Below are 56540 nucleotides of genomic sequence, written 5' to 3' on the forward strand. Positions count from 1 at the left end.
GCCCGCTCCAGACCGCCACACCGAGACTCCCCCCCACCCCGCCTGCCCCCCCAACCAAATACACCTCATAAACAAAATTCGTGGGGCGGCCCTAATAAAACCCCCGCCCCCCCTTCTTCATGTCTTGCGCGCGCGGAGCCTCAACTCAGCGGCAGGCGCGGGAACTTGCGTTCCTTCGCGGCGGCCGCCTGCTCCGCCTTGGCGACGGCCGCGTACTGGTCGACGTACTCCTGCTCGGAGAGCATCAGGATCGCGTACATGATCTCGTCGGTGATGGCGCGCAGGATGGCCTTCTCGTTCTCCATACCTGCGTAGCGGGAGAAGTCGAGGGGCTTGCCGAAGCGGATGGTCACCGGGTGGATGTTCGGGATGACCTTGCCGGGCGGCTGGGCCTCGAAGGTGCCGATCATCGCGCAGGGGATGACGGGGACCTGGGCCTTCAGGGCCATGACCGCGACGCCGACCTTGCCCTTGTAGAGGCGGCCGTCGTGCGAGCGGGTGCCCTCGGGGTAGATGCCGAGCAGCTCGCCCTTGCTCAGGACGCCGAGGCCCTCGCGGATGGCGGCCTGGCCCGCCTCCTTGCCGGAGCGGTCGACCGGGATCTGGCCCGCGCTGCGGAAGAAGGTCGCGGTGAGACGGCCCCTGATGCCGGGGCCGGTGAAGTACTCGGCCTTGGCGAGGAACGTGATCCGGCGCTTGAGGACCGCGGGCATCAGGAAGTGGTCCGAGAACGAGAGATGGTTGCCCGCGACGATCGCCGGACCCGACTCCGGTATGTGGTCGAGACCCTCGATGCGGGGCCTGAAGACCAGTCTGAGCAAGGGACCCAGAATCACGTATTTCAGGACGTAGTAGAACAAGGGGGGTCGCTCCTCACTCCGGCGGGTCGGCTCGACCGATCTGTTCTCGCAGGTCACCCGGTCTCTCGTGGGCTGCCAGTGTAGGGGCAGGCGGCGCAGTGTGGAACCGGTGGAGATCAGCCTGCCGTCGACACGGCCGAGGGCGGCGAGAAGGAACTCTCGCCGCCCTCGGGACGCAACTGCCGCCGGTCCGGCGGGACTTACACGGACGCGGTGCGCGCCCTGCGGCGGTACAGCGCGAACGCGGTGGTCGCGCCCGCGGCGGTGACCAGACCCGCGCCGATCGCGATCGCCGGCGTGTTGGAGGCGGTGCCGCCGGCGGCGACGTTCTGCGCCTTCAGGTCCTGGACGTACGCCGGGTACGGGGCCGTGGTGGCCGTCGACGACGTCTGGGAGTAGTGCGGGATCCGCTTGACCGACCGCACGGAGCCGTTCGTGTTCAGCAGCACCTGCTTGTCGTTCGGGTGCTTGAAGTCGAACATCCCGGCGAGGCTGCCGGCCCGCCGGTCGAAGGACGAGTCACCGATCCGGCCGGTGTGCCAGTTGTCCTCGATGAACTGGGTGATCGACGCCTGCTCGGTCGGCGTGTGGTCGATCTTGTTGACCTTGCTGTAAGGCGAGACGACCAGCAGCGGCTGCCGGGTGCCGGGGCCGCAGCGGTCCGCGTAGCCGCCCTTGGCCGCCGGACCGGACTGGCAGGCCGGGCTGTCGACGGCCTTGCCGTTCGAGCCGACCGTCGAGTCCGTGGAGCCGTTGAGCACCTTGGAGGTCACGTGGTCGTACCAGCCGTCGGAGTCGTCGTAGGCGATGACGACCGCCGTCGACTTCCACTCCGGCGACTTCTGGATCGCGTTGATCTCCTTGATCAGGAAGTTCTGCTCGTCGGCCGGGTCCGAGTAGCCGGCGTGCCCGTCCTGGTACTCGGCCGCCTTCAGGAAGCTCACCGCGGGAAGGTTGTCGGCCTTCAGCGCCGCGTCGAAGTCCGTCAGGTCGTAGTTGTGGTTCGCCCGCCCGTTGTGGCCGATCTCGGCGACCGACTTCGGCGCCAGGTGGTGCGGGTTCGACGTCGACTTGTAGTACTCGAACGGCGAGTGGTGCGGGCTGTAGTCCTCGGAGGCCGCGCCGCCCACGTTGGTGTGCGTGGTGCCCCCGCACTTGGCGTAGTCGCCGCTCTTGCCGTCCCACGCGGTGCTCGGCCGGAAGCCGCCCTGGAACCAGCCCCAGGTCACACCCTTGTTGTTGAGCAGGTCACCGATGTTCTTGCCCTGCATCACCGCGAGCGCGCTGGTCGAGGTGTGGTCCTTGTCCGAGCAGTCGTCGAAGGCCGGGTCGGGGTCGTTGATGACCGTGCCGACACCCTTGGCGTTCGGGGAGACCACGGCGTACGAGTCCGGGGTCGTCGTCTGCTTCGGGTTCTCGGTGCCGGAGGCCGGGTCGACCGAGATCACACCGTGCGTCTGACCCGATATCAGGTTCAGCGCGCCGGGCGTCGAGGGTCCGAAGACCGAGCTGAAGGAGTGGTCGTTCAGCGCGAACTGCTGGGCGTAGTTCCACATGCCCGTGACGGTGTTGCCGTCGTAGTAGTCCATCACCAGACCGGGTTCACCGAACAGGCCGGTGCACTTGTTGACCTCGGTGTTCTCGACGTACTTGTCGGCCTTGGCGCCGTCGGCCGCGTACTGCTCGGGGCCGTAGGAGTGGTTCTGGTCGCAGGTCATCACCTGCGAACTGCTCAGCCGGGTCGGCGTGTAGAGGTTCGGGTTCGTCTTCAGCAGCCCGGCGTTGAGGAGGTTGTCGGCCTTCGGCGTGTGGGCCGCGGCCTTGAACTTCGTGCCGTCCGTGTTGGCGGCCTTCGGGTAGGTGGCGAAGTAGTGGTCGAACGAGATGTTCTCGTCGTAGAGCACCACCACGTGCTTGATCGGGGTGGCCGTGCGGTTGCTGCCGGAGTGCTGGTGGCCGCCGGAGTTCGCCACCGCGGGGACGACCCCGCCCGCCGTGGCCAGCGCCGCCGCGCCGAGCAGGGCGCCCACGCGGGTCAGGCCCCGCCGCGCGCCTGGAGTTCTTCCTGTGCCGATCATGCTGTCTCGCCTTTCGGGAGCCACTGTTCTCGCTGCCACGCCACCCATGGCCGTGACGCCTACGGCCGTAGCCTGGGCAATCGTGACGGCGGGGCGGGGGAGCGGCAATGACGCGAGAGCGAACGCCCGGTCAGGAATTTCTCATGGTCTGTTGGCCTCTTCTTGACCCCGCTCTCAGGTCAGCAGGGTCCGGCCCAGCCAGTCGGCGGAGTCACGAACCCCGGGCAGCGCGAAGAAGTAGCCCCCGCCGTACGGCGAGACGTAGTCGACCAGCGGTTCACCGGCCAGCCGCTTCTGCACGGTCTCGAACTGCCGGGCCAAGTCCTGCTGATAGCAGCAGAACAGCAGCCCCATGTCGAGGTTGCCGTTGCTGTCCATGCCCCGGTCGTAGTTGTAGCCCCGGCGCAGGATGCGCTGGTCCGCGCTCTGCGTGGTGCGCGGGTTGGCGAGCCGGATGTGGCTGTCGAGCGGGATCACATCGCCCTGCGGGTCCTGCGCGAAGTTCGGGATGTCCTTCTCGTGTCGGCCGTCCAGCGGGGCGCCGGTGTCCCGGGCGCGGCCGAACATCCGCTCCTGCTCGGTGATGGAGACCCGGTCCCAGAACTCCACCAACATCCTTATCAGGCGTACGACTTGATAGCTGCCGCCGGTCGTCCACGCCGGCTCGCCGCTGCCGGACCCCACCCACACGAGGTCGTTCATCGCGCGGGCGTCGGTCACCTCCGGGTTGGCGATGCCGTCCTTGAAGCCCAGGTGGTTGCGCGGGGTGCCCGAAGGGCGCGGCGGGCTGATGAACCCGTCCGTCCGCCACCGCACCTGCATGCCCCCACGCGTGTGCCGGGTGACATCGCGCAGGGCGTGCAGCACGGTGTCGGAGGTGTCCGCGCAGAACTGCACGCTCAGATCACCGTGACACCAGGCGGAGTCGAGGTCGTCATCGGGGAAGGCGGGCATCGCGGTCAGCCGGCTGGGCACGCGCTTCGCGAGCCCGTAGCGGTCGTCGAAGAGCGAGGCGCCGACGCCGACCGTGACGCTCAGCCGGTCGGCCGGGAGGTCCGGGCCCAGCGTGCCGGAGTCGGCGGGCGGCGCGGTGATGCCCAGGTCCTCCGGGCTGCCGCCGGAGGTCAGGAAACGCGCCCGGTCGGTCAACGTCCGCAGCAGATCGGTGAGTTCGGCCCGGTTCTCGGCGGTCGTGTCGAAGGAGACGAACGCGGTGGCCCGCTGCGCGGGGGTGATGATCCCGGCCTGGTGGAGCCCGTGGAAGGGCACGCGCGCACTGGTCTCCGTCGTCGCGGCCGACGCCGTACCCCGGTCGGCGGCCACCAGACCGGCACCGGCCACGGCCGCCGCGCTCGCCAGGAACCCCCGGCGGCCCACTTCGTTCGCGCGCTTCACGCGGTCCTCCGTACGTCCGTGAGGGCGGCCACATCGGCCAGCCGCTCCACCAGTCCACCGAGGTCGGAGTCGACCTTCTCCCTTTGCGGACGGGTGAGTTGGGCCAGCGGCGTCCACTTCCCGGAGTGGTCGAAGCCGTCCAGGGTGTGCTGCGCCCGGTCCATCCAGTCGCCGAGCTCGGCGTAGCCCGCGTCCCGGGTCTTCAGCAGCGGGCCCAGATAACCGAGCAGTACGCGCGTGCCGTCGAGGTTGGCGCGGGCGGTGGCCAGATTGGTTCCGCTGCCGTAGTCGGTGCGGCCGGTCAGCTCGAACTGCAGCGTGTTCTCCAGGATTTCGTGCGCGCGCAGCCCCGTGTCGGACGGGTCCATCCGCTGGGAGGGCCAGCTGCTCTCCAACGCGTGGACGTCCTTGGCGAGTTGGTCGGCGGGACCGCGCAGCTTGCCTGCCGACTCGCCGTGCCACAGCCCGTACTCGACCCGGTGGAATCCGGTGAACCCGGCGTCGCGCACCCCGCCGTTCAGCCCGGCCGTGGTGCCGTTGATCGCCCCGTCGGAGTCGCCGAACGTGCCGTAGGCGGCGCCCATCCGCTCGTAGACGAGATGCGCGGGCAGCCACGCCCTGCGTGCCGCCGCGAGATCACCGTGATCGACGGCGGCACGCAACACGTCGGTCTTCCGGGCCAGTTCGACGGTCCGGGCCTGAATCCACTTCTGGTAGGCCAGGGTTGGCGGGATCAGCTCCTGCTGCGTGATCGGCACGGCGGCCGGGCCGCTCTTCACCTTCGAGCCGGTGATCCGCACGGTGGGCCCGGTCACGGCGTCGGCGTCGTCGGGCAGACACTTGAAGGCGTACGAACCGTTGCCCAGGGTCACCCCGAGCGGCCGCACCGTCCCCGGCGCCAGCCCCTCGACCTCGCCGTAGACCGCGCCGGTCGTCGGATCGGTCAGATACACCTCGGCCGCAGTGCTCGACGTGTTGTGCAGCTCGAAGACCTGGTGCCCCGCCTGCGGATGCGTCCAGCCGGTCCCGCAGCCGGAGGTCGCGACCTCGACGGTGGTGTGCGGCAGCCCGTCGGCGGCGGCAGGGGCCTTCCCGCCCGAGCCGGACCCCCGGGCGGCCAGCACACCGGCCGCCACAGCCGCCACGACGACCAGGGCACCGGCCGCGAGCAGGACCGTACGGCGGCGGGCCGCGGGAACCGACGAGGGCGCCGGCGGACCGGGCTCGGTCTCGGGTTCGGCTTCGGCGCCGCGCGCGGTTCCGGGCACGCCGGGCCTCCAGGGGAGTCGTACGAAAGATGGCGGTACCAGCGATCTTATGAGCGCCCCGCGGCCCCCACCGCGCCCCTTGACCCTGTTCTGACCGGAGGGCGGGCGAGAATTCGCCCGGGGTTCACCCGGGGGTTCGCGAGCACCACGGTCCGCTGCGCGGCGCTGCACGGTGGGCTACGGCTGAGCCGCGCACGTTGACACCCGGGTGGGCCTCGGCCGCCGGGGCGGTTCGTGAGCCCCGGGTGCGGTGGGCGGCCGGCCGCGCGGACGGTTCGCGGCGAAGGCGGAGGAGAGAGCGGAGGAGGCGGAAGCGAGGGGGCGCGGCGCTCTTCCCCGCCGCGCCGCCCGCCGGGGCACCTCGCCGGGGCCATCGTTCTGATCGGGTCGGGTCCAGTCGCGCGGCGGTGTCCCGCGTCGAATCGAGGAGCGTGGCCGGCGGAGCGGTGCGGGACGCCTGGCCGGCGACAGGGGCCGACCAGGGTGGCGCGGCCGCCGCCCGGGAACAACCGGGACCCGCCCGGCGCTGCTCCTGGTACCTCGCCGGGTATTCAGAGAAGGGTCGTGGACGAGATGATTCGGTCAGGGCAGGAGCCGCTCCCGCCGTCGGGTGAAGCGCCGTTGGTGACCACCTGCGGTCGGCAGGTCGCGGTGAAGCGGCTGCTGCTGGCGCTACCGGAGCGGCCGATCACCCGGGTCACCTTGGACGTGGGTCCCGTCGTGCGGGGCGAACCCGGCCTCTGGGCCTCGCTGACGGTGGCCGAGGCCCGCGACCTGGCCCGCCGTCTCCTGGCGCAGGCCGCCCTGGCGGACGCCGGCGCTTCGGCGGAGCGGTCCGCGGCGGACAACTAGCCGATTCTGCGGGGAGTCGGGCGCGCCCATGCGATCTCGGCCGAGGCCCGTGACCTTGCCGGGCGGTCGCTCGCGCGCAGGGCCCAGGTCGACACCGTCACCCTCAGAGGCCCCCAGCGGTCGGGACCGGTGGTTGGACCGACTCCCCGCGCCGGTCCAACCACCCGTCGCCTCAAGCCCCTTGCGTCAGCACCCTCTCCAACGCGCCCACGGCGGACCGGAGTTCGTCCGCCGTGATGGTCAGCGGCGGGGCCAGCCGGATCGTGGAGCCGTGGGTGTCCTTGGCCAACACGCCCTCGCGCATGAGGCGTTCACTGATCTCGCGGCCGGTGCCGATGGCCGGGTCGACGTCGACGCCGGCCCAGAGGCCGCGTGAGCGGAAGCCGACGACGCCCTTGCCGACCAGCTCGGTCAGGCCGTCCCGCAGGACCACGCCCAACTCGGCCGCCCTGTGCTGGAATTCACCGGTCTCCAGGAGTTCGACGACCGCCGTGCCGACCGCCGCGGCGAGCGGGTTTCCGCCGAACGTCGAGCCGTGCTCGCCCGGGTGCAGCACCCCCAGTACCTCGCGCCGCGCGACCACCGCCGACACCGGCACGATCCCGCCGCCCAGCGCCTTGCCGAGCAGCAGCACGTCCGGGACGACCCCCTCGTGCTCGACGGCGAGGGTGCGGCCGGTGCGGCCGAGGCCCGACTGGATCTCGTCCGCGATGAACAAGCAGCCCTTGCGGGTGGTGAGTTCACGCACACCGGCCAGATAGCCGGCGTCCGGGATGATCACCCCGGCCTCGCCCTGGATGGGCTCGATGAGCACCGCCGCCGTCGTCTCGTCGACCGCCGCCTCCAGCGCGGCGAGGTCGTTGTACGGCACGATCCGGAAGCCCGGCGTGAAGGGACCGAAGCCCGCCCGCGCCGTCTCGTCGGTGGAGAAGCTGACGATCGTCGTCGTACGGCCGTGGAAGTTCTCCGCCGCGACGACGATGGTGGCCCGGTCGGCGGGGACGCCCTTCACGTCGTAGGCCCATTTGCGGGCCACCTTGATACCGCTCTCGACCGCCTCCGCGCCGGTGTTCATCGGCAGCACCATGTCGAGGCCGGTCAACTCCGCGAGCCGCTCGGCGAATTCGGCGAGGCGGTCGTTGTGGAAGGCGCGGGAGGTGAGCGTCAGCTGGTCGAGCTGGCGGTGGGCGGCCTCGATCAACGCGGGGTGGCGGTGGCCGAAGTTGAGGGCCGAGTAGCCCGCGAGCATGTCGAGGTAGCGGCGGCCCTCGACGTCCTCCACCCAGGTGCCCTCGGCGCGGGCGACGACCACGGGCAGCGGGTGGTAGTTGTGCGCGAGGACCGGCTCCTCGGCGCGGATGAGGTCGGCGGAGGTACGGGCACTGGCGGGTGCGGTCATGAGCGGATCTCCTGGGTGCAGCACTTGATGCCGCCGCCGGCTTTGTGGAACTCCGACAGGTCGACGGGGACGGGGAGGTAGCCGCGTTCGGCGAGGCGTGCGGCCAGCGCCTCGGCCTGGGGCGCGATGAAGACGTGCAGGCCGTCCGAGACGGAGTTGAGGCCGAACGACATCGCGTCCTCACGGGTCGCGAGCACCGCGTCCGGGAACAGCCGCGCGAGGACCTCACGGCTGCCCGGCGAGAACGCCTCCGGGTAGTAGCAGATGGTGTCCTCGTCGAGGACGAACAGCGCCGTGTCGAGGTGGTAGAAGTACGGGTCCACCAGCGTCAGGCTGATCACCGGGACGCCGAAGAACTCCTGCACCTCGCGATGGGCCTCGCGGGTCGTACGGAACCCGGTGCCGGCCAGCAGATAGCGGCCGGTCGGGATCAGGTCGCCCTCGCCCTCGCTCACCGACTCGGGGCGGTAGACGTCGTAGCCCGCCGCCTTGAACCACATGTCGTAGTGGTCGGACTCGGGGCGCCGCTCGGGCGCGTGGAAGAGGGAGCCGAAGACGCGGCCGTCGACGACGACCGCCGAGTTCGCGGCGAAGACCATGTCCGGGAGGCCGGGGGCCGGGGGCACGGTGTCGACGGTGTGGCCGTGCTCGCGGTAGGTGTCGATCAGCGTCCGCCACTGCTCCTGGGCGAGATCGACGTCGACCTGGTGGTCGGGATGCATCCAGGGGTTGATCGCGTACTGCACGGCGAAGTGTCTGGGTTCGCAGACGAGAAAGCGCCGCCGGCGCCGCACACGGGTCTCGGGCACAGAGGGGTTCCTCCGCTTCCTGTGATGTCGACTGGGGTTGACACCAAGGTAGGAAGAGACCAATACGCGCGACAAGCGATGAAGGCTGCGTGTCCGCGCAGGAATGCTGCGTCTTCGGTGGGGTCAGCGCAGGTCTGATGCGTCACCCGGGGCGGGGTGGGTGGCGCCCGCTTCCGGGCTTTCCGGGAGGAGGTGGGACAGCACCATCACGCTGATCGTCTTCCGGATGAACGGCTCCTGCCGGATGCGCTCCAGCACCTCCTCGAAGTGGTCCACATCGGTGGCCCGCACGTGCAGCAGCGCGTCCGCACCGCCGGTCACCGTCATCGCCGCGGTGATCTCGGGATGGTTGCGCACCACCTCCGCGAGCCGCCTGGGGGGCGCGGCGCCCTCGCAGTACACCTCCACGTACGCCTCCGTGCGCCACCCGAGCGCGGACGGCCGCACGGTCGCCGTGAAGCCGGTGATCACACCCGTCTCCCGCAGCCGGTCCACCCGCCGCTTCACGGCCGTCGCGGACAGCCCGATCGCCGCGCCGATCTCGGCGAAGCTGGTCCTGGCGTTCGCCATCAGCGCGTTGATGATCTTCCGGTCGAGCTCGTCGAACGGCGTGGTCCTGCTGTTCATGTCGGCACTGTATCCAGCGCCAACGTCCACGCCCGGCACATGTCCAGGCGTACGAATTCCTCCTACACTCCACCTTCATGCTGCGCGCCCTCGCCGTCGACGACGAACGCCCCTCGCTTGAGGAGCTGCTCTATCTGCTGAACGCGGATCCACGCATCGGCAGCGCGGAGGGCGCGGGCGACGCGACCGAGGCGCTGCGCCGTATCAACCGCGCCCTGGAGTCCGGCCCGGGCGGACCCGAGGCCATCGACGTCGTGTTCCTCGACATCCAGATGCCCGGCCTCGACGGACTGGACCTGGCACGGTTGTTGACGGGATTCGCGCAGCCGCCGCTCGTCGTGTTCGTCACCGCGCACGAGGACTTCGCCGTACAGGCCTTCGATCTCAAGGCAGTTGACTACGTCCTCAAGCCCGTCCGCAAAGAGCGCCTCGCGGAGGCCGTGCGACGGGCGGCCGAACTCGGCGGCGCCGCACCGCGGATACCCGTGCACGAACCCGACCCCGACCACATCGCCGTCGAACTCGGCGGTGTCACCCGCTTCGTGGCCGTCGACGACATCACCCACGTCGAGGCACAGGGCGACTACGCCCGGCTCCACACCGACCGCGGCAGCCACCTCGTCCGCATCCCGGTCTCCACCCTCGAAGACCGCTGGCGCTCGCGCGGCTTCGTCCGCATCCACCGCCGCCATCTCGTCGCCCTGCGCCACATAGGCGAACTCCGCCTGGACGCGGGCACGGTGAGCGTCCTGGTCGGCGGCGAGGAACTCCAGGTCAGCCGCCGCCACACCCGCGAACTGCGGGACCTGCTGATGCGGAGGTCCTGACGGTGCCTCAGGAACCCACGGAGCGCCGGGTCGTTGTCACAGGGCCGTCCCGCCGCACCCGCCGCGCCTCCGGCTACTCCCGCCCGCGCACCGAGATCGACGAACAGACCACCCTCGGCCACACCTACGTCCGCTCCCTCATGCGCACCCAACTCCGCGCCGCACTCACGGTGTTCGCGGTCCTCGTCCTGCTCGTCGGCCCACTGCCGCTGGTGTTCGCGGCGACCCCGGACTCCCGCCGCCTCGAATGGCTGGTCCTCGGCTTCTGCCTCTACGCCCCGCTCGTCCTCCTCGCCCTCTGGTACGTGCGCCGCGCCGAACGCAACGAACGCGACTTCGTACGCCTCGTAGAGGACCGCTGAGCCGCGTGAACTCCAGCTACGCGGTTCCGGCGGTCGCCCTCGTCGTGGTGGTGACCGTCCTCGTCGGCGCCTTCGGCCTGCGCATCTCCCGCACCACCTCCGACTTCTACGTCGCATCCCGCACCGTCGGCCCCCGCCTCAACGCGGCCGCCATCAGCGGCGAATACCTCTCCGCCGCCTCCTTCCTGGGCATCGCGGGACTGGTCCTCGTACAGGGCCCCGACATGCTGTGGTACCCGGTCGGCTACACCGCCGGATACCTGGTCCTGCTGCTCTTCGTCGCCGCCCCGCTGCGCCGCTCCGGTGCCTACACCCTCCCCGACTTCGCCGAGGCCCGGCTCGCCTCGCACGCCGTACGACGCCTCGCGGGCGCGTTCGTCGTCGGGGTCGGCTGGCTGTACCTCCTGCCCCAACTCCAGGGCGCGGGGCTGACGTTGACCGTCCTCACCGGCGCCCCCGACTTGCTCGGCGGACTGATCGTGGCGGTCGTGGTGGTCGCCACCGTCGCGGCCGGCGGCATGCGCAGCATCACCTTCGTGCAGGCCTTCCAGTACTGGCTGAAGCTCACCGCGCTGCTCGTCCCCGCCCTCTTCCTGGTCCTCGCCTGGCAGAGCGACGGAGCACCCCGGCACGCCTTCGAGGAACCGGCCGCCTTCCGCGAACAGCGCGTCGTCCGTGTCGACGACACCCTCGACCTCAAGCTCGACCACCCCCTGACCGTCACGGTGAACGGCACGGTCGACGGCCGCCGCCAACGTGCCGAGCGGCTCCAACTCCCCACCGGCACCCACCACATCGCAGCCGGCACCCGCCTCACCTTCGCCAAGGGCGCCACCGTTCCCGTCGCCGACCGCGGCACCAACGGCGGCATGTCCACCTCGCTCGCCGCGAGCCGCGAGGAACGCCCGCTGTACGCCACGTACGGCCTCATCCTCGCCACCTTCCTCGGCACCATGGGCCTGCCGCACGTCGTCGTCCGCTTCTACACCAGCCCGCACGGCGTCGCCGCCCGCCGCACCACGGTCGCCGTCCTCGGCCTCATCGGCGCCTTCTACCTCCTGCCGCCCGTCTACGGCGCGCTCGGCCGCCTCTACACCCCCGAACTCACCATCACGGGCGACGCCGACGCGGCCGTACTCCTGCTGCCCGACCGGATGATCGGCGGCGTCGGCGGGGATCTGCTCGGCGCGCTGGTCGCGGGCGGCGCCTTCGCCGCGTTCCTGTCCACGGCGTCGGGACTGACCATGGCCGTCGCGGGAGTCCTCACCCAGGACGTCCTCCCGTCGCGCGGGGTACGGCACTTCAGACTCGGCACGGTCCTCGCGATGGTCGTCCCTTTAGTGGCGAGCGTGCTGGTCGGCGGGCTGCCCGTCGCCGACGCGGTGGGCCTCGCGTTCGCCGTCTCGGCCTCCTCCTTCTGCCCGTTGCTGGTCCTCGGCATCTGGTGGACCCGGCTCACCCCGCCCGGTGCGGCGGCCGGGATGCTGGTCGGCGGCGGCTCGGCGTTCGTCGCCGTGGCCGCGACCATGGCGGGCTTCCCCGGCACCGGCTCCCTGCACGCGCTGCTCGCGTGGCCCGCGCTCTGGTCGGTACCGCTGGGCTTCCTCACGATGGTGCTGGTGTCCCTGGCCACGCCGGGCCGCGTGCCGACGGGGACTGCGGCGATCCTGGCGCGCTTCCATCTGCCGGAGGAACTGCGGGCGGAGGTGAAGGCGTGAGAGCACGTCAAGCCATGGGAGCGGGCGCATGAGCGGTTTCCTGGCCGGCCTCTGTGTCGCCGTACTCCCGCTGCTCGCCGCCGGTTTCTGGCTCGGGCGGCGCACCGCGCGCCCCGAGAGCCTCGGCGGGCTCGGCACCCCCGTCGAGCACGCCACCTTCCAGACCCTGCACACCGCCTCGCTCGCCGCACCGCCGCTGCGCGCGGGCCTCACCGAGGAGACAGCCCGCCGTTCGGCCCGCAGACTGCGCACGCTGCTGGGCACCGACGCGCTCTGTCTGACCGACCAGAAGCAGGTCCTCGCCTGGGACGGTGTCGGCGACCATCACCGGGCCGAGATCATGGAACGCCTCTCGGGCCCGCTGGAGACCGGCCGCGGAGAGGCGTTCCGGCTCAACTGCGACGCCCCGGACTGCCCGTTGCGCTGGGCGGTGGTCGCCCCGCTCACCGTCGACGACCGGGTCCACGGCGCGCTGGTCGCCTGCGCGCCCCGCGAGTCCGCCGTCCTGGTCCGGGCCGCCGGAGAGGTCGCCCGCTGGGTCTCCGTCCAACTGGAGTTGGCGGATCTGGACCAGTCCCGTACCCGGCTGATCGAGGCCGAGATCAAGGCACTTCGGGCCCAGATCTCCCCGCACTTCATCTTCAACTCGCTCGCGGTGATCGCCTCGTTCGTCCGCACCGACCCCGAGCGTGCCCGCGAACTGCTCCTCGAATTCGCCGACTTCACCCGCTACTCGTTCCGCAGGCACGGCGACTTCACCACCCTCGCCGACGAACTCCACGCCATCGACCACTACTTGGCACTCGTCAGGGCGCGCTTCGGCGAACGCCTCTCGGTCACGCTTCAGATCGCCCCCGAGGTGCTACCGGTCGCGCTCCCGTTCCTGTGCCTGCAACCGCTGGTCGAGAACGCCGTGAAGCACGGCCTCGAAGGCAAGGCCGACAAGAGCCGCATCAGCATCACCGCGCAGGACGCCGGCGCCGAGGCGCTCGTCGTCATCGAGGACGACGGCGCCGGCATGGACCCCGATCTGCTGCGCCGCATCCTCGCGGGCGAGGTCAGCCCCTCGGGCGGCATCGGCCTGTCCAACGTCGACGACCGGCTCCGCCAGGTCTACGGCGACGACTACGGCCTCGTCATCGAGACCGCCGTAGGAGCGGGCATGAAGATCACCGCCCGGCTGCCGAAGTACCAGCCGGGCGTGCACTCGGCGAGCCGCCGCAGCGAGCCGTAACGAGCCCTCAGGTGCTGCGCGTGGCCACCATCCCGAGAGTGATGAGCCCCAGCACGACCCAGCCGAACCACAGCCAGCCGTTGCTGCCGAGCGCCACCGTGTAGGCCGTCACCACCACCAGCCCGCCGACGGTGATCACCCCCATGGTCTTCGTGGAACCGGGCATCGCGACACCCTCCTCATGGTCCGTCCCCCTCCATGGTGCCTCCGTTCTGCTTCCGCACGGCGCACACGACGAAATGAGTGCCCGACTTCCACGGTCCCTGACTGGTCCAGGAGGCGGCCTGGTAGACCGACGGATCGAAGCCGTAGTCGGCCGGCGGGACGTCCCGCGCGCACGCCGCGTCCGATCGCGTACGGGCCTGGGCCAGCGTGACGTCCGCGCCCAACCGGGTGAACCCGACCACTTCCTGATCGTGCTTGCCGGCGCAGGAGACCAGGCTCGCCGCCCGGTTCGAGGGCACGTCCAGACAGTCCCGCTTCTGCATGGTCGACGTGTCCGCGAACGCCGAACCGAGGGCGCGGTGGCTGCCGAGCGGCCCGTAGACCGGCCCGTGCGCTCCCAGCACCAGACAGGCGGTGCGGTGTCCGGCCGCCTCGAAACCCGCGTTGGTCGGTACGACGGCATAGCCCCGCACGTCCGCGAGCTTCTCCCGGATCGCCTGCGTCCGCTGCGCACACCGGTCGGCGCCGACCTTCCGTGCCTCGCCTGCGGACGCGGTGAACACGAACGCCATCACCTGCCCGTCCGGCACTGTCGTCCGGCAGTCGGCGTCGACGGCGAGCCGCGGTGTCCCCCGGAACAGGTGCCCGCCCGGCCAGTCGGCGGTGACACAGTCGCCGTCCTTGAGCGGCGCGGAGAGCCCGACGGTCGTGCCGTACGGCGGGCTGTTCTTGGCCGTGCCCTTGCCGGGCGGCTGATGGGCCATCGCGTACCAGACACCGCCCAGGGCGAGAACGAGCCCGAGCAGCCCCGCCAGGACGGACTGGAGCAGTCGGGGGCGGGCCCGCCGACGCCTGCCGGGCCCTGGGACCCATCCGTACGGCGGCGAGCCCTGCGTCGGCACCGGCACCGCCACGGGCGCCGCCAGGCCCTCCCAGGGCGACTGCGACCCCAGGTCGGTCTGCGTCCGGGCGTACGCCTCCGCCTCGGCCTGCGGCGTCACGATCCGCGACAGTGCCGCCTCCGCCTCCGCCGCCGGAATCCGCCGTAGCGGATCCTTCTCCAGCATCGCGTGGAGCACCGGTGCCAGGGCGCCCGCGCGGGCCGGGGGCAGCGGGTCCTCCATGACCACGGCGGTGACCTCGGCGAGCGGTGACTCGCGGGTGAAGGGGCCGTGGCCCTCGACGGCGTGGTACAGCGTGCAGCCCAGCGAGAACAGGTCGGCGGCGGCCGTCGGCGGCCCGCCCGTGGCCCGCTCCGGCGCCAGATAGCCCGCCGTGCCGACGAGCACCGACGTCAGCGTGTACCGCGTCTCCCCGGCGTCCGGCTGCACCGAGATGCCGTAGTCGGTGAGCAGGACCCGGGCGTACGGCGAACCGGTGCGGTCCGGCGCGAGCAGGATGTTCGCCGGTTTCACGTCCCGGTGCATCACGCCCCGTTCGTGCCCGGCGGTCAGCGCGTCGAGTACGGCGAGTCCGATGCGGGCGCACTCCGCCGGGGCGAGCGGGCCGTGCCGGCCGACCAGGTCACGCAGGTCGACGGCGTCCGCCACGTACTCCATGACGATCCACGGCAGCCCGTCGTGCTCCAGCACGTCATGGACGGTCACCACGTGGGGGTGGCCGCGCAGCCCCGCCGCGTGCCGGGCCTCCGCCTGGGCGCGGGCGACCCGGGCCTCGCGCTCTGCGTCGGCGAAGGCCGGGTTGCTGAACACGATCTCCTTGAGCGCGACTTCACAGGCCAGCCGCTGATCATGTGCGAGCCACACATGTCCCATACCTCCACTGCCCAGCCGGTTCAGCAGGAGATAGCGGCCGGCGATGACCCGGCCCACGCCCGACGTGGGCGATCCCTGAGGCATCCGGTGTCCCCCTCCCGGTTCCGCGTCATGTCTCGGTCGTGGTGGGGGTGCCGGTCACGGGGTCTCTGGTGGCCGGTTCGGTGGTGACCGGCACGCTGCTCGTCACCGGGGCGCTGCTGGTGACGGGCGCGCTCGTCACGGGCGCAGCGCTGGTGGTGACCGGCGTGCTTGTCACGGGCGCACTGGACACCACCGAGGGCGAACTGGTCGTAGGAGAACTGCTCGGCGGTGAACTGCTCGACGGCGGCTCGCTCTTGGGCGAGGACGGAGGCGGCGACGAGGGCGGCGAGGCAGGCGGCGAGGAGGTCGTGGGCGGTGCTGTCGGGGACGTGGAGGGCGGTGCCGAGGATGTCGGCGGCCCCACTGTCGGTCCGGAGGTCGTCGGAGCCGGGGAAGTGGATGTCGCTCCACTCGCTCCACCACTCGTCCCGCCGGACACGGTCAGCGTCACGTACTGCCCGAACCGCAATTCGGTCCCCGCCGGCGGATCGGACGCGGTGACCCGGGCGTCGTCCGAGGGCGCCGCGCTCCCGCCGTACCCGACGGCCAGCCCACTGCTCACCAGTTGCCGCCGCGCCTCCCCGAACGTCGACCCCATGAGGTTCGGCACCGCGTGCTGCCGCCGGGTGTCGAAGGTGCTGTCGTGCCTGCCCGTCGTACCGACCGGCCGGGTGATGCCGACGTCGGGATCGCCGATGTCCACGAGGGCGAGCTGCTCCACATTCTGGGGCGCCGGACGCACGGCCACCACCGAGGACGGCTCATATCCGTGCCACTTCTTGTTGCCGTCCGCGAACTTGACGGAAATCCTGCCCGCGTCGCCCTTGAACGGACGCAGCGGATTTCCGCACGAGCACTTCGCGGCGGGTTCCCCCTGCTCGTCGACGAGAATCGCGATTCCCGCCTGGAGAAGGGAGTTGTAGGGCGTGGCCTTTCCCTTTCTGTAGTCGTGGTTCTGTACGAGAGTGTCGTGACGCAGGAGTACGGGTGTGAGGCGGTCGAGATAGCCCGGGATCTGGTCCGTGGTGATACCGAGCACGGACGACCACGCCACCGCCTTCTGGTGGTTCGCGGGATCGGTCAGGAACCTCTTGAGCTTCGCCACGTCACAGATCGTCGGCTGCCTGGTGCCCCCGTAGAGCCCGGGCGTGTCTCCCTGCTGCAAGGTGCCCCGCACCGGCAGCGAACGGACCTGGGTGTCATGCCCCAGCCCCTGTTTCTCGTCGAAGAAAGGCGCGAGCGACGGAACTCCGGCGGCGACCGCCTTTACGACGAACGTATGTGCGCCCCCGCCGCAGCCACTCACGACCAGGACGCAGACGAGCAGCACGGCGATCCTGCGGATCACCGCAATTCCGGTCCTTTGCACAACCGCGCGAAATGTCATTACCGCTCCCCCCGGTCGCGGTTCCCCCATCGCGCTTTATGCTACTGAACGAAATTTCCCGTCAGTGAGCCGCGTGCGTTCAATTGCCTCGTGTGTTCAATGAGGCCAAATAGGCGTTGTACGCCTCGAGTTCCTTGTCACCGTCGCGGTCGGCGGCCCGGTCCTGCCGCTTGGCCTGCCGCTGCTCCGAGCTGTACCACTGGAACAGCAGGGCGATCAGCACCAGCACGGACGGGATCTCGCTGAACGCCCAGGCGATACCGCCGGCCGCGTTCTGGTCGGAGAGCGCGTCGATGCCGAGCGAGGCGGGCGGGTGCTTGAACGTCTCGACCATCGGCTCCGACGCCATCATCAACGCGATGCCGAAGAACGCGTGGAACGGCATCCCGGCGAACAGCTCCAGCATCCGCATCAGATAACCGGGTCGGTTCGGCCCCGGGTCCACGCCCATGATCGGCCAGAAGAACACCAGGCCCACGGCGAGGAAGTGCACCATCATCGCGATGTGCCCGGTCTTCGAGCCCATCAGGAAGTCGAAGATCGGCGTGAAGTACAGCGCGTACAGGCTCGCGATGAACAGCGGGATCGTGAACGAGGGATGCGTGATGATCTTCATGTACCGGCTGTGCAGGAACATCAACAGCAGCTCACGCGGCCCCTTGCGGCCCCTGGCCGCCGGCGGCAGTGCCCGCAGCGCGAGCGTGACCGGGGCGCCGAGCAGCAGCAGGATCGGCGACAGCATGCTGATGATCATGTGCTGCACCATGTGCACGCTGAACATGACCATGCCGTAGTCGTTGAGCTTGGTGCACATCACCAGCCCGACGGTCAGCACACCGATGACGTACGAGATCGTCCGCCCCACGGGCCACGAGTCCCCGCGCCGCCGCAACCGCACGACCCCCCACCCGTACAGCCCCAGCCCCAGCAGGCAGGCGGTGAGGAAGAACGGGTCGGCCGACCATTCGAGTCCCCGCCCCAACGTGAACGGCGGCAGATCCATGGTCATGCCGTGCCCGCCGTGATCCATCGGACGGCTCCTGATTCGTGGGGGTTGTGCAAGTCTGTCCGCACACAGACTAGAACTGCCCCCGGTCACGATCATGACCGGGGGCAGTTTCGTTCAGGTACGAGCTACAGCACGCACTCGGCCTCTTCGTACCGATCGGCCGGAACGGTCTTCAACGTCTCGACCGCATCAGCCAGCGGCACCATCAAGATGTCGGTCCCCTGAAGCGCGGTCATCTTCCCGAACTCCCCACGGTGCGCGGCCTCCACCGCATGCCACCCGAACCGGGTCGCGAGGACACGGTCGTAGGCGGTCGGGGTACCACCTCGCTGCACATGCCCGAGGATCACTGGCCGCGCTTCCTTGCCGAGCCGTTCCTCCAGCTCGATGGAGAGCTGCCGGGCGATCCCCGCGAAGCGCTCATGGCCGTAGACGTCCTTCTTGCCCTCGTCGAACTCCATGGAGCCCGCGCGAGGCTTCGCGCCCTCCGCGGCCACCACGATCGCGAACCGCTTGCCGGCCTCGAAGCGTTCGCCGACGCGCGCGGCCAACTCCTCGATGTCGAAGGGGCGTTCAGGTACGACGATGGCGTGCGCGCCGGCCGCCATGCCGGAGTGCAGCGCGATCCAGCCGGTGTGCCGGCCCATGACCTCGACGACGAGGACGCGCTGGTGGGACTCGGCGGTGGTCTTGAGCCGGTCGAGCGCCTCGGTCGCGACACCGACGGCCGTGTCGAAGCCGAAGGTGACATCCGTTACGGCGATGTCGTTGTCGATGGTCTTGGGGACGCCGACGATCGGGAGCCCGGCGTCGTACATCAGCTTGGCGGCCTTGAGGGTGCCCTCGCCGCCTATCGGGATGATCGCGTCGAGGCCGAGCTCCTCGACATGGCCCCGGGCCCGCTCCACGCCGTCCCGCAGATGGGAGGGCTGGACCCGGGAGGAACCGAGGATGGTGCCGCCGCGAGCAAGGATGCCGCTCACCGCGTCGAGGTCGAGCTTGAGGTAGTCGCACTCCAGGAGGCCCTTCCAGCCGTCCCGGAAGCCGATGACCTCGTCGCCGTGGTCCACGACGGCGCGGTGCACGACGGACCGGATGACGGCGTTCAGGCCGGGGCAGTCGCCGCCGGACGTGAGCACACCAATGCGCATAGCCCGAAAGAACCTTCTCAACGTGGGCGGGACCGGACCACTTTGTCCGGCACGATCCCCGCCACCCTAACGGCAGGAGGGGGCGGGGTCGTAGCGTGCGTCCGCCTGCTGGACGACCCCGCTCACCTGCGCGGACGAGCCGTCAGACGGGCTGGTTGCCCGCACCCGAAGACCAGGTGTACGCGCCGCTTACGCGGGCTGCTGAGCTGCGGTGATGCGCTCGTTGCGGAGCGCCTCGTACCAGCGGTCGTCGATCGGCGGCAGCGCGTTGACGTCGAGGGCCAGCTTCAGCAGCAGGTCCGCGATCAGCGGGTTGCGGGCGAGCACGGGCCCGTGCATGTACGTGCCGAACACCGTGTCGTTGTACGCGCCCTCGGTGCCGTCGCCCGTGCCGTTGCCCTTGCCGAGCCGCACCTGCGCGAACGGGCGCGCGGAGGGGCCGAGATGGGTGACGCCCTGGTGGTTCTCGAAACCGGTCAGCGGGGGCAGGCCCAGGCGCGGGTCGATGTCGCCGAGGACGTCACCGACGCAGCGCTCGCCCTCGCCGCGCACCGACACCACGTCGAGCAGGCCGAGGCCGGGCTCGCGCTGGCCGAGGTCGTTGATGAACTCGTGGCCGAGGATCTGGTAGCCGGCGCACACCGAGAAGACGATCGCGCCGTTGCCGATCGCCCGGTGCAGCCCGCCGTCCCGGCGCAGCCGCTCGGCCGCGAGCCGCTGCGGGCGGTCCTCGCCGCCGCCGATCAGATAGATGTCGCCCGAGGTCGGGATCGGCTGGTCGCTGCGCACGTCCAGCCGGGCCACGTCGAGGCCGCGCTGCCGCGCCCGGCGTTCCACGACGAGGGCGTTGCCCTGGTCGCCGTAGGTGCTCAGCAGGTCCGGGTAGATCCACACCAGACGCAGCTGGTTGTCGCTCATGGTCAATTCGTCCTCTGAGTCTCAGTTGCCGACGCGGCGGCGCAGGTCCTGGAACGCGGTGTAGTTCGCGATGACCTCGATCCGGCCGGGCGGGGCCTGCTGCACGGCCTGGTCGAGGTTGTCGCAGACCTGGAAGTGCTGGTTGGCCACTTCCAGTCGGACCGCGAGGTCCAGCTTGCGGTCGCCGATGACGAAGATGGGGTGGCCGGTCAGTCGCGTGTAGTCGACGTCCCACAGCCACGAGGTGTCGGTGCCGTCGGCGCCGCGCGCGTTCACCGAGAGGATCACCGGGGTCGGCGGCGGATCGATCAGGCTGAACGTTTCGAGCCAGCCCGCCGGGTTCTTCGCCAGCAGCAGCCGCAGGTCGCGCTGCATGAACTGGACGACGTCATAGCGCCCCGCGACGGCCTGCACGCGGTACATGCGCTCCAGGGCGACCTGCGGGGGCACCCCGAAGACGGCGGCGACGGCGGCGGAGGACGCGGCGTTGGCCTTGTTGGCGCGCCCCGGGAGCTGGAGGTGGATCGGCCAGGCGGACCCGTGCGGATCGAGCACATGGTCCCCGGAGAGCGCCCAACTCGGCGTGGGCCGCCGGAACCCGCACTCGCCGCAGAACCAGTCGTCGCCGGGCCGCTGCATCACGCCACCGCAGGAAGGGCACGACCAGGCGTCGTCCTTCCACATCTGCCCGGCGGCGACCCAGATCACGTTGGGGGAGGAGGAGGCGGCCCACACGACCAGCGGATCGTCCGCGTTCGCGACGACGACGGCCTTCGAACCGGCAAGCCCCTCACGCCAGTTCTCCGCGAGCATGCGGGTCTCGGCCGCGCGGTCCAGCTGGTCGCGGGAGAGATTGAGCAGCGCGATGCACTTGGGGTCGGTGTCCCGGGCGACGCCGGCGAGGTACTTCTCGTCGACCTCGATGACTCCGAACTTGGCGTCGGAGCCGCCGGCCAGCGCCGAGGTGATACCGGCGGGCATGTTGGCACCGAGCGCGTTGGACACGACGGGCCCGGCGGCCCCGAGGGCCTCGGCGATCAGCCGTGTAGTGGTGGTCTTGCCGTTGGTGGCCGAGACCAGGGTCACATCCAGGCTCTGCGCGAGCCGGGCGAGGAGGTCGGGGTCGAGTTTGAGTGCCACTCGGCCGCCGATCACCGATCCGCTGCCCCGCCCCGCGGCACGCGATGCCGCCGCGACCGCCTTGCCCGCCGTCACGGCGAGCTTGGCCCGCGGCGTGAGCGGGTCCGAGTTGCCTGCCATCAGTTCTCGATCCTCCTTGCGTACGCGCCGCGCCTCTGCCTCCGGCAACGTGGTGTGGACCTCAGCCTATCGAGATCCTTATCAGTGCCCGAACCGCGGCACCGCGAACGCCTCGCGGCGGGCGTGCGCCGTAGAGAACCGTACCCTTGCGCCCATGCGATACGGCTCCATCCCGGGCGCCCACGGGCGAGTCCGTCCCCTCACCCTGCTCGGCGACCCCCTCCTGCATGCCCCGTGCGGGGAGGTCACGAACTTCGGCCCCGAACTCGCCCGCCTCGTAGAGGACTTGTTCGCGACGATGTACGCGGCCCAGGGCGTGGGCCTCGCCGCGAACCAAGTAGGCGAATCCTTGCGGGTGTTCGTCTACGACTGCCCCGACGACGAGGAGGTCCGCCACCTGGGTCATGTGGTCAACCCACGTCTCGTCGAGGCGGACGGGCTGGTGCTGCGTGGCCCTGAGGGCTGCCTCTCCCTGCCGGGCCTGGAGGCGGGGACGGAGCGCTACGACCACGCGGTGGTGGAGGGTTTCACGGTGACCGGGGAGCCGATCACCGTGGAGGGTACGGGTTGGTTCGCAAGGTGCTTGCAGCACGAGTGCGACCACCTGGAGGGGAAGGTCTACGCGGACCGCGTGACGGGCTGGCGCCACAGCCGTTTGATGCGACAAGCGGCCCGAGCTTCATGGTCGCGGCGGGCTTAGGCGTATTCAGGGGCGCGGGGAACTGCGCGACCAGCCCCCACCGGCCCGCACTTTGAATACGACCTCAGAACCCCGGCCCACCCACCTTGTCCCCGGCGGCAGCCAGTCGCCCCCACAACAGATCAGCCAAACTCCGCACCAACTCCGCCCGAGAGCAAGGCCGTTCCCCCAGCCACCAGTCCCCGGCCGCATGCATCATCCCGACAATCCCATGCCCCCACACCCGAGCCAGCTGCTGACTGTTGGGCCCGAGATCCACCCGCTCCTCGATGACCTGGGCCAACTCCTCGCCCATACGCCGAAGCAGCGGAACGGAGTGGTTCCCGGTGTCGAACCCCTGGTCCGCGGTCTGCCCGCCCTCGACGGGATGCATCAGGAACCGGTACACCTGAGGCAGCGCCTCGATCGCGGCGAGGTAGGTGTCAAGCGTGGCCTCGACCCGCTCCCGCCGCTCGGCGGGCGCGTCCAGCGCGGCCCGCAGAGAAGACAGCAGAGCGTCGGTGTGCCGCTTGGCGAGCGCCGCGTACAGTCCACCCTTGTCACCGAAGTGCCGGTACAGGATCGGCTTGGTGATGCCGGCCTCCGCGGCGATCGCGTTCATCGACGCCTGTGGGCCGTCACGCAGCACCACTCTGTCCGCGGCCTCCAACAGCTCGCGCCGTCGGCGGTCGGCGGACCGCTGTTGATCGGTCCGCTGTGTGGTGCCCATGGTCTCTCCCCACCCGTGCTGAATCGGTAACGCCTGCGCAAAGTAACACTCAACGTGCCACACACCTCGAACGGGCTGCCGAGACGTCATCGGGAGTTGACTTTTCCTACCCGTCGGTAACAGACTCTGTCGTTACCGCAAGTAACATGCTAGTGCGCCGCTGGAGGAGTCATGGCCGAGTTCACCATGGAACTCAACGACGAACAGAAGGAGGTGCGGGACTGGCTGCACGGCTTCGCCGCCGATGTCATCCGCCCCGCCGCCGCCGAATGGGACGAGCGTGAGGAGACTCCCTGGCCGGTCATCCAGGAAGCCGCGAAGGTCGGCATCTATTCCCTGGACTTCTACGCCCAGCAGTACTTCGACCCCACCGGCCTCGGCATCCCGATGGCCATGGAGGAGCTGTTCTGGGGCGACGCGGGCATAGCCCTCTCCATAGTCGGCACCGGCCTGGCAGCCGTCGGCGTCCTCGCCAACGGCACCGAGGAGCAGATCGGCACCTGGATTCCCCAGATGTACGGCGACGCCAACGACGTCAAGGTCGCCGCCTTCTGCTCCTCCGAGCCCGACGCCGGTTCCGACGTGGCCTCCATGCGCACGCGTGCCGTGTACGACGAGGCCAAGGACGAGTGGATCCTCAACGGCACCAAGACCTGGGCGACCAACGGCGGTATCGCCAACGTCCACGTCGTCGTCGCGGTCGTCGACGCGGAGCTCGGCTCCAAGGGGCACGCCTCCTTCATCGTCCCGGCCGGAACGCCGGGGCTGTCCCAGGGACAGAAGTTCAAGAAGCACGGCATCCGCGCCTCGCACACCGCCGAGGTGGTCCTGGAGAACGCGCGTGTCCCCGGTTCCTGCCTGCTCGGCGGCAAGGAGAAGCTGGACGAGCGCCTGGCCCGTGCCCGTGAGCGCGCCAAGGCCGGCGGCGAGCGGGTGAAGAACGCGGCGATGGCCACGTTCGAGGCGTCCCGCCCGGCCGTCGGTGCCATGGCTGTGGGCACGGCCCGCGCCGCCTACGAGGTCGCCCTCGACTACGCGAAGACCCGCGAGCAGTTCGGCCGCCCGATCATCGACAACCAGGGTGTCGCCTTCCAGATCGCCGACATGCGTACGTCCATCGACGCGGCCCGGCTGCTGGTGTGGCGCGCCTCCTGGATGGCGGTCAACGGCAAGCAGTTCACGGCGGCCGAGGGGTCGATGTCGAAGCTGTTCGCCAGCGAGACGGCGAAGAAGGTGACCGGGCAGGCGATCCAGATCCTCGGTGGAAACGGCTACACGCGTGAGTATCCGGTTGAGCGGATGCATCGGGATGCGGCTATCTACACGATCTTCGAGGGCACGAGCGAGATCCAGCGGCTGGTGATCGCGAGGACGCTGGCGGGAATGCCTATTCGTTGAGTCTTGGCTGCGGGGCGGTGGGGGCTGGTCGCGCAGTTCCCCGCGCCCCTTCAGGGCGCTCGTGCGTACCGGAGTTCCAATCCTCGGCCAGCAACCCGAGGATCACCTCGTCGACGAACTCGCCGTTGACCCACGCCGCGCGGCGGAGCGTGCCCTCCTGGACGAACCCGGCGCGGGAGGCCGCCCTGATCATCGCCGTGTTGTCGGCCAGGGTCTCCAGCTGGAGCCGGTGCAGGCCGCGGACCGTGAAGCCGTATGTGCACAGGACGTTCACGACGTCGACGGCGAGTCCGCGGCCACGGAAGCCCGGTCGCAGCGACATGCCGAGGTGGGCGCTTCTGTTGTGGGTGTCGATGCCCCACAGTCCTGCGGCGCCCGCCAACTCGTCGTGGTCGAGGGACACCACGGCGAAGGGGGCGGCATCGTCGTCGGGTTCGGTGGCCGCGAAGGGGGAGGTCGCGGGGTCCGGCGGGAGGGGACGCCAGGGGCGGGAGTCGGCTCTCGACCTAGTCTCCACGTCGTCGTACAACTCGGCGTGCAGGACCGGGAGGTCCGACTCGTGCCGGGCCCGGAGCCCGATCCTGTTTCCTCGCAGCATGGACTGTTCCTAGTCGACCCGCTCGGCGCCGATCAACCCGATTACGGTCCGCGCCGGAGGGTCAGCGGTGCTTGAGGGGCGTCAGCTGCTCGATGTCGTAACGCGCCCGCAGCTCCTCGATCGCCACGTGATCCGGTGGCCCACCGCTTCCGAGGATCTCCAACAGCTCCTCGAAATACCGCTCGTGGTCCGGTGGCGGAGACGCCTGGAAGAACATCTTCGCGGGCGTCTCCGTGGGGTTGGCGAACGCGTGCGGACAGCCGGGCGGTACGACGATCACCGTGCCCGGTGTCGCCCGTACCGCCCGGGTTCCCGAACTCGACTCCCAGCGCTGCCAGTTGTCCGGGGTCCGGATGCGCGGCTCGAAGGCGAGCACGTCCAGCTCGCCTTCGAGCACGTAGAACAACTCCTCGCTGCGCGTGTGCACATGGGCCCCGACGTCGAACCCCGGCGGCACCACCACCTCGAAGGTGGAGGCCGTCCGCGAGTGCGAGCCGGTCACCTTGAACGTCACGTGCTGCGCGGGTGTCTGCACGATCCGGCCGTGCCCCGGCGGCACGAGCAGCCCCTCCGTCGCCGTCATCGGCACCTCACCACGTCACGGGCAGTGCCTCGGGACCGCGGATCAACGCGCCCTTCTTGAACGGCACTTGATCGGCCGGAACCGCGAGCCGCAGCCCCGGCAACCGGTCGAGGAGCGCGTCCACCAGCAGCTCGGACTCCATGCGCGCCAGCATGTTGCCGGGACAGAAGTGCGGGCCGAAGCCGAAGGAGACGTGCGGGTTCGGGCTCCGCGAGAAGTCGATCTTCTCGGGGTCCGGGAAGACGTCCGGATCGCGGTTGGCGGCCAGGTACGACACGTACACCGGGTCGCCCGCCCGCATCCGGACCCCACGGATCTCCACGTCCTCCATGGCGATCCGGGACAGTCCTACCGCGTTGCGGTGCGGGATGTAGCGCAGCAGTTCGTCGATGGCCTGGGGCCTCAACTCGGGCTCGGCGCGCAGCCGTTCGACGAGATCGGGGCGGGTCAGCAGCAGATAGAACATCTGCCCGCTGTTGTTGGTGACCGCCTCGCCGCCGATCTGCAGCAGCACCGCGAGCCCGACCGCCTCCTCCAGGGTCATCTCCTCCCGGCCCACGGCTCCACCGAGCAGCGAGGCGACGTCCTCGCCGTCGCTGCACTCCCGCAGGCCGATGAGATCGCCGAAGTAGGCGCCCATCTCCTGCTTGGCCTGCTCGCTGACCTCGGCGCCGTGCGAGGAGGACAGGATGAGCTGGGTCCAGGTGTGCATGCCGTGCCGGTCGGCCGCCGGCACGCCCATCAGCTCGCAGATCACCGCGATCGGGAAGGGGCTCAGCACGGTCTCGGTGAGATCGGCGGGCGGTCCGTCCTGGATCAGCTCGTCGACCAACTCGTCGAGCAGCAGCCGGGACTGCTCCCGCACCCGCTCCACCCCGCGCGCCGTGAACGCCGGCGCCACCGAGCGCCGCAACCGGGTGTGGTCCGGCGGGTCCAGGAAGCCGACCGCGCCGCGGGCCGGGATGAAGTGCGGGGCGAGCCGGGTCACCGGCTGGTCCATCACCGCCTCGCGGCTGAACCTGGGGTCGTTGGTGACCATCCGCACGTCGTCGTGCCGGGTGACCAGCCACGCCCAGCCCTCGCCGTTGGGCAGTTTGATCCGGTTGACCGGACCCTCCCGCATCAGCTTGGCGAGGACTGGGTCGAAGTCCACCCCGGTCAGGTCGAGGGCCGGCCAAGGCCTGACCGGGGGCAGGGTCTCGGTGAGCGTCTCTTCAGTCATGCCGAACTCAAGCCGTCTCTCGGTTGTCGTTGTGCCAGCGGCCCAGGGCCATCTCGGCGGTGATGCCGGGTCCGAACCCGGCGAGCAGTCCGCGCGCCCGGTGTTCGGCGCCGCCCTCGTCGAAGAGCCGGCGCAGCGCGTCCAGGACGACGGCGCTGGCGATGTTGCCGTACTCGGTGAGGGTGGCCCGGCTGAACCGGAACGCGTGCGGGTCGACCTGGAGGAACTTGCTGAGGTCGTCGAGTATTCGGGGTCCGCCCGCGTGGACTATGTAGAAGTCCAGGTCGGCCGCGTCCCAGCCGTGCAGTCCCGCGAGGTCCTGGAGCGCCGGTGCGAGGGGCTCCATGGTGGCCGGCACCCGCTTGTCCAGCAGGAAGTGGAACCCGGTGGCCCGGACGTCGTACATGATCCACTCTTCGGTCTTGGGGATCAGGTACGACCCGTTGCGTTCGAGCTGGATGCCCGTGCCGCCCCGCCCGCGCACGACCGCGGCGGCGATGCCGTCGCCGAACAGCCCGTTGGAGAGCAGGGAGCCGATGCCGAGGTCGGTCGGCTGGTAGCACAGCGAGCAGAACTCGCAGGCCACGATGAGCGCGTTGGCGTCCGGGTACGCGGTGCAGAAGTCGTGCGCCCGGTTGATCGCCGCTCCGCCGGCCGCGCAGCCGAGCTGGGCGATCGGGATCTGGCGGGTGGTGGACTCGAAGGCCATCTCGTTGATCAGCCAGGCCGTGAGCGAGGGCATCATGAAGCCCGTGCACGAGACGTAGATGATCACGTCGATGTCCGTGGTGAGCAGCTCGGCCTCGTCGAGCGCCCGCTGCACGACCGCCGGGACCCGGGCCTTCGCCTCGGCCGTGTAGATCTTGTTGCGGTCCTCGAACCCCGGGTGCTTCAGGGTCTCCTCGATGGGCTGCACGATGTGCCGGGTCCGCACACCGGTGTTCTCGATCAGCCGGAGGGCCAGCGGCAGGTTGGGGTGGTCCGCGTGACGGGAGCGCGCCAGCTCCAGCGTCTCTTCCATCGTGATCACGTGCTCGGGAACCGACACCGAGGGCTTGCACAAAGTCGCCATGAACCGTCCCTGCTTTCGCCTTCCGGAAGGCCTTCGCCCGCCGGTCAGAAGGTGGTTCACCTCAGAGGGTGGTGCACCCACGATCACCCTTGAGAGCGACGATCTCTCGGTGGACTACTCCAATTCAGGGACCCTGCGTAAAGGTCGGATCAGTATCCGGACCCCGGCCACTCCGGAGGCGGCCGACTTCTTGGAGTTCCTGGCGGCGGGGGAGGCGATGGCAGGGGAGCGGCTCATCGCCTTCGCGGAGGCGTGCGGTGTGGGCGAGGCACGGCATGCGGGGCAGGCCAACGATGAACTGCGCGACAAGCCACGACGCGCCCGCACTCAGCGGACTACGACGACCCCCCGCTGCTGTGCGCGATACAAGCCACGTCGATCCGGTCAGCCAACTTCGCAAGCTCGATCGTCAGGGCAGCCACGGTGTCCTCATCAAGCCCGTCTTCCCCGGCCTCGACAAGGTGCAGCCACCGCCCGCCCACGGTGCGCAAAAGCTTGCTGACATCCGCGGCAGCCACCTGCAAGGTCCCGCGGTCGTCGACGATCAGAGGCAGAGTCACTTCGCGGTTCACACAGGGGATCGTAGCCGCGGAACGCTCACGCTCCGTGCCATACCGTGGTGATGTTGCAGAACTCCCGGATTCCGTGCCCCGACAGCTCCCGCCCGTACCCGGACCGTTTCACCCCGCCGAACGGGAACGCCGGATGCGACGCGGTCATCCCGTTGACGAACACCCCACCGGCCTCCAGATCCCGTACGAACCGGTCGACCTCGGCCTCGTCCCGCGTCCACACGTTGGAACTCAGCCCGAACGGCGTGTCGTTGGCGACGAGGACGGCCTCGTCGAGGTCGGCGACGCGGTACAGCGTGGCGACGGGCCCGAAGGTCTCCTCGCGGTGGATGCGCATCTCGCGGGTGATGTCGGCGAGGACGGTCGGCGGGTAGTACCAGCCGTCCCCGTCGGGCCGCTCACCGCCGCACAGCACGGTCGCGCCGCTCTCCACGGCGTCGTCGACGAGTTCCTCCAGATCACTGCGGCCCTGTTCGCTCGCGAGCGGTCCGACCTCGGTCTCCTCCGCGAGTGGATCACCGACAGTGAGCGCCTTCATGCCGGCCACGAACCGCTCGGCGAACGCGTCGAAGACGTCCGTGTGCACGATGAACCGCTTGGCGGCGATGCACGACTGCCCGTTGTTCTGCACCCTGGCCGTCACCGCGGTCTTCGCGGCCCGGTCGATGTCGGCGGACGGCATGACGACGTACGGGTCGCTGCCGCCCAGTTCCAGCAACGTCTTCTTGACCATGTCCCCGGCGACGGACGCGACCGCCCGCCCTGCGGGTTCGCTGCCGGTGAGGGTGGCGGCCTTGACGCGCTCGTCGCGGAGGATCTCCTCGATCGCGCCGGAGCCGACCAGGAGGGTCTGGAAGGCGCCCTCGGGGAAGCCCGCGCGGTGGAACAGGTCCTCCAGGTAGAGGGCGGTCTGCGGGACGTTCGAGGCGTGCTTGAGGAGGCCGACGTTGCCCGCCATCAGTGCGGGCGCGGCGAAGCGGACGACCTGCCACAGCGGGAAGTTCCACGGCATCACCGCGAGCACCGGGCCGAGCGGCCGGTAGCGCACCAGGGCCCGGGAGGCGCCGGAGTCCTTGACGTCCGCCGCGTCGGGCTCCTCGTCGGCGAGGAGACCCTCGGCGTGGTCGGCGTACCAGCGCATCGACTTCGCGCACTTGGCGGCCTCCGCGCGGGCCTGCTTGACCGGCTTGCCCATTTCGGTGGTCATGATCCGGCCGATGTCCTGCTGGTCCTCGTCGAGCAGGTCGGCGGCCCGGTGCATGAGCCGGGCGCGCTCGGCGAAGGAGGACGTCCGGTAGGTGCGGAACGTGGCCTCCGCGAGCTGGAGCCGGCGTTCGATCTCCTCGTCACCCATGGCCTCGTACGTCTTGAGTGTCTCGCCGTTGGCCGGGTTGACCGTCGCGATGGGCATGGCTGACCTCCTGGAGCGGGCTGTGCCTCGACCTTCCCGCGTGGTGGGGACGGCCGCAACGCGTGCGGGCTTGCTCAGTCCGAGTGCTCCGCCAGCCGGTCGAGAAACGTGGCCTGCGCCTTGACGACGACGGCCCGCGCCCGTTCGAGGCCCATCCACTCGACCCGGTCCAGCTCGGGGAACTCCTGGACCTGCCCGGACTTCGGCGGCCACTCCATCCGGAAGGTGCCAGGCACCATGGCCGCCGGGTCGAGATCGGCCTCGATCGCCCACGCGGTGACGACCTTCCCATTGGTCTGCCGCACCTCGCCCAGCTCGATCGCCTCACCCTCGGGCGGCGCGAGCCCCAGCTCCTCCTGGAACTCGCGCCGGGCCGCGTCCCAGGCGGTCTCGTCGGGCTCGTACTCACCCTTGGGCACACTCCACGCCCCCGCGTCCCGTCGCGCGAAGAACGGGCCGCCCATATGCCCGAGCAACACCTCGAGCCCGTGATCGGTGTGCCGGAACAACAGCAGCCCGGCACTGCGCTTCCCACTCACGGCTTCACCTCCGGATGCGCGGCCAACAACGTCTCCACCGTGTCCGCCTCCTCCGGCCGCTTGTCCTCGCGATAGCGCACGACCCGAGCGAACCGGAGCGTGACACCGGCCGGGTACCGCGTGGACTTCTGCAGTCCGTCGTACGCGATCTCTACGACGAGTTCGGGCCGTACGGTCACCACGTGGCCGTCGCTCTGCACGGCCAGCTCCTGGAGGCGCTCGGTCTGCCAGGTCAGCACGGCGTCGGTCATGCCCTTGAAGGTCTTGCCGAGCATCGCGAAGGAGCCGTCGGGGTTGCGGGCGCCCAGGTGGAGGTTGGAGAGCTTGCCGGTGCGGCGGCCGTGGCCCCACTCGGCGGCCAGCACGACCAGGTCGAGGGTGTGGACGGGTTTCACCTTCAGCCAGGAAGCGCCCCGGCGGCCCGCGCTGTAGGGGGCGTCGAGGCCCTTGACGACGACTCCCTCGTGGCCGCGCTTCAGGGTCTCGGCGAGGAAGGCCTCCGCCGCGGGGATGTCCTCCGGGCCGGACACGAGCGTGCGGCGGACGCGCATCGGTTCCGGCACCAACTGGGCCAGTTCCGCGTGCCGTTCGGCGAAGGGGAGATCCAGCAGGTCGCGGCCGTCGACGGACAGGGCGTCGAAGAACACGGGGGACACGGGGACCGTCTCGGCGGCCGTGGCCACGTCCACCCGGGAGCCGACCCGGCCCGCCGTCTCCTGGAAGGAACGGGGCCGTCCGTCCTCGTCGAAGGAGATGACCTCACCGTCCAGGATGAACCGCTCGCCTCTCAACTCCAGGGCCGCGGCGGTGAGTTCGGGGAGGCGGTCGGTGATGTCGTCCAGAGTGCGGGTGTAGAGCCGTACGACCTCGCCGTCGCGGTGGACCTGGACGCGGATGCCGTCGAGCTTCTCCTCGACCGCGCACTCGCCCAGCTTCTCGACCGCCTCGGCGACCGAGGAGGCGGTGTGCGCGAGCATCGGCAGGACCGGGCGGCCCACGGTCAGCCGGAAGCGGTCGAGGGAGGCGGGGCCCTCGGTGAGCAGGGCCTCCGCCACCGTCTGGAGCGAACCGGCCAGCATGACCGCGCGCCGCACATCCGCCGGAGGTGTGCCGGTCGCTTCCGCCAGGCCCTCCACCGCGACCGCGTCCAGCGCGCCCTGCCGGACCTCGCCGGTGATCAGACCGAACAGGAAGCGCTGCTCGTCGGCGGTGGCCGCGCCCATCAACTCGCCCACCAGGCGCGCCCGTTCGGCCTGCGAACCGGCGCCCGACACCTTGCCGAGAGCGGAGAGGCGGGCGTCCACCTCGCGCACGGTCAGGGTGGGTTCCGTGGCCGGTGCGACCTGCCGGCTGAGCACCTTCCAGCCGACGCCGAGCCGGCCCTGTGGCAGGCGGCCCGCCAGATACGGGATGACGATCGGGACGTCGTCCGCCTCCGCGTCCCGGAAGAGCTCCGCGAGCAGAGCGATCTTCCGGGACCGCGCCGAGGTGGCGGCGACCTCCTGGGACACATGCGCGAGCCGGGTCAGCAGCATGCAGCCATCGTGCAACGGAGGCGGGCGGTCTACACCCGGACGGACGTGTCGAGGTCGGTCATGAGCAGCTCCCCGTTGATCGTGGCGCCCGCGCGGTAGCCGGCGGAGGCCGCGTTCACGACCTGTTCGCCGAAGCCCGTCGCGTTGCCGACCGCCCACACCCCGGGCACGGTCGTCAGGCCCGTCGGGTCGACCACGGGGTACGCCCCGAACGGGGTCTCCTGCATTTCGGCGCCCAGCTTCTCCAGGAGGCCGGTCCCCGGGATCGGGCGGGGTGCGACGAACACGGCCTCGCGGGGGTGCGTGGTGCCGTCTGCCAGGCGTACACCGGTGAGTCTGTCGTCCTCGACGACGAGCTCCGCGACCTCGCCGGGGACTACGGCGACCCCGGCGGCGGCCAGTCTGCGCAGGTCGTCGTCCGTCAGCTCGGAGTCGGCGACGGTGTGCAGGAACAGGGTCACGTCCTTGGACCACTGCGAGACCATGAGCGCCTGGTGCACGCTCATCGGTGTCGTGGCGAGCACGCCGAAGGCCTGGTCGCGGACCTCCCAGCCGTGGCAGTACGGGCAGTGGATCACGTCCCGGCCGAAGCGCTCGGCGACTCCGGGGACGGCCGGCAGCTCGTCCTTGAGACCGGTGGCGATGACGATCCGCCGGGCGCGGACGGTCTCCCCGCCGGCCAGCGTGACCGCGAAGCCGCTGGTCACGTCGACGACCCGGTCCCGGATCAGCTCGACGCCGTAGCGCGCGATCTCCTCGCGGCCCAGGGCCAGGAACTCGGCGGGGGACATGCCGTCCCGGGTCAGATAGCCCTGCATGTGCGCGGCGGGCGCGTTGCGCGGCTCGCCCGCGTCGACGACCAGCGTGCGGCGCCGGGCCCGGCCCAGGACCAGCGCGGCGGAGAGCCCGGCCGCTCCTCCGCCGATGACGACCACTTCGTATGTGTCGGTCACGGTGACCACCTCCACTCAGAAGGTCGCCCCGATCCGACCGTATTGACAAACATGTTTGCCGAAACTGCAATATCGGTCATGAGCGACGACACGGACGAGGTCCTGGCGGAGGTCGGCCCGCGACTGCGGCGGCTCCGGAAGGAGCGGGGCGCGACCCTCGCCGGACTCTCGGAGACGACCGGCATCTCGGTGAGCACCCTGTCCCGGCTGGAGTCCGGGCTCCGCAAGCCCAGCCTGGAACTGCTGCTGCCGATCGCGCGGGCCCACCAGGTGCCGCTGGACCAACTGGTCGGGACACCGCCGGTGAGCGACCCCCGGGTGCGGTCCGAGCCACTCCAGCGGCACGGCCGCACCTACTGGCCGCTGACTCGCCGGCCGGGCGGACTCCAGGCCTTCAAGGTGCTGGTACCCCAGCGACAGGAGGAACCCGACCTGCGGACGCACGAGGGCTACGAGTGGCTGTACGTGATGTCCGGACGGCTGCGGTTCGTGCTGGCCGAGCACGATGTCGTGCTGGCGACCGGGGAGGTCGTCGAGTTCGACACGAGGGTGCCGCACTGGTTCGGGTCTACGGGGGAGGGGCCGGCGGAGTTCCTGAGCCTGTTCGGGCCGCAGGGGGAGCGGATGCATGTGCGGGCCAGGCCGAAGCGCAGCCAGTAGAAGAGGCCGGCCGCTGGAGCGCCCCTTTAGGGGCGCGGGGCTGTATCGATATGCGGCTCCGCCGTGTGGGCGCGGCCAGCCCCCACCGACCCGCAGCGAACCACAACCCGTGACGAACCCGACGGTTCCAGATCCGCAAGCGACCGCTTAGTATGCGACCGAGCCCGGTAAGACAGAGCAGTCCGTGGAGGCCCCGCATGCAGGCATGGCAAGTGCACCAGAACGGCGAGCCGAGTGAGGCGATGCGCCTGGAGGAGGTGCAGCAGCCGACGCCCGGCGACGGCCAGGTCCTGCTGAAGGTGCGTGCCGCGAACATCAACTTCCCGGATGTGCTGATGTGCCGCGGCCACTACCAGGTCAGGCCGCCGCTGCCGTTCACGCCGGGCGTGGAGATCTGCGGCGAGACCGAGGACGGCCGCCGCGTGATCGCCAACCCCGCGCTGCCGTACGGCGGTTTCGCCGAGTACGCCGTCGCGGACGCCGCCGGACTGCTGCCCGCGCCCGACTCGCTGGACGACGCGGAGACGGCCGCGCTCCACATCGGCTACCAGACGGGCTGGTTCGGCCTGCACCGGCGCGCCCACCTGGAGGCCGGCGAGACCCTGCTCGTGCACGCCGCCGCCGGCGGGGTCGGCAGCGCCGCCGTGCAGCTCGGCAAGGCGGCCGGTGCCACCGTCATCGGTGTCGTCGGCGGTGCCGACAAGGCAGTCGTGGCACGGGAGTTGGGCTGCGACGTCGTGATCGACCGGCGGACCGAGGACGTCGTCGCGGCCGTCAAGGAGGCCACCGGCGGACGCGGTGCCGACGTGATCTACGACCCGGTCGGCGGCGACGCCTACACCCAGTCCACGAAGGTCGTCGCCTTCGAGGGCCGGATCGTGGTCGTGGGCTTCGCGAGCGGCACGATCCCGAGCCCGTCGCTCAACCACGCCCTGGTGAAGAACTACTCGATCCTGGGCCTGCATTGGGGCCTGTACGCCACCAAGAACCCGAAGCTGATCCTCCACTGCCACGAGCAGCTCACCGACCTGGCCGCCCGGGGTGTCATCAAGCCCCTGGTGAGCGAGCGCGTGCCGCTGAGCGGCGCCGCGGCCGCCGTGCAGCGGGTCGCGGACGGTGTCACGACCGGCCGGGTCACCATCCTGCCGTCGCTGGAGAACGGAGCCGCCGCATGAGTGAAAAGACCCCGGACGCAGCCGAACTCAGGCGTCGCACCGCCGAGTTGCTGACCGCGCACCCGCCCCTGGAGACCGACCGCCTCGACTTCCTGAAAGCCCGCTTCGACGCGGGACTGGCCTGGGTCCACTACCCCGAGGGCCTCGGCGGCCTCGGTGCCCCGCGCGCCCTCCAGGCCGTCGTGGACGCCGAGTTGGAGGCCGCGGGCGCCCCCGACAACGACCCGCGCCGAATCGGCATCGGCCTCGGCATGGCCGCCCCGACGATCCTCAAATACGGCACGGAGGAACAGAAGCAGCAGTTCCTACGGCCTCTCTGGGTCGGCGAGGAGGTCTGGTGCCAGCTGTTCAGCGAACCGGGCGCCGGGTCAGACCTGGCCGCGCTCGGCACGCGGGCCGTCCGTGAGGACGGGGGCCCCTCCCGCTCGAGCGAAGCCGAGAGTGGGGGAAGCTGGATCGTCAACGGGCAGAAGGTGTGGACGTCCAGCGCCCACCTCGCCCGCTGGGCCATCCTCATCGCGCGCACCGACCCGGACGTGCCCAAGCACGCGGGCATCACCTACTTCGTCTGCGACATGACCGACCCCGGCGTCGACGTCCGGCCGCTGCGCCAGATCACCGGCGAGGCCGAGTTCAACGAGGTCTTCCTCACCGACGTCCGCATCCCCGACGCCCACCGCCTCGGCGAGGTCGGCGACGGCTGGCGGGTCGCGCAGACCACGCTGATGAACGAGCGCGTCTCCATCGGCGGCATGCGCATCCCCCGCGAGGGCGGCATGATCGGCCCGATCAGCCAAACCTGGCGAGAGCGCCCGGAGTTGCGCACCCACGACCTCCACCAGCGCCTCCTCAAGCTCTGGGTCGAGGCCGAGGTCGCCCGGCTCTCCGGCGAGCGGCTGCGCCAGCAACTCGTGGCGGGCCAGCCCGGTCACGAGGGCTCCGGCATGAAGCTCTCCTTCGCCCGCCTCAACCAGGAGATCAGCGGCCTGGAGGTCGAACTCCGGGGCGAGGAAGGCCTGTTGTACGACGACTGGACCATGCGCCGGCCTGAACTGGTGGACTTCACCGGCCGCGACGCCGGTTACCGCTACCTCCGCTCCAAGGGCAACAGCATCGAGGGCGGGACCAGCGAGGTCCTGCTGAACATCGTCGCCGAACGCGTCCTGGGCCTCCCGGCCGAGCCGCGCACCGACAAGAACGTCGCCTGGAAGGACCTGGCCCGATGACCGATCTTCTCTACTCGGAGGAGGAAGAGGCGCTGCGCGCCGTCGTCCGGGACCTGCTCACCGACCACTGCGACGCGGCGGGCGTCATCGCCCGCACCGAGTCGGACGCCCCGCACGACCTGTCCCTCTGGAAGTCCCTCGCCGAGGGCATGGGCCTTGCCGGACTCCTGGTGCCCGAGGCACAGGGCGGCCAGGGTGCCACTCACCGCGAAGTCGCCGTCGTACTGGAGGAGTTGGGCCGCGCGGTCGCCCCCGTCCCGTACCTCACGAGCGCGGTCGTCGCCACCGAGGCACTGCTGGAGTGCGGGGCCGAGGACCTCCTCGCCGAGCTGGCGTCCGGTCGCAGGATCGGTGTTCTCGCCGTCTCCCTGAGCGTCGCTCCGGGCGCCGCCCACAAGGCCGTACGGCTCGAAAACGGCACCCTGCACGGGGAGTTGACCGGGATCGCGGATGCTGCCGCCGCCGATGTGCTGCTGGTGCCGGGCGAGGACGGCGGGCTGTACGCCGTCGAGGCGGGCGCCGTGACCGTCGTACCGCAGGTGTCCCTGGACCTGACCCGGCCGCTGGCGCGCGTGGTGCTCGACGGGGCGGCGGGACGCCGGATCGGTGACGCGGGGCCTGCCGTGCGGCGTGCGCTGCGGGCCGGGGCCGGGCTGCTGGCGTCCGAGCAACTGGGCGTCGCCGACTGGACGTTGACGGAGACGGTCCGGTACCTCAAGGAGCGCAAGCAGTTCAACCGGCCGGTCGGCGGGTTCCAGGCGCTGAAGCACCGGCTCGCGCAGCTGTGGCTGGAGGTCGTCAGCCTGCGGGCCGCCGCACGGAACGCGGCCGACGCGCTCACGACCGGTGACGACACCGACGTGGCGGTCGCTGTCGCGCAGGCCTACGCGGCGTCCGTCGCCGTCCACGCGGCCGAGGAGGCCGTGCAGTTGCACGGCGGTATCGGTATGACGTGGGAGCATCCCGCCCACCTCTGTCTGAAGCGGGCCAAGGCCGACTCGATCGCGTACGGCACGGCGGGCGCCCATCGCGAGGCACTGGCGGAACTGGTCGATCTGCGCGCCCCCTGACCACCGGCCGACCGTCCGGTGAAGCCCGTCCCACCTGGGGCGGGCTTTTCCGTGCGCCCCCGCCGAAGGAGTGAACAAGCAAGGACGGTCCGGCCAACTCCTGGCATGTACAGGTTCGTTGGGGGCCGTACAGCCCCATACTCCCTGTGGTTCGAACCCGCCCCACAGGGAGGAACACCATGGCCCTCATCACCCGTCGCAGAGCCCTCACCGCGTTCGGCGCCACCCTCGCGGTCGTGCTCGCCCCGCCCGCCGGCAGCGCGTTCGCCGCCGAACAGGGGCACCGCCGACGCCCGTTGTGGCGCGCCCACGCCCACAACGACTACGAGCACCCCCGGCCCCTCTTCGACGCCCTCGACCACCGTTTCGGCAGCGTCGAGGCCGACATCTTCCTCGTCGGCGACCAACTCCTCATCGGACACGACGCCTCCGAACTCGACCCGAGCCGCACCCTCGAATCCCTCTACCTCGACCCGCTCTCCGCCCTCGTGAAGGCCAACCACGGCTCCGTGTACCGGGGTTGGCGCAAGCCGCTGCAGCTCCTGATCGACATCAAGACCGAGGGCTCCTCGACGTACCTCGAACTCGACCGTCATCTCCTGCGCTACAAGCACCTGTTCACCACCTACGCCCACGGACGCGTCCACCAGGGCGCGGTCACCAACGTCATCTCCGGCGACCGCGCGGCCCGCATCCCCATGGAGGCGCAGACCGTGCGCCGCGCCTTCTACGACGGCCGGCTCACCGACCTCGGCAGCTCGGCGCCCGCCTCCTTCATCTCGCTCATCAGCGACAACTGGCAGAACAACTTCACCTGGCTCGGCGACGGCGTCTTCCCGGACGCCGAGCGGCAGAAGCTGCGGGACATCGTGGCGCAGGCGCACAAGGCCGGGCAGACCGTACGGTTCTGGAACACCCCGGACCTGGCGGGCCCCGCCCGTGAAGCGCTGTGGGAGGAGCTGTTCGCCGCCGGTGTGGACTTCCTCAACACCGACGACCTCGCAGGACTGGAAGCCTTCCTGGACGCCCACCGCACGGCGTGACACCAATGTGGTCACGTGACATGGGGTGACACCACACGTTCGGGGGACACGTCGGTAGCCCGGATGAACCCTCCGCTACGCCACACTTGCGGCCGAACGCCGCGAACCAGACACGTCGGCGTGGCGGAGGAGGGTGACGATGGCCATTTCCATCTCTGTGGTGCTGCTGCTCCTGATCCTTGCGGTGATCTTCATGCGCAGCGGCGGGCTGAAGCTCTCCCATGCGCTGGTCTGCGCACTGCTCGGGTTCTTCATGGCCAGTACCAGCATGGCGCCCACGATCCACAGCGGCCTCACGGCCACCGCGGATCTGGTGAGCGGACTCCATCCATGAGGTGAGGTCAGCGGGTTGAGAAGACCCCGACGCCGTTCGGTACGGGCCGCTCGGCGCCTCCGCTGGGGTGGTTCCGTACCGTGACGGCGCTCGCGCCGGGTGCGCGGGCGACCAGCGTCGTCGAGCCGCCGCCGTCCAGACTGAAGGCGTCGACCGAGCCCAACTTCCGCATCTCGGCGGCGACTTCGGCGATCGTCAGACCGCTGCGGTAGGCGACCGCGCCGTCCGTCGCGAACAGCAGCAGACGGTGGCCGTTCTGCGCGATCCCCACGGCGGTGCGCACGGCCGAGGTCGCGTTGTCGAGGCCGGCCAGCGGCTGCCCGCCCCGCAGGACCGGGTAGCCGCCCAGGGCGAAGCGGTACGGAACCCCGGACCTCGACGCCACCAGCCGGTGCAGCACCTGCACCCGCTCACCGACCGACAGCTTCCGCAGCCGCTGCGCACCCGCCTCACGGCCGACGAGGACCGTGGTGCCCGCGGCGATGGCGCCACTGCCGGTAGTGTTGGACGCCGACACGACCCGCGCGTGGCGAATGGTGACTTCGTAGGTGTCCGTGCTGCACGCGGCGGCCCGGTTCGTGTCCGTGCCACATGTGGCACGCACCCGGGAGACGCTGCCCCACTGTGTGGTGAACGCACCGATGGAGTTCACCGGCAGCGCGTACTGATTGAACCCGCCGAGCGGAATCCGGCCCTGCGGGGTATCGACCGTCCCCTTGAGGGTGAGGCTGTCCAGCCGGGCCACGCGGTCGATACCCACGCCGAGCACGTTCCGCGTGTTCGTGCCGGGCGGCAGCGCGGGCCCGAAACGCTGGCCGTCCGGTACCGCCCCCTTGAGCGCGACACCGCTCGCGATGGCCGGTCCGTCGGTGGAACCCGTGGCCACGACGCCCGGGTGCTGGGTCTCGGTGATGTTGAAGAAGTCGCCGTTGACGCCCGCGACGGCGCCCGCCGAGTCGGCCAGCTCGGAGACCGGCTCCCGGGCCGCCACCGCGCCCGGGTACAGCAGGTTGACCCGCACATGGGCGTTGCGCAGATCCACCACGACCACATGGGCGTGGGTCACACCCCTGGCGGCCGTGATGTCGAACTGCCGGTAGGTGACGCCCGGCGCGAGCCGCACGCTGCCCGGCACGGCGCCGGCCGGTGCCGCCCCCACCAGGGCCGCACCGGCCAGCGCACCGAATGCCGCGAGAAACGCGAGTGCCGACTTGCCCGTTCTTAAGCGTTCGGCTCTGAAACGTGCTGCTCCGGAACGCTCCTGACGGTGCGTCACAGTGCCCCCTGATGTCTCGTCAACTCCTCCAGGACTCAGGGGAAGTGCATCAGAAGACGATGACCGGCGGGGCTCCTAGGCGCCGACTACACGGGAACGGGTGAGAAAACGCACCCCCTCGGGTGCTTCCAGCGAGAAACCGCTGCCGCGACCCGCTACGACGTCCACGATCAGCCGCGTGTGGCTCCAGACCTCGTACTGGCTGCGCGAGATCCAGAACGTCACGGGCTCCGGCACGCCCTCGACCTCCAACTCGGCGAGCAGCACGTCCGAGCCGCCCGTGCGGAACTCGCCCTCCGGGTAGCACATCGGCGCACTGCCGTCGCAGCAACCGCCCGACTGATGGAACATCAGGGGGCCGTGCTGTGCGTGCAGTTGGCGCAGCAGGTCCTCCGCGGCGGGGGTGAGTTCGACGCGCGGGGTGTTGTCGTCCATGTCTGCCGTCCCGAGGAAGCCGGATGCGATGGACCCATCGCAGCACCCGCAAGGTTGCGAGAGGGTTGCGTGTCCGTTCGGCTCGTCCACTCGGCGCGGAGCGCGGTCGCAGTGCGGACGGTCCGGGCCGGCGACGCGCTGCTCGCCCCCGCCATCACCCGCCGCCTGGTCGAGCGATTCGCCCGCCGCGGTACGGAACGACCGTCCCTGCACCGCGCCTTGGCCGCCCTCAGCCTCCGCGCCCGCGCCCGGGCAGTCGTCGTCGCCTACGAGACGGGCCTCGTCAGCCCCGGGTCGTACGACAACGGTGACGGCACGGAGCCGCGCGGTGCGTAGGCGCTGTCACCGCGCGTCGCGGAGCCGAAGGAGGTATGTGGCGGTCAGCGCGACGGCGCGGTCCTCGTCCCGTGACAGTTCTACGAGGGCGCGTGATGCCGTCGGTCCCGGAATGTCCGCGAGTGCCTGGGTCAGCCGTCCGCGGGCGGGTGCCCGGGTGGTGTCGTCGGCGAGGCGGTCGACGAGTCTGTTCGCGATCTGATCCGCTGTCGCGGTGTCGGTCGCCAGCACGCTCAGCGCATCGGCCGCGTCGGTGTCGTTCCGTCCCTCCACGATCATGTCGACGAGCGCGGGGGCCGCGGCGGTCACACCACGTGTACCGAGCGCCAGGGCCGCATACCCACGGACGACTGCGTCGGGGTTCGCGAGGGCGTCCCGCAGCCGCGCGGCGGCTTCATCGCCGGGCAGTTCGACGAGGACTTGGACGGCACGTTCCCGTACCGCGGCCACCGGTGAGGTGAGGGCCTCCGCCAGCAGTGCCGGGACGCCGCCGTCCTCCGATCGCGCGAGCGCCCAGCGCAGGGCACCCGCGACGTTCGGCTCCGTCTCGCCGAGTGCCGCCTCGACCAGAGCCTCCACCGGCACCTCGTCGCCCGAGGAGAGGACCGCGCGCTGACGCGCGTCGGCGCTCTTCGAGCCCAGTGCCTGGAGGAGCGCGACGATCTGGAGCACGTCCTCCCAGCCGACGGGGTCCGCGGCACGGATCCGGCCGAGCCGCGTGAGCAGCTCGGTCTCGGCCGCGATGCGGTCGCGCGTCTGCCGGACGAGGTCGCCGACGAGCGCCGAGGGCGTGAAACCGGGGTCGTCGAGCGCGCGCCCGATCTCACGCAGCGACAGGCCCAGCGACCGTAGGCTCTCGATGTGGAAGATCCGACGGATGTCCTCCGCGGAGTACTCCCGATATCCGGATCCCGTACGACCCGAAGGCCGCACCAGGCCGAGGGATTCGTAGTGCCGGAGCATGCGGGCACTGACCCCGGACCGTTTCGCCACCTCACCGATCAGCACGGTTCTCATCGTCCGCCTTGGGCGCCCCGGTGAGGGCCACGACGCGCTTGGCCTCCCCGATCGCCGACTCGAACCCGGCGTCCGGGTCGCGCAGCAGCCTTTGCGTGGCGAGCGCGTGCGCACGTACACGCGGGTCGGAGACCCTTGTCGCGGCGTGCAGAGCCGGCACGATCACCTCACCCAGCGCGACCAGCGCCTGGCTCAGACTCGACTGCGTCTCCCGCTCTCCGCGCCCGAGCTGTGTCGCCAGCACCGTGGCCAGGGCGGACTCCTCACCGCCCGGCACCAGCACTACCGCGGCCCGCCAGGCGCTCCTCGCCACCTCGTCGTCGGCGTCTGACAACAGCGCCCGGGTGATCGCCGGCCAGGCCTGCCGGTCCCCGATCTTGGACAGCGTGTGCAGCGCCTGACTGCGCGCCTGCGCACGCTCCGAGCGCACTGCGCTGAACAGCGCGGGGAGCGTCAGGGACACCGGATGACGGGTGAGCGCCCAGGTCAGCATGTCCCGGACGAAGAACTCGGGCTCGACCGCGCACCGCTCGACAAGTTTGCCGACGAAGCACGGATCAGGCACCGTCCCGACCGCCAGCGCCGCCCGCAGCCGCACCGACGAACTCGTGTCCTCCATCGCCTGGAGCGCACGCATCGCATCCGTGTTCTGCCTCGGCATGGTCATGGGGACCACCTCCTTGGGCAGCAGTGAAGACCTTGTCACCGTGTCAAGGTCAAACGGCCTCCGCGCGTCGACGCAGGACCGCGGCCACGGTGGCCGTCTTCGCCGGCGGAGAAGACGGCCAGGTCGGGACAGCCGTGGGACCTACGCACAGGGCTTACGTGCGCACCGCGGTGGCGGTTACGTCATCGGTCGGTGGACAGAGCGAGGAGGTCCGCGAACAGCCCCCCTCCGGCGGCGAGTTGGTCGTAGGGGCCCTGTTCGGTGATTCGGCCGTGGTCCATGACGAGGATCCGGTCGGCGATCTTGGTGTTGACGAGTTGGTGGGTCACCACGATCGTGATGCAGTCGCCGGAGAGGGCCTTGATCTTTCGCAGGATGGTGTGTTCGCCTCGGGCGTCCATCTCCGAGGTCGGCTCGTCGAGGATCAGCAGTCCGGCTCTGCGGTAGAGGGCGCGTGCGCAGGCCAGGCGCTGCCACTGGCCGCCGGAGAATTCGCTGCCGCCCCAGACGTCCCGGGCGAGCAACGTGTCGAGTCCGGCCGGGAGTTGGTGGACGGCCTCGGTCAGGCCGACCGCGTCGATCGCCTCCCACACCAGGGCATCGCCGTCCTCGCGCGGCTGGCCGAGGGTGACGTTGTCCCGTACCGACAGCGGCCACTGCGCGAAGGACTGGGGCACAAGACCGGACCGGACCCACAGGCTGTCGGGGTCGAGACGGGTGACGTCCTCGCCGTTCCAGGAGACCGTGCCCTTGTCGGCCAGGAAGATGCCGGCGAGCAGCCGGACCAGGGTGGACTTCCCGGACCCGTTCTCACCCACCAGCGCGAGGATCTCCCCCCGGCGCACGGTCAGTGAAACTCCGGCGACGGCCGGGGCCTCCTTGCCCGGATACCGGTACGCCGCCTCCTCCATCCGGATCTCCGTGACCGGCCCGGTCACCGGCAACTCGCCGCGTTTGGGCGCGTGTTGGTCGGCGTAGTCCAGGAAGGAGTCCATGTCGGCGAGGTAGAGCGAGGTGTGGAACATGGCCGCGCCGTAGATGACGACCTGGGAGAGCGCCCCGAGGGTGGTCTGCACGGCGACGACCGCGGTCCCGGCGATCGCCGGCTCGATCCTCCCGGTGCTCACCAGCCACGCCAGCGTCGCCCAGGTCGCGACGAGGAAGATCCCGCCGATCGCCGAACTCGTCAGCACGATCCTCAGCATCCGGGGAGCGGCGGTCAGGGTGCGGGCGTCGATGCGCTCGGAGATCGTCCGGTACCAGAAGTTGAGGTAGCCGGTCATGGTGTTGGCGCGGATCTCGTCGGTGAACTTCGCGCTGGTGGCCCAACCCCGCAGGTTCTGGCGGACGTTGCGGTCGCCGACGTTCGCGTAGTGCGTCTCGTAGGTGACCCGGGCGTGCAGCACGGCACCGACGCCGGCGGGGACCACGGCGAGCAGCAGCAGAGGCAGCAACAGGGGGTGCAGCACCGTCAGTACCCCGCTCGCGGTGACCATCCGGATGACGGCGGCGGTGAGACGGGTGGCGTCCTGGACCATGAAGTGGCTGCGGACCACACCCATCTCCGCGGCCTCCTGCCGGTCCGCGCACCCGTCCTCGGCGCGCGCGGCGGCCTCGATCCGGCACACCGCCGCCACCAGGGAGCTGTCCGCCTCCGTGGTCAGCACCGGTGTGATCCGCCCGTCGGCGTACGACGACAGCGCGGTCGCCGTCCTGCTGACGATCGCGGCCACGGTGATGACGAGGAGGGCGGGCAGCGCTTGGTGGAGGCGGTCGGGCACCGGGCCGCTGCCGAAGACCGCGCGCATCGCGTGCGCGGTGGCCGTCAGCTGGACCGCGGCGCCGGCGCCGACGGCCAACTGGCAGCCGGCCAGCAGCAGTACGGCCCGCCGGTCGATCGCCCAGGCCATCCGCGCCGTCCGCGACAGCACCGACGGCAGCCGCCGCACCATCGCCGCGAACGCGGCCTCCTCCAGCGGGTTCTTGCTGTACTTGCCGCCGTAGCGCAGCTCGGCGGGCGGCGGCGGAGCGACCCGCCCAGCCCCCACGGGCACCGTCGGCCGGGACGCGGCGCTCATTGGACCGCTCCCAGTGCCTCGGCCGGGCAGCACACGGATGCCCGGCTCGACGGGACGGAGTTCAGGCCGGGCCTCACACGCCCACCTCGCTCTTGAGCCGGTCCAGTACCGTCCGGGCCGCCGCCCGGTCTCCATAAGTACTGTCCGCCAGCGCCCGCACCGCGTGCAGCCCCGTCAGACAGCGCAGTGCCTGTTGCTCCTCGGCGCCCAGCGCGCGGCCGTAGCCGTCGAAGAACGCGGCGCGCACCAGCGGCCGTTCGGCCCACAGCCCATGGGCGAGGTGGACGAAGTCGACGACGACCGGGGCGAAACGCGCCCGGTCGAAGTCCTGGAGCGTCGGCCGCGCGCCGCCGGACCAGCGGAGGCCTGCTTCGATGCCGCCCCCGTGGACGAAGCCCAGGGGCAACCGGTCCAGGACACGCAGATGGTCGGCGAGCGCGATGACGAACTTCCGTTCCGCCGACGACAGTTGGTCACCGGCCGCGTCGGCATCGCGTACGGCCGCGTCGGCGAGACGGGACACGAACGCGGATGCCTCACGGCGCGCGGTGGGGGTGGGCCGTCCGGCCTGGTGCAGTTCGGCGACGAGCGCTCCGGCTCGCCAGTGGACCGTCTGCAGCGCGTTCTCCGACAGCCACGCCTGCGACAGGGGTGCGCCGGGCAGGGCGGTCAGGATCATGGCCAGGTGCCGGGCCGAAGTGGCCACCAGGCACGGCGCGTTGCCGGGACCGAGGGCGGGTACGGCGTGCCGGTAGGCGAACGTCTCCCGGGTGAAGGCCTCCGGCGACGGCGCGGTCTTGAGGTGGAGCTGGGCGTTGTCCGACCCGCGGACCACATGCCATACGGCTGCGGGCGACGAGCCGTTCGGGAGACGGCGTACGGCGGTGAGCGGGCCCAGGGTCTTCTCGACCCAGGAACGGAGCGGCGCCGCAAGGGAGTTCTGGTCGGTCATGCCCCCCACCTCGGTGTCGGACGTGACATATCCGCGGCGGGCGATACAGCGGCACGGGCACCGAACGCCGTAACGGCGGCACCGGCACCGAGCGTCGTACGGGGACCGGCAGCCGCCCGAGTGGCCTCGGGCCGTCCGGGGACGGGATGGGCGCAGACGACGGGGGTGGGGTTCATGGTTCCTCCAGCGATCGGTCAGGCGGGCGAACGAAACGTGGACCGGTGGCGGTGCGCACGGCGACCACCGGCATGCGTCACCAACAGGGCCGCGTGCAGGCCGGGTTGGGGACGACTGATGATGACCGGGACAACGAGTCCGCCGCTGGTTTCGAACACGCGTGTTTGAGTCGCTTCCTCGCCGCGTGGTTGCGGGGTGCCCCGGTCGGCCGCCCCCGAATTGCGGGGCGCACGGGGGTGCCGGACGTGGCCGAATCGCCGCGATGCTCGAAGACTCGACGAACCCGCCAGGTGCACAGGCAGGTGCCTGCGACGCCTCGTCGTCGATGTCGCACGCGTGGGAGGCGGTCGGTCGCGCGGCTTCGAGCAGACCATGATCGAGCAGGTCGCCAAGGCCGCGGGGATGTCCCGGGCGATGTTCTTCCACTGCTTCCCCACCAAAGAAGGCCGGAGGACGAGCGGGCTCCCGTGTGCCGCCCGCGTCGGCCCCGACACGCTCGATCACCGGTAACAACCCGGAAACCTGACCCTTGCAAGTTGCGTTGCTCGCAACCTGGTGCGTATGGCGATACCCGTATTAGCATGCCTCGCGTATCTACGGCGCGAGCGAGACGAGAGATCATGGCTCCCCTGCAATACGACTTCGTCATCGTCGGCGGTGGATCCGCCGGCAGCGCACTGGCGAACCGGCTCTCCGCGGACCCGGGTAACCAGGTGCTCGTCCTGGAGGCCGGCCGGCCCGACTACCCGTGGGACGTCTTCATCCACATGCCCGCCGCGCTGACCTACCCGATCGGCAGCCGGTTCTACGACTGGAAGTACGAGTCGGAACCCGAGCCGCACATGGGCAACCGGCGCGTCTACCACGCGCGCGGCAAGGTGCTGGGCGGTTCCAGCAGCATCAACGGCATGATCTTCCAGCGCGGAAACCCCATGGACTACGAGCGCTGGGCCGCCGACGCCGGCATGGAGAGCTGGGACTACGCGCACTGTCTGCCGTACTTCAAGCGGATGGAGAACTGCCTCGCGGCCGAACCCGACGACGAGTTCCGAGGCCACGACGGCCCCCTCGTCCTCGAACGCGGGCCCGCCACCAACCCGTTGTTCGGCGCCTTCCTCAAGGCCGTTCAGGAAGCGGGCTATCCGCGCACCGACGACGTCAACGGCTACCAGCAGGAGGGCTTCGCGCCCTTCGACCGCAACGTCAGCCGGGGCCGCCGACTCTCCGCCTCCAAGGCGTACTTGAAGCCCGTACGCAAGCGGCCCAACCTCACCGTCACCACCCGCGCGATGGTCAACCGCGTCCTCTTCGAGGGCAAGAAGGCCGTCGGCGTCGAGTACCGGCATCGCGGCAAGACCCACCAGGTGCGCGCCCGCGAGGTCATCCTCTGCGGCGGCGCGATCAACTCCCCGCAGCTGCTTCAGCTTTCGGGCGTCGGGAACGCGGAGGAGCTGAGCGCGCTCGGCATCGACGTCGTCCACGACCTGCCCGGCGTCGGCGAGAACATGCAGGACCACCTGGAGGTGTACATCCAGTACGCCTGCAAGCAACCCGTCTCCATGCAGCCGTACATGGCGAAGTGGCGCGCCCCCTTCATCGGCCTGCAGTGGCTCTTCCGCAAGGGCCCCGCCGCAACGAACCACTTCGAGGCCGGCGGCTTCGCCCGCAGCAACGAGGACGTCGACTACCCCAACCTGATGTTCCACTTCCTGCCGATCGCGGTCCGCTACGACGGCTCCTCGCCGGCCGGCGGCCACGGCTACCAGGTGCACGTCGGGCCCATGTACTCCGACGCCATCGGCTCGGTGAAGATCAAGAGCAAGGATCCGCTGGAGCACCCGGCGCTGCGCTTCAACTACCTGTCCACGGAACAGGACCGCCGTGAATGGGTCGAGTCCATTCGGGTCGCCCGCAAGCTCCTCAACCAGCCCGCGCTGGCCCCGTACAACGACGGCGAGATCTCGCCCGGCCCGTCCGTCGAGACCGACGAGGAGATCCTCGCCTGGGTCGCCAAGGAGGGCGAGACCGCCCTGCACCCCTCCTGCACCTGCAAGATGGGCACCGACGAGATGTCCGTCGTCGATCCAACCAGCATGCGCGTGCACGGAGTTGAGGGGCTGCGGGTCGTCGACGCGTCGGTCATGCCGTACGTCACCAACGGCAACATCTACGCGCCCGTCATGATGATCGCCGAGAAGGCGGCCGACCTGATCCTGGGGAAGGAGCCGCTGGCTCCCTCCAAGGCCGTGTACTACCGCCACCGCGACGCCCAGAAGCAGGCCGGGTAGGCCGGGTTGGGCGGCGACGGTCTCAAGGCGCTGCTGTCGAGCGTCCGTTACGAGGTGCTGCCCGCGAAGGCGACCGAGGAGAAGGTCCTCGCCCATGTACCGCGCGATGTCGTCGTCACCGTGACGGCGTCGCCGGTCAAGGGACTGGAACCGACCCTCGACCTCGTCGGACGGCTCGCGGCACACGGTTACCGCGTGGTGCCGCACGTGCCCGCGCGGCTGCTGCGGGACGACGCGCACCTCAAGGACGTCGTCGACCGGCTCCAACAGGCCGGAGTCGACGACGTGTTCGTCCCGGCCGGCGACGCCGATCCACCCGCCGGGGTCTACGACGGGGCGCTGCCGGTGCTGCGCCGGCTCGGCGAACTGGGCGGCCCGTTCGCCCGCGTCGGCATCACCGGCTATCCCGAGAGCCACCCCCTCATCCACGACGACCTCACCATCCAGGCCATGTGGGACAAGCGCGCGCACGCCACGTACATCGTGAGCAACCTGTGCTTCGACGCGCGCGTGCTGGGGGAGTGGGTCGGCCGGATCAGACGCCGTGACGTCGCCCTGCCCCTGTACGTGGGCGTTGCGGGACCGGTCCAGCGCACGAAGCTGCTGGCCATGGCGACGAAGATCGGCGTGGGGGAGTCGACGCGCTTCCTCACGAAGCACGCGTCCTGGTTCCTGCGGTTCGCGGCGCCCGGAGGTTACTCGCCCGACCGGCTGCTCGCCCGGAGCGCGGAGGCGCTGACCGCTCCCGCGGCGAGGGTGGCGGGGCTGCACGTGTTTACCTTCAACCAGCTCGCGGAGACGGAGAGGTGGCGCCGGGCTGCGTTGGAGCGGTTGGGAGGTTAGCGGCTGGGGGCTGCGCCCCCAGCCCCCGTCGGCCCGGGAAGGGGCCTCGTTCTCAAACGCCGGACGGGCTGGATATTGCCGGCCTGTGCATCAAGGATCGCCGCAGCGCTTCAAGGACGGCTCCCGAAAGCCGTATACAGCGCTCGCCCCTACCGGAACACCACCGTCCGATTCCCGTCCACCATCACCCGGCTCTCGCTGTGCCACTTCACCGCGTGCGCCAGCACCTGCGCCTCCACATCCCGCCCCACCGTCACCAGCTCCTCCGCGTCGAGCGAGTGGTCGACGCGGACCACGTCCTGGTCGATGATCTGGCCCTCGTCCAGCTCCGGCGTCACATAGTGCGCGGTCGCGCCCACGAGCTTCACCCCGCGGTCGTACGCCTGCTGGTAGGGGCGGGCGCCCTTGAAGCTGGGGAGGAAGGAGTGGTGGATGTTGATGGCGCGGCCCTCCAGCTCCTTGCACAGGTCGTCGGAGAGGACCTGCATGTAGCGGGCCAGCACCACCAGGTCGATGTCCAGCTCGCGCACCAGTTCCAGAAGACGCGCCTCGGCCTCGGCCTTCGTGTCCCTCGTGACCGGGATGTGGTGGAAGGGAATGCCGTAGGTGTCCGCGAGGCCCTCGAAGTCCCGGTGGTTGGAGACGATCGCCGGGATCTCGATGTTGAGGGCGCCGGTGCGCTTGCGGAAGAGCAGGTCGTTCAGGCAGTGGCCGAATTTGGACACCATGATCAGGGTCCTGGTCGGCGTCGAGGCGTCCCGGAGGGTCCAGGAGATGCGATATGCCTCGGCGACCGGACCGAATCGGTAACGCAGTGTTTTCAGGTCGGCGTTTGGATCGGAAACGTCGAAGTGGACCCTCATGAAGAAGCGGCCCTTGAGCCGATCATCGAATTGCCGGCTCTCCAGGATGTTGCCGGAGTTCCGGACGAGGAAGCCGCTCACGGCGTGGACCAGTCCGGTGGTGTCCGGGCAGGAGAGGGTGAGGACGAATTCGCGGCCAGGGTGCGGTCGAGGGGACATGGGCGGCCTCCGTCGGTGCGTGTTGCGCAACATGGTGAGCGATACGCAACATGGTTGGGCCGGGCGCGGCTCGCGGTCAAGAGGCGGCCGGGTAATGGGCCGCATGGCGAAATCGTCATCTGCCAACCCCTTGACGTATGTCTGCACATTCGCCAGGGTGTTCCACCACAAGCAATACGGTGCACAATGCGCAACGGAATTCGCTCGAAGGGCTCCACACGTGGCAGACCTGTATGTGGACGGAGAATGGCGCGACGCGGTGGCCGGCGGTCACCGTGAGATCCGCTGTCCCGCCGACGGCGCGCTCACCGCGACCGTGTCCGAGGGAACGCGCCCCGACACCGAGGCCGCGATCGCCGCCGCCCGCCGTGCCTTCGACGAGGGACCCTGGCCGCGCACCCCCGAGCGTGAGCGCGCCGCGCTCCTGCTGCGCACCGCCGACATCCTCGAGCGCGACGCCAAGGAGTTCGCCCGCGCCGAGTCGCTGGACACCGGCAAGCGGCTGGTGGAGAGCGAGTACGACATCGCCGACGTCGTCTCCTGCTTCCGCTACTACGGCGGGATCGGAGGCACCGACGCCGGACGGGTCATCGACACCGGACGCGACGACGCCGTAAGTCGGGTCGTCTACGAGCCCGTCGGTGTGTGCGGGCTCATCACCCCTTGGAACTACCCTCTGCTGCAAGCCAGTTGGAAGGTCGCCCCGGCGCTCCTCGCCGGCAACACGATCGTCCTCAAGCCCAGTGAGCTCACCCCCTCCACCTCCATCCTGCTGATGAAGGCGCTGGAGGAGGCGGGGTTGCCGGCCGGTGCCGCCAACCTCGTCCTCGGGACCGGGCCCGAGGTGGGCGCACCGCTCTCCGAGGACCCCGCCGTCGACATGGTGTCCTTCACCGGGGGGCTGGAGACCGGCAAACGCATCATGGCCACCGCCGCCGCGACCGTGAAGAAGGTCGCGCTGGAGCTGGGCGGTAAAAACCCCAACGTCGTCTTCGCCGACGCCGACTTCGAGACGGCCGTGGACTTCGCGCTCACGGCCGTCTTCCTCCACTCCGGCCAAGTCTGCTCCGCCGGCGCCCGGTTGATCGTCGAGGACTCGCTGCACGACCGGTTCGTGGACGAACTCGTGCGCCGCGCGCGGCAGATCAGGCTCGGCGGACCCTTCGACCCCGAGGCCGAGACCGGCGCGCTGATCTCCGCACAGCACCGCGAGAAGGTCGAGGCGTATGTCGCGGCCGGTATCGCGGAGGGTGCCGTACTGCGCTGCGGTGGCGAGCGCCCGACCGAACTCGCCCTAGCCGACGGCCACTTCTACCCGCCGACCGTCCTCGACGCGTGCACGCAGGACATGCGGGTGGTGCACGAGGAGTCCTTTGGACCGGTCCTGACCGTCGAGCGCTTCACCGACGAGGACGACGCCGTCCGCATCGCCAACGACACCGAGTACGGACTTGCCGGCGCCGTCTGGACCCAGGACGCGGGCAAGGCCCAGCGGGTCGCCCGGCGGCTGCGGCACGGCACGGTGTGGATCAACGACTACCACCCCTATGTGCCGCAGGCGGAATGGGGTGGCTTCGGACACTCGGGCGTGGGCCGGGAGTTGGGACCGACCGGCCTGAACGAGTACCGAGAGCCCAAGCACATCTGGCAGAACATCCAACCCCGGCCGCAGCACTGGTTCCGCGGCTGAACGCCGAAAAGAGGTCGATCGTGACCCCAGCACAGACCGAGGTGCCGCAGCGGCGCGGCACGCCCCAGGACTCGGGCCCCACCCCGGTCATCTCCGTGCGCAAGCTGTGGAAGGTGTTCGGGCCGAAGGCGGACCAGGTACCCGACTCAGAGGAACTGTGCGGGCTGACCCGCCGTGAACTGATGGACCGCACCGGCTGCACGGCCGCCGTACGCGATGTGAACTTCGAGGTCTCGCCCGGCGAGGTCTTCGTCGTCATGGGTCTTTCCGGCTCCGGGAAGTCCACCCTGGTGCGATGTCTGACCCGGCTGATCGAACCCACCGCGGGTGAGATCGTCTTCGAGGGCGAGGACATCCGGGACGCGGACGCCAAGCGGCTGCGCGAGCTGCGCCGCCGTAAGTTCTCCATGGTCTTCCAGCACTTCGGGCTGCTGCCGCACCGCAGGGTCGTCGACAACGTCTCCTTCGGCCTGGAGATCCGCGGCATGAGCAAGGCGGAGCGCACCAAAAGGGCCCTGGAAGTCGTCGAGTTGGTGGGACTGTCGGGATACGAGAACTCCTACCCCGACCAGCTCTCCGGCGGTATGCAGCAACGCGTCGGTCTCGCCCGGGCCTTGGCCGGTGACCCGGACGTCCTCCTCTTCGACGAACCGTTCTCCGCGCTCGACCCGCTGATCCGCCGTGACATGCAGAACGAGGTCATCCGGCTGCACCACGAGGTCGGCAAGACCATGGTGTTCATCACCCACGACCTGTCCGAGGCCCTCAAGTTGGGCGACCGCATCCTCATCATGCGCGACGGCAAGATGGTGCAGTGCGGGACCGGTGACGAACTGGTCGGGGCGCCCGCCGACGACTACGTGCGCGAGTTCGTGAAGGACGTGCCGCGCGGTGACGTCCTCACCCTGCGCTGGATCATGCGGCCGGCGGTGGACGGAGACGCCCTGGACGGCCCTGAGTTGGGCCCGGACGTCGTCGTACGCGAGGCCACGCGCGCGGTGCTCGCCGCCGACAAGCCGGTCAAGGTCGTCGAGAACGGCAAGCTGCTCGGCATCGTCGGCGACGAGGAGATCCTCGCGGTCGTCGCCGGGCGGGAAGGCGACGCGTGATGACCGTCGCCGTGGAGAAACCGGAACCCGCAGCCCAAGTCGCGGACGCCGTACCGGACTTGAAGGGCCCGCGCCGCAAGATCACCCGGCCCATGATGGTCGGCGCGATCCTCGTCGTGTGGCTGGTGCTGTTCGCCGTGCTGCGCGGGAAGCAGACGCTGACGCTCGCGGCGGCCGATCTCACCGGACTGCACCGGTGGTTCAACGACCTCAACGACTCGGTCGGCGCGAACCGCAACTCCAACCCCCTGTTCCTCTACTTCTTCAACGAGATCCGGCTGGTCATCGACAACCTGGTGACCTTCGTCCAGGACCTGATCTCGCAGCCGAGCGGCGACCGCCCGCTGCCGCAGATCGGCTGGCTCGGGGTCGTCGGCATCACCGGCTTCGTGTCCTGGGCCGTCGGCAACTGGCGGGTCGCGCTCCTCGCCATGGCCGGCTTCGCCTTCTTCGGGCTCCAGGGCCTGTGGCAGGAGAGCATGGACACCCTGGCGCTCACCCTCTCCGCCGTGCTCGTGGCACTGGTGTTCGCGATCCCGCTCGGCGTGTGGGCGGGGCTGTCCGACCGGTTCAACCGGATCATCACGCCCTTCCTCGACTTCATGCAGACGATGCCGACCTTCGTCTACCTGGCCCCGCTCACCCTGATCTTCCTCATCGGCCCGGCCTCCGCCGTGATCGCCACGGTGATCTACGCGGCCCCGCCAGCGATCCGCATCACCGCACACGGCATCCGCAACGTCCCGGAGACGACCGTCGAGGCGGCCGACTCCATGGGCTCGACCCGCTGGCAGTCGCTGCTCAAGGTGCTGCTGCCGATGGCCAAGCGGACCGTGGTGATGGGCGTCAACCAGACCATCATGGCCGCCCTCGCCATGGTCACCATCGCGGCCCTGATCGACGCGCCCGGGCTCGGCAAGACCGTCATGCAGGCTCTGGAATCGCTCGACGTCGGTACGGCGTTCAACGCGGGCCTGGCGATCGTCATCATGGCCATCGTCCTGGACCGGGTCACCACCGCGTCCAGCACCAGGGCGGAACAGGCCCGCAATTCGTCTGGCCGGTTCCTCAAGTGGCGCCGCCCGCTGCTCGGTGCGGGTGCCGTGGTCGTCGTAGTACTGATCTACCTGTCGCACACCTACCTGTGGGCGGCGCAGTACCCCGGCGACGGAACCACCGGCAGCCATATCGCCAACGCGGCGGACAGCGTGACGACTTGGGCGCAGGACAACCTCTCCGGCGTCACCAACGCCTTCCGGGACGGGATCACCAACGGTCTGCTCAACCCGTTCCAGTCGCTGCTCACCGACTCCCCGTGGTGGCTCGTCGGCGCGGCCCTGATCGGCATCGGCGTGGTCGTCGGCGGCTGGCGCTCCGGGGTCACAACTGCCGTGTGCGTCGGACTGATTGTGGGCACCGGCGTGTGGTCGGACGCCATGACCACGCTGGCCTCGACGATCGTGGCGACCGCGATCGTGATGCTGTTCGGCATCGCCCTCGGGGTGTGGATGGGGCGCAGCACGATGGTGGACCGTGTGCTGCGGCCCACCCTTGACGCAGCGCAGGTCATGCCGCCGTTCGTCTATCTGGTGCCGTTCCTGGCGCTGTTCGGCGCGACGCGCTTCACCGCGATCGTCGCCGCCGTCGTCTACGCCGTACCGGTGGCCATCAAGATCACCGCCGACGGGGTCCGGGCCGTGCCCGAGACCACCGTCGAGGCGGCCACCGCGGCCGGGTGCAACACCTGGCAGATCATCACCAAGGTTCAGCTGCCGATGGCACGCAGCGCCCTGTCTCTCGCGACCAACCAGGGCCTGATCTATGTGCTGTCGATGGTTGTTGTGGGCGGCCTGGTGGGAGCCGGCGCCCTCGGCTACGACGTCGTGGCCGGCTTCTCGCAGGGCGAGCTGTACGGCAAGGGGCTGGCGGCGGGGCTGGCCATCGTACTGCTCGGAGTCATGTTCGACCGGATCACTCAGGCGGCCGCGCGCCGAACCAGCGCTTAAAGGAGCACGACACCATGGCAAGACACTGGCGAACCGGCGCGGCCGGCCTGGCCGTCCTCGGCCTCTCCCTCACCGCGTGCGGCGGGGCGAAGGTCGGCGACACGTCCTCGGGCTCGGGCAGCAGCTCGGGCAGCTCGGCCAAGTGCGGGACCTTCAACCTCGCGGTCAACCCGTGGGTGGGTTACGAGGCCGACGCGGCGGTCGTCGCGTACGTCGCCGAGAAGAAGCTCGGCTGTACGGTCGCCAAGAAGAACCTCAAGGAGCAGGTCGCCTGGCAGGGCTTCGGCACGGGCGAGATCGACGCCGTCCTGGAGAACTGGGGTCACGCGGAGCTGAAGAAGAAGTACATCTCCGGCCAGAAGACGGCGGTGGAGGCCGGCTCGACCGGCAACACGGGCGTCATCGGCTGGTTCGTACCGCCGTGGATGGTGAAGAAGTACCCGGACATCACTGACTGGAAGAACCTCAACAAGTACGCGTCGCTCTTCAAGACCTCGGAGTCGGGCAGCAAGGGCCAGTTGCTGGACGGCGACCCGTCGTACGTCACCAACGACGAGGCGCTGGTGAAGAACCTCAAGCTGAACTTCAAGGTGGTGCAGGGAGGCAGCGAGACCTCGCTGATCCAGTCCTTCCGGCAGGCGGAGAAGAACAAGAAGCCGTTCATCGGCTACTTCTACTCACCGCAGTGGTTCTTCGACGAGGTCAAGCTCGTCAGGGTGAACCTCCCGAAGTACACGACGGGCTGCGACGTCGTCCCGGCGAAGGTCGCCTGCGACTACCCCGACTACGACCTGGACAAGATCGTCAGCGCGAAGTTCGCCAAGTCGGGCAGCCCCGCCTACAACCTGGTGAAGAACTTCAACTGGACGAACGACGACCAGAACGAAGTGGCCAAGTGGATCGCCGTGGACAAGCTGTCCGACGACGCGGCCGCGAAGAAGTGGGTCGACGCCAACCCCGACAAAGTCGCTGCCTGGCTGAAGTAGCCCGAGGTCGAGGACCGGTCCAACACGCCCGGCGGGCGGTGCGCGCACCCATGCGTACCGCCCGCCGGGCATCGCCGTGTCCGGGGCGTGTTTCGGGCTGTTTTCGGACGTCACGGACCCCTTGACACCCCCTTCCCGCGGAAGGCACGCTGAGTTGCGCAACTTGAATCACGTTGCGCAGCAAGCAACTGGGCGGTTCTGAATTCCGGAGGTGCGGCGATGGCGGGACCCCGAGTGGTGATCATCGGAGCGGGTGTCGTGGGGGCGGCGCTCGCGGACGAGATCTCCGCGCGAGGCTGGACCGAAGTGACCGTGGTCGACCAGGGCCCGCTGCCCGCCACCGGCGGCTCGTCCTCGCACGCGCCGGGCCTGGTCTTCCAGACCAACTCCTCCAAGACCATGACCGAGTTGGCCCGCTACACCGTCGAGAAGTTCTGCTCCCTCGACGTCGACGGCAAGCCCTGCTTCCTCCAGGTCGGCGGCCTCGAAGTCGCCACCACCCCCGAGCGGGTCGTCGAACTCCACCGCCGCCACGGCTGGATCACCGCCTGGGGCATCGAGGCCCGCCTGCTCACCCCCGAGGAGTGCGTGGCACAGCACCCGCTCCTCAACCCCGACAAGGTCCTCGGCGGCCTCCTGGTCCCCACCGACGGCCTCGCGAAAGCCGTCCTGGCCGTCGAGGCCCAGATCCGCCGGGCAACGGAGCGCGGCGTGACCTTCCTCGCCCGCCACGAGGTCCTGGACGTCCAGCAGACCGACGGCCGCGTCACCGGCGTCCTCACCGACCAGGGCGAGCTCCCCGCCGACATCGTCGTGTGCTGCGCCGGCATCTGGGGCCCGAAGATCGCCCGCATGGTCGGCATGAACCTCCCGCTGACCCCGCTCGGCCACCAGCTCGCCTGGACCGGACCGGTACCCGCCCTCGCCGGCCAGACCGAGGAGGCGGTCCGCCCGATCCTGCGCCACCAGGACGCCGACCTCTACTACCGCGACCGCTTCGACGCCATCGGTATCGGCTACTACGGCCACCGCCCGATGCCCATCTCGGCCGACGACATCCTCTCCGTCGACGAGGCCGACGACATGCCGTCCGTCCTCAAGTTCACCGAGGACGACTTCGCGCCCGCGTGGACGGAGACCCAGTCCCTGCTCCCCGCGACGAAGGACGCGAAGGTCGAGGAGGGCATCAACGGCCTCTTCTCCTTCACCACCGACAACTTCCCCCTCCTCGGCGAGTCCCCGGACGTCAAGGGCTTCTGGGTCGCCGAGGCGGTCTGGGTCACGCACTCGGCGGGCGTCGGCCGCGCGATGGCCGAGTGGCTGGTCGACGGCTTCAGCTCGTCCTTCGACCTCCACGAGTGCGACGTCAACCGCTTCGAGCAGCACCAACTCGCCCCGGAATACGTCCTGGCCCGCGACTGCCAGAACTTCGTCGAGGTCTACGACATCCTCCACCCCCTCCAGCCGTCCGGTAAGCCGCGCCCGATCCGCACCAGCCCCTTCCACACCCGCCAGCAGGAACACGGCGCGGTCTTCCTGGAGGCAGGCGGCTGGGAGCGCCCGCAGTGGTACGAGGCCAACTCGGGCCTGGTGGAAGGCCGTTCGATCCCGACCCCCAACGACTGGGCGGCCCAGTACTGGTCGCCCATCGTCGGCGCCGAGGCCCAGGCCACCCGTGAG

The 56540-nt window shown here is 70.1% G+C and carries 52 protein-coding genes and 1 pseudogene (1 of these 53 running past the window's edge); 22 read left to right on the plus strand and 31 right to left on the minus strand.

The genetic code is table 11. The annotated features are described in order from the left end of the window. Nucleotides 1–140: 140 nt before the first annotated feature. The 4 genes from ACFXC1_RS00920 to ACFXC1_RS00935 all read right to left on the minus strand — a co-directional run bounded on the left by ACFXC1_RS00920 (nt 141) and on the right by ACFXC1_RS00935 (nt 5601). Entirely contained in the window at nt 141–860 is a 720-nt protein-coding gene (locus ACFXC1_RS00920) for a lysophospholipid acyltransferase family protein (protein ID WP_381236989.1), read from the minus strand. Between the two features lie 200 nt (nt 861–1060). Next, entirely contained in the window at nt 1061–2938 is a 1878-nt protein-coding gene (locus ACFXC1_RS00925; RefSeq protein ID WP_381236991.1) for a phospholipase C, read from the minus strand. Between the two features lie 174 nt (nt 2939–3112). Beyond that, complete coding sequence (efeB, locus tag ACFXC1_RS00930; RefSeq protein WP_381236993.1) at nt 3113–4333, minus strand: iron uptake transporter deferrochelatase/peroxidase subunit; 1221 nt, start codon at nt 4331–4333, stop codon at nt 3113–3115. Continuing rightward, a complete protein-coding gene (locus ACFXC1_RS00935) occupies nt 4330–5601 on the minus strand; it encodes an EfeM/EfeO family lipoprotein (RefSeq protein ID WP_381236996.1) in 1272 nt (423 codons plus the stop codon). Before ACFXC1_RS00935 ends, efeB begins: the two co-directional genes overlap by 4 nt. A 573-nt stretch (nt 5602–6174) precedes the next feature. Here ACFXC1_RS00935 and ACFXC1_RS00940 point away from each other — a divergent pair. Then, a complete protein-coding gene (locus ACFXC1_RS00940; RefSeq protein ID WP_381239378.1) occupies nt 6175–6453 on the plus strand; it encodes a hypothetical protein in 279 nt (92 codons plus the stop codon). Nucleotides 6454–6625: 172 nt separating this feature from the next. Here the strand turns inward: ACFXC1_RS00940 and rocD are convergent, their stop codons facing one another. The 3 genes from rocD to ACFXC1_RS00955 form a co-directional block, all read right to left on the minus strand. Continuing rightward, on the minus strand, nt 6626–7852 hold the full coding sequence (gene rocD / locus ACFXC1_RS00945; protein WP_381236999.1) for an ornithine--oxo-acid transaminase: 1227 nt from the start codon (nt 7850–7852) through the stop codon (nt 6626–6628). Continuing rightward, nucleotides 7849–8661 (minus strand): dimethylargininase, encoded by an 813-nt coding sequence (ddaH, locus tag ACFXC1_RS00950; RefSeq protein ID WP_381237002.1) that lies wholly within the window; start codon nt 8659–8661, stop codon nt 7849–7851. The genes rocD and ddaH overlap by 4 nt, the downstream gene beginning before the upstream one ends. A gap of 123 nt (nt 8662–8784) precedes the next feature. After that, on the minus strand, nt 8785–9288 hold the full coding sequence (locus tag ACFXC1_RS00955) for an Lrp/AsnC family transcriptional regulator (RefSeq protein WP_362983075.1): 504 nt from the start codon (nt 9286–9288) through the stop codon (nt 8785–8787). Between the two features lie 77 nt (nt 9289–9365). Here ACFXC1_RS00955 and ACFXC1_RS00960 point away from each other — a divergent pair, with 77 nt between their 5' ends. The 4 genes from ACFXC1_RS00960 to ACFXC1_RS00975 are packed head-to-tail and all read left to right on the plus strand — an operon-like array spanning nt 9366 to nt 13429. Then, nucleotides 9366–10115, plus strand: a complete 750-nt coding sequence (locus tag ACFXC1_RS00960) for a LytR/AlgR family response regulator transcription factor (RefSeq protein WP_019070929.1) — start codon at nt 9366–9368, stop codon at nt 10113–10115. 2 nt (nt 10116–10117) lie between these two features. Then, nucleotides 10118–10477: a hypothetical protein gene (locus tag ACFXC1_RS00965; protein ID WP_381237006.1), complete on the plus strand. Its 360-nt coding sequence runs from the start codon at nt 10118–10120 to the stop codon at nt 10475–10477. Nucleotides 10478–10482: 5 nt separating this feature from the next. Next, the gene (locus ACFXC1_RS00970) at nt 10483–12195 is read left to right on the plus strand and encodes a sodium/solute symporter (RefSeq protein WP_381237008.1); all 1713 of its coding nucleotides are present in this window, start codon (nt 10483–10485) and stop codon (nt 12193–12195) included. A 28-nt stretch (nt 12196–12223) separates the two neighbouring features. Continuing rightward, the gene (locus tag ACFXC1_RS00975; RefSeq protein WP_381237011.1) at nt 12224–13429 is read left to right on the plus strand and encodes a sensor histidine kinase; all 1206 of its coding nucleotides are present in this window, start codon (nt 12224–12226) and stop codon (nt 13427–13429) included. 7 nt (nt 13430–13436) lie between these two features. Here the strand turns inward: ACFXC1_RS00975 and ACFXC1_RS00980 are convergent, their stop codons facing one another. The 7 genes from ACFXC1_RS00980 to ACFXC1_RS01010 form a co-directional block, all read right to left on the minus strand. Next, nucleotides 13437–13595 (minus strand): hypothetical protein, encoded by a 159-nt coding sequence (locus ACFXC1_RS00980; protein WP_019070924.1) that lies wholly within the window; start codon nt 13593–13595, stop codon nt 13437–13439. Between the two features lie 13 nt (nt 13596–13608). Then, nucleotides 13609–15453, minus strand: a complete 1845-nt coding sequence (locus ACFXC1_RS00985; RefSeq protein ID WP_381237015.1) for a serine/threonine-protein kinase — start codon at nt 15451–15453, stop codon at nt 13609–13611. Nucleotides 15454–15478: 25 nt separating this feature from the next. Beyond that, nucleotides 15479–16801: a DUF6777 domain-containing protein gene (locus tag ACFXC1_RS00990; protein ID WP_381237018.1), complete on the minus strand. Its 1323-nt coding sequence runs from the start codon at nt 16799–16801 to the stop codon at nt 15479–15481. A gap of 118 nt (nt 16802–16919) precedes the next feature. Further along, on the minus strand, nt 16920–17870 hold the full coding sequence (locus tag ACFXC1_RS00995; RefSeq protein ID WP_381237020.1) for a cytochrome c oxidase assembly protein: 951 nt from the start codon (nt 17868–17870) through the stop codon (nt 16920–16922). A gap of 104 nt (nt 17871–17974) precedes the next feature. Further along, on the minus strand, nt 17975–19000 hold the full coding sequence (locus ACFXC1_RS01000) for a 6-phosphofructokinase (protein WP_043668541.1): 1026 nt from the start codon (nt 18998–19000) through the stop codon (nt 17975–17977). A gap of 189 nt (nt 19001–19189) precedes the next feature. Beyond that, nucleotides 19190–19918 (minus strand): type 1 glutamine amidotransferase, encoded by a 729-nt coding sequence (locus tag ACFXC1_RS01005; RefSeq protein WP_381237023.1) that lies wholly within the window; start codon nt 19916–19918, stop codon nt 19190–19192. Between the two features lie 21 nt (nt 19919–19939). Further along, a complete protein-coding gene (locus ACFXC1_RS01010; protein WP_359610374.1) occupies nt 19940–21178 on the minus strand; it encodes a Mur ligase family protein in 1239 nt (412 codons plus the stop codon). 154 nt (nt 21179–21332) lie between these two features. Between ACFXC1_RS01010 and def the strand changes: the two genes are divergently transcribed. After that, entirely contained in the window at nt 21333–21878 is a 546-nt protein-coding gene (gene def / locus ACFXC1_RS01015) for a peptide deformylase (protein WP_381237025.1), read from the plus strand. A gap of 64 nt (nt 21879–21942) precedes the next feature. Here the strand turns inward: def and ACFXC1_RS01020 are convergent, their stop codons facing one another. Further along, nucleotides 21943–22587: a TetR/AcrR family transcriptional regulator gene (locus ACFXC1_RS01020; protein ID WP_381237028.1), complete on the minus strand. Its 645-nt coding sequence runs from the start codon at nt 22585–22587 to the stop codon at nt 21943–21945. 171 nt (nt 22588–22758) lie between these two features. Between ACFXC1_RS01020 and ACFXC1_RS01025 the strand changes: the two genes are divergently transcribed. Continuing rightward, the gene (locus ACFXC1_RS01025) at nt 22759–23985 is read left to right on the plus strand and encodes an acyl-CoA dehydrogenase family protein (protein ID WP_381237030.1); all 1227 of its coding nucleotides are present in this window, start codon (nt 22759–22761) and stop codon (nt 23983–23985) included. On the opposite strand, the gene ACFXC1_RS01030 is transcribed toward ACFXC1_RS01025, so the two are convergent. From ACFXC1_RS01030 to ACFXC1_RS01070, 9 genes are all read right to left on the minus strand, one after another. After that, nucleotides 23975–24583 carry a GNAT family N-acetyltransferase gene (locus tag ACFXC1_RS01030; protein WP_381237033.1) on the minus strand — a complete coding sequence of 203 codons (609 nt, stop codon included), beginning with the start codon at nt 24581–24583 and terminating at the stop codon, nt 23975–23977. The genes ACFXC1_RS01025 and ACFXC1_RS01030 overlap by 11 nt on opposite strands. Before the next feature lie 61 nt (nt 24584–24644). Continuing rightward, nucleotides 24645–25166: a cupin domain-containing protein gene (locus tag ACFXC1_RS01035; RefSeq protein ID WP_381237036.1), complete on the minus strand. Its 522-nt coding sequence runs from the start codon at nt 25164–25166 to the stop codon at nt 24645–24647. Nucleotides 25167–25173: 7 nt separating this feature from the next. Then, the gene (locus ACFXC1_RS01040) at nt 25174–26388 is read right to left on the minus strand and encodes a cytochrome P450 (RefSeq protein WP_381237039.1); all 1215 of its coding nucleotides are present in this window, start codon (nt 26386–26388) and stop codon (nt 25174–25176) included. Between the two features lie 7 nt (nt 26389–26395). After that, on the minus strand, nt 26396–27460 hold the full coding sequence (locus ACFXC1_RS01045) for a type III polyketide synthase (protein WP_381237042.1): 1065 nt from the start codon (nt 27458–27460) through the stop codon (nt 26396–26398). A 335-nt stretch (nt 27461–27795) separates the two neighbouring features. Further along, a complete protein-coding gene (locus tag ACFXC1_RS01050) occupies nt 27796–28032 on the minus strand; it encodes a DUF6213 family protein (protein WP_043668562.1) in 237 nt (78 codons plus the stop codon). Nucleotides 28033–28057: 25 nt separating this feature from the next. Further along, nucleotides 28058–29443, minus strand: coding sequence for an NADP-dependent succinic semialdehyde dehydrogenase (locus ACFXC1_RS01055; RefSeq protein WP_381237046.1), 1386 nt, complete (start codon nt 29441–29443; stop codon nt 28058–28060). A 74-nt stretch (nt 29444–29517) separates the two neighbouring features. After that, a complete protein-coding gene (locus ACFXC1_RS01060; RefSeq protein WP_381237048.1) occupies nt 29518–29982 on the minus strand; it encodes an NUDIX hydrolase in 465 nt (154 codons plus the stop codon). Continuing rightward, complete coding sequence (locus ACFXC1_RS01065) at nt 29979–31517, minus strand: ATP-dependent DNA ligase (RefSeq protein WP_381237050.1); 1539 nt, start codon at nt 31515–31517, stop codon at nt 29979–29981. Before ACFXC1_RS01065 ends, ACFXC1_RS01060 begins: the two co-directional genes overlap by 4 nt. Nucleotides 31518–31546: 29 nt before the next feature. Beyond that, complete coding sequence (locus tag ACFXC1_RS01070; protein ID WP_381237053.1) at nt 31547–32470, minus strand: NAD(P)/FAD-dependent oxidoreductase; 924 nt, start codon at nt 32468–32470, stop codon at nt 31547–31549. A 78-nt stretch (nt 32471–32548) separates the two neighbouring features. Between ACFXC1_RS01070 and ACFXC1_RS01075 the strand changes: the two genes are divergently transcribed. The 6 genes from ACFXC1_RS01075 to ACFXC1_RS01100 all read left to right on the plus strand — a co-directional run bounded on the left by ACFXC1_RS01075 (nt 32549) and on the right by ACFXC1_RS01100 (nt 37978). Continuing rightward, a complete protein-coding gene (locus ACFXC1_RS01075; protein WP_381237056.1) occupies nt 32549–33130 on the plus strand; it encodes a helix-turn-helix domain-containing protein in 582 nt (193 codons plus the stop codon). A 197-nt stretch (nt 33131–33327) separates the two neighbouring features. Then, nucleotides 33328–34305 carry an NADPH:quinone oxidoreductase family protein gene (locus tag ACFXC1_RS01080; RefSeq protein WP_381237058.1) on the plus strand — a complete coding sequence of 326 codons (978 nt, stop codon included), beginning with the start codon at nt 33328–33330 and terminating at the stop codon, nt 34303–34305. Next, a complete protein-coding gene (locus ACFXC1_RS01085) occupies nt 34302–35531 on the plus strand; it encodes an acyl-CoA dehydrogenase family protein (protein WP_381237061.1) in 1230 nt (409 codons plus the stop codon). Before ACFXC1_RS01080 ends, ACFXC1_RS01085 begins: the two co-directional genes overlap by 4 nt. Beyond that, nucleotides 35528–36601 (plus strand): acyl-CoA dehydrogenase family protein, encoded by a 1074-nt coding sequence (locus ACFXC1_RS01090; protein ID WP_381237063.1) that lies wholly within the window; start codon nt 35528–35530, stop codon nt 36599–36601. The genes ACFXC1_RS01085 and ACFXC1_RS01090 overlap by 4 nt, the downstream gene beginning before the upstream one ends. 179 nt (nt 36602–36780) lie before the next feature. After that, nucleotides 36781–37644 carry a phosphatidylinositol-specific phospholipase C/glycerophosphodiester phosphodiesterase family protein gene (locus ACFXC1_RS01095; RefSeq protein ID WP_381237065.1) on the plus strand — a complete coding sequence of 288 codons (864 nt, stop codon included), beginning with the start codon at nt 36781–36783 and terminating at the stop codon, nt 37642–37644. Nucleotides 37645–37783: 139 nt separating this feature from the next. Continuing rightward, the gene (locus tag ACFXC1_RS01100) at nt 37784–37978 is read left to right on the plus strand and encodes a hypothetical protein (RefSeq protein ID WP_026150825.1); all 195 of its coding nucleotides are present in this window, start codon (nt 37784–37786) and stop codon (nt 37976–37978) included. A 7-nt stretch (nt 37979–37985) separates the two neighbouring features. Here ACFXC1_RS01100 and ACFXC1_RS01105 read toward each other — a convergent pair whose 3' ends face one another. Continuing rightward, nucleotides 37986–39137: a phosphodiester glycosidase family protein gene (locus tag ACFXC1_RS01105; protein WP_381239380.1), complete on the minus strand. Its 1152-nt coding sequence runs from the start codon at nt 39135–39137 to the stop codon at nt 37986–37988. A 192-nt stretch (nt 39138–39329) separates the two neighbouring features. Continuing rightward, the gene (locus ACFXC1_RS01110; protein WP_362983051.1) at nt 39330–39689 is read right to left on the minus strand and encodes a DUF779 domain-containing protein; all 360 of its coding nucleotides are present in this window, start codon (nt 39687–39689) and stop codon (nt 39330–39332) included. Nucleotides 39690–39797: 108 nt separating this feature from the next. Between ACFXC1_RS01110 and ACFXC1_RS01115 the strand changes: the two are divergent. Next, a pseudogene (locus ACFXC1_RS01115) lies at nt 39798–40025 on the plus strand (DNA-binding response regulator); the annotation flags it as partial. A 6-nt stretch (nt 40026–40031) separates the two neighbouring features. On the opposite strand, the gene ACFXC1_RS01120 reads toward ACFXC1_RS01115, so the two are convergent. From ACFXC1_RS01120 to ACFXC1_RS01135, 4 genes are all read right to left on the minus strand, one after another. Continuing rightward, on the minus strand, nt 40032–41033 hold the full coding sequence (locus ACFXC1_RS01120) for a MerR family transcriptional regulator (RefSeq protein WP_381237070.1): 1002 nt from the start codon (nt 41031–41033) through the stop codon (nt 40032–40034). After that, nucleotides 41020–41709 (minus strand): HEAT repeat domain-containing protein, encoded by a 690-nt coding sequence (locus ACFXC1_RS01125; protein ID WP_381237072.1) that lies wholly within the window; start codon nt 41707–41709, stop codon nt 41020–41022. The genes ACFXC1_RS01120 and ACFXC1_RS01125 overlap by 14 nt, the downstream gene beginning before the upstream one ends. A gap of 182 nt (nt 41710–41891) precedes the next feature. Continuing rightward, complete coding sequence (locus ACFXC1_RS01130) at nt 41892–43787, minus strand: ATP-binding cassette domain-containing protein (protein ID WP_381237074.1); 1896 nt, start codon at nt 43785–43787, stop codon at nt 41892–41894. A 73-nt stretch (nt 43788–43860) separates the two neighbouring features. After that, nucleotides 43861–44739 carry a phosphotransferase gene (locus ACFXC1_RS01135; RefSeq protein WP_381237077.1) on the minus strand — a complete coding sequence of 293 codons (879 nt, stop codon included), beginning with the start codon at nt 44737–44739 and terminating at the stop codon, nt 43861–43863. A gap of 513 nt (nt 44740–45252) precedes the next feature. Here ACFXC1_RS01135 and ACFXC1_RS01140 point away from each other — a divergent pair. The 3 genes from ACFXC1_RS01140 (at nt 45253) to ACFXC1_RS01150 (ending at nt 48047) form a co-directional block, all read left to right on the plus strand. Next, complete coding sequence (locus ACFXC1_RS01140; RefSeq protein ID WP_381237080.1) at nt 45253–45426, plus strand: TetR/AcrR family transcriptional regulator; 174 nt, start codon at nt 45253–45255, stop codon at nt 45424–45426. A 110-nt stretch (nt 45427–45536) separates the two neighbouring features. Next, nucleotides 45537–47204, plus strand: a complete 1668-nt coding sequence (betA, locus tag ACFXC1_RS01145; protein ID WP_381237083.1) for a choline dehydrogenase — start codon at nt 45537–45539, stop codon at nt 47202–47204. A 6-nt stretch (nt 47205–47210) separates the two neighbouring features. Then, entirely contained in the window at nt 47211–48047 is an 837-nt protein-coding gene (locus ACFXC1_RS01150; RefSeq protein WP_381237085.1) for a methylenetetrahydrofolate reductase, read from the plus strand. A gap of 149 nt (nt 48048–48196) precedes the next feature. Here ACFXC1_RS01150 and purU read toward each other — a convergent pair whose 3' ends face one another. Then, complete coding sequence (purU, locus tag ACFXC1_RS01155; RefSeq protein WP_019070886.1) at nt 48197–49069, minus strand: formyltetrahydrofolate deformylase; 873 nt, start codon at nt 49067–49069, stop codon at nt 48197–48199. A 220-nt stretch (nt 49070–49289) separates the two neighbouring features. Between purU and ACFXC1_RS01160 the strand changes: the two genes are divergently transcribed. From ACFXC1_RS01160 to ACFXC1_RS01180, 5 genes are all read left to right on the plus strand, one after another. Beyond that, nucleotides 49290–50759: an aldehyde dehydrogenase family protein gene (locus tag ACFXC1_RS01160; RefSeq protein WP_381237088.1), complete on the plus strand. Its 1470-nt coding sequence runs from the start codon at nt 49290–49292 to the stop codon at nt 50757–50759. Between the two features lie 20 nt (nt 50760–50779). Beyond that, nucleotides 50780–51868, plus strand: a complete 1089-nt coding sequence (locus tag ACFXC1_RS01165; RefSeq protein WP_381237090.1) for a quaternary amine ABC transporter ATP-binding protein — start codon at nt 50780–50782, stop codon at nt 51866–51868. Continuing rightward, a complete protein-coding gene (locus ACFXC1_RS01170; protein ID WP_381237092.1) occupies nt 51868–53874 on the plus strand; it encodes an ABC transporter permease in 2007 nt (668 codons plus the stop codon). Before ACFXC1_RS01165 ends, ACFXC1_RS01170 begins: the two co-directional genes overlap by 1 nt. A gap of 14 nt (nt 53875–53888) precedes the next feature. Further along, the gene (locus tag ACFXC1_RS01175) at nt 53889–54860 is read left to right on the plus strand and encodes an ABC transporter substrate-binding protein (protein ID WP_381237095.1); all 972 of its coding nucleotides are present in this window, start codon (nt 53889–53891) and stop codon (nt 54858–54860) included. Nucleotides 54861–55079: 219 nt separating this feature from the next. Then, nucleotides 55080–56540 carry the 5' portion of a GcvT family protein gene (locus ACFXC1_RS01180; RefSeq protein WP_381237097.1) on the plus strand. 978 nt of this gene lie beyond the right edge of the window, so the window shows 1461 of its 2439 coding nt (coding positions 1–1461); its start codon is at nt 55080–55082; its stop codon lies off the right edge, out of view.

Source organism: Streptomyces hokutonensis (genome assembly GCF_042751305.1).
Lineage (GTDB): Bacteria > Actinomycetota > Actinomycetes > Streptomycetales > Streptomycetaceae > Streptomyces > Streptomyces hokutonensis_A.

Coding starts and splice junctions, on each gene's coding strand:
- ACFXC1_RS00925 (WP_381236991.1), bottom strand. CDS start 2,938: ATGATCGGCACAGGAAGAACTCCAGGCGCGCGGCGGGGCCTGACCCGC.
- ACFXC1_RS00940 (WP_381239378.1), top strand. CDS start 6,175: ATGATTCGGTCAGGGCAGGAGCCGCTCCCGCCGTCGGGTGAAGCGCCG.
- rocD (WP_381236999.1), bottom strand. CDS start 7,852: ATGACCGCACCCGCCAGTGCCCGTACCTCCGCCGACCTCATCCGCGCC.
- ACFXC1_RS00955 (WP_362983075.1), bottom strand. CDS start 9,288: ATGAACAGCAGGACCACGCCGTTCGACGAGCTCGACCGGAAGATCATC.
- ACFXC1_RS00960 (WP_019070929.1), top strand. CDS start 9,366: ATGCTGCGCGCCCTCGCCGTCGACGACGAACGCCCCTCGCTTGAGGAG.
- ACFXC1_RS00975 (WP_381237011.1), top strand. CDS start 12,224: ATGAGCGGTTTCCTGGCCGGCCTCTGTGTCGCCGTACTCCCGCTGCTC.
- ACFXC1_RS00980 (WP_019070924.1), bottom strand. CDS start 13,595: ATGCCCGGTTCCACGAAGACCATGGGGGTGATCACCGTCGGCGGGCTG.
- ACFXC1_RS00985 (WP_381237015.1), bottom strand. CDS start 15,453: ATGCCTCAGGGATCGCCCACGTCGGGCGTGGGCCGGGTCATCGCCGGC.
- ACFXC1_RS00995 (WP_381237020.1), bottom strand. CDS start 17,870: ATGGATCACGGCGGGCACGGCATGACCATGGATCTGCCGCCGTTCACG.
- ACFXC1_RS01000 (WP_043668541.1), bottom strand. CDS start 19,000: ATGCGCATTGGTGTGCTCACGTCCGGCGGCGACTGCCCCGGCCTGAAC.
- ACFXC1_RS01005 (WP_381237023.1), bottom strand. CDS start 19,918: ATGAGCGACAACCAGCTGCGTCTGGTGTGGATCTACCCGGACCTGCTG.
- ACFXC1_RS01010 (WP_359610374.1), bottom strand. CDS start 21,178: ATGGCAGGCAACTCGGACCCGCTCACGCCGCGGGCCAAGCTCGCCGTG.
- def (WP_381237025.1), top strand. CDS start 21,333: ATGCGATACGGCTCCATCCCGGGCGCCCACGGGCGAGTCCGTCCCCTC.
- ACFXC1_RS01020 (WP_381237028.1), bottom strand. CDS start 22,587: ATGGGCACCACACAGCGGACCGATCAACAGCGGTCCGCCGACCGCCGA.
- ACFXC1_RS01025 (WP_381237030.1), top strand. CDS start 22,759: ATGGCCGAGTTCACCATGGAACTCAACGACGAACAGAAGGAGGTGCGG.
- ACFXC1_RS01030 (WP_381237033.1), bottom strand. CDS start 24,583: ATGCTGCGAGGAAACAGGATCGGGCTCCGGGCCCGGCACGAGTCGGAC.
- ACFXC1_RS01035 (WP_381237036.1), bottom strand. CDS start 25,166: ATGACGGCGACGGAGGGGCTGCTCGTGCCGCCGGGGCACGGCCGGATC.
- ACFXC1_RS01040 (WP_381237039.1), bottom strand. CDS start 26,388: ATGACTGAAGAGACGCTCACCGAGACCCTGCCCCCGGTCAGGCCTTGG.
- ACFXC1_RS01045 (WP_381237042.1), bottom strand. CDS start 27,460: ATGGCGACTTTGTGCAAGCCCTCGGTGTCGGTTCCCGAGCACGTGATC.
- ACFXC1_RS01055 (WP_381237046.1), bottom strand. CDS start 29,443: ATGCCCATCGCGACGGTCAACCCGGCCAACGGCGAGACACTCAAGACG.
- ACFXC1_RS01065 (WP_381237050.1), bottom strand. CDS start 31,517: ATGCTGCTGACCCGGCTCGCGCATGTGTCCCAGGAGGTCGCCGCCACC.
- ACFXC1_RS01075 (WP_381237056.1), top strand. CDS start 32,549: ATGAGCGACGACACGGACGAGGTCCTGGCGGAGGTCGGCCCGCGACTG.
- ACFXC1_RS01080 (WP_381237058.1), top strand. CDS start 33,328: ATGCAGGCATGGCAAGTGCACCAGAACGGCGAGCCGAGTGAGGCGATG.
- ACFXC1_RS01085 (WP_381237061.1), top strand. CDS start 34,302: ATGAGTGAAAAGACCCCGGACGCAGCCGAACTCAGGCGTCGCACCGCC.
- ACFXC1_RS01090 (WP_381237063.1), top strand. CDS start 35,528: ATGACCGATCTTCTCTACTCGGAGGAGGAAGAGGCGCTGCGCGCCGTC.
- ACFXC1_RS01095 (WP_381237065.1), top strand. CDS start 36,781: ATGGCCCTCATCACCCGTCGCAGAGCCCTCACCGCGTTCGGCGCCACC.
- ACFXC1_RS01100 (WP_026150825.1), top strand. CDS start 37,784: ATGGCCATTTCCATCTCTGTGGTGCTGCTGCTCCTGATCCTTGCGGTG.
- ACFXC1_RS01110 (WP_362983051.1), bottom strand. CDS start 39,689: ATGGACGACAACACCCCGCGCGTCGAACTCACCCCCGCCGCGGAGGAC.
- ACFXC1_RS01125 (WP_381237072.1), bottom strand. CDS start 41,709: ATGACCATGCCGAGGCAGAACACGGATGCGATGCGTGCGCTCCAGGCG.
- ACFXC1_RS01130 (WP_381237074.1), bottom strand. CDS start 43,787: ATGAGCGCCGCGTCCCGGCCGACGGTGCCCGTGGGGGCTGGGCGGGTC.
- ACFXC1_RS01135 (WP_381237077.1), bottom strand. CDS start 44,739: ATGACCGACCAGAACTCCCTTGCGGCGCCGCTCCGTTCCTGGGTCGAG.
- betA (WP_381237083.1), top strand. CDS start 45,537: ATGGCTCCCCTGCAATACGACTTCGTCATCGTCGGCGGTGGATCCGCC.
- purU (WP_019070886.1), bottom strand. CDS start 49,069: ATGTCCCCTCGACCGCACCCTGGCCGCGAATTCGTCCTCACCCTCTCC.
- ACFXC1_RS01170 (WP_381237092.1), top strand. CDS start 51,868: ATGACCGTCGCCGTGGAGAAACCGGAACCCGCAGCCCAAGTCGCGGAC.
- ACFXC1_RS01175 (WP_381237095.1), top strand. CDS start 53,889: ATGGCAAGACACTGGCGAACCGGCGCGGCCGGCCTGGCCGTCCTCGGC.